Here is a 56460-nt window from a genome sequence, read left to right as displayed (position 1 = left end):
ATGCCGCTGCTGTCCGGCCAGGGCGTGGGCCTGGTCGACGCGGTGAAGAGCGCCGCCTCGGTGATCGCCGACCTGACCGCGGGCGCGCGGGAGGCCCTGAACCGTTACTGACACGCGAGGAAGCCGCACGCTCGGGTTCCCCGATGACCCCCGAAAGAGCGACGTCCGGCCCGAGCTCGGTAGCCGGCCGCTCTTCGTCCCGCGTTCGCGCCGGTCAGCCCGCCGCGGGAACGGCCCAGCGCATGGTCGGCCGGTTCGTCATGCACGCCACAGGGCGGTTCTTTCTGCTGGTGCCCGGAGCGGCGGGCACCTGCGGCGTGCTGGTGGGCGCGGCTGGTCCTCGAGTCGACGCTGAGGTCCCCGGCGATCCGGCCGCTCGCGTCCGCGCCGGTCTGCAACGCGGCAAGGACGGTGTCCCGGGTGCCGTCACGCTGCAGACAGAACCGATCCGGATCCGCCACGGAATCCGGTCGATGAGTTGCCGTCTGATCCCTTTCGGCGCACGACCCATGACCGGCGCAGCGGGCAGCAACGGCTCAAGCGGCCCCCACTGAGCGCCGGTCAGATGCCGCCGCCTGGGTCAGCGCAAGTGCCGTGATCACGAACGTTCACGGTGTCGGCTGACACGCCGTCGGCCTGCTGCGCCGATGGTGTTGGAGCGGCCAGGCTATGTCGGTGCAGATCCCGTACGCGTGAGGCGGCTTAGCGACCACGAAGGTCAGCAGCTGTTACGCCGGCAGGTCATCCACCGGTTCAACGAGATGGGCATGGCCAGCCTGGACCCCCGGTGGGCGGGTGGCCGTTTCCGCCGGAGCAGTCCTGACGACGAAGCGTTCACCGTCCAGACGGCCAATACTCGCCCTGAGAAGCTGGGGCAGCCCTTCACCCGGTGGAGCACCCGCAAGCGACCCGGTCTGGCCGTCGCACCCGCACGCCACCCGCGACTCTCGCCGACTATGTGAGCACGCAGGCCACCCGCCCGACCGAGATCGGACGGGAACGCTGCGGCAGATCCTGCAGCGCAACGGACCAGGACCGATCTATGTCATTCTCGACAACCTGTCTGCGCCCGAAGGCACGGCGATCCGTGCGTGGGCGGCCCGGAACAAGGTCGAACTCTGCTACACCCCGACCTACGCCTCCTGGGCCAACCCGATCGAAGCCCAGTTCGGCCGCTACGCACCTTCGTGATCGCCGGCTCCGACCACCCGAACCGCCTCGCGCTGACCCGCCACCTGCACAAATACCTGCGCCGGCGTAACGCCAACGCCCACCACCCCGATGTCCTGGCCGCTCAGCGCCGCGAACGAGCCCGCATCCGCAGTGAACGACAACAACGCTGGGGTCGAGCCGCCGCCCGAGCGGCCTGACCCCAACACCTCAAACGTTCGTGGCCACGGCACTAGCGTGGCCACGCCGCAGTGCCGCCGGATAAGCGAGAGGCCGTGGCCGCTATCCGCTATGGCCGATGTCGAAGAGCTTGCCCGCCGGGTCGGAAGTGCGGGCGAGGCGAGGCATAATCGAATCATGGTCGGCCTGGTTCTCGAGTCGCCGTCGGCGCCTGAGCTCTGGCGGCCCGATCCGTACCTTTTGTCGTGGGCGGAGGGCGAGCTGCGCCGGGCGCTCGGCCGGTCCTCCCTGCTCGGCGGCCGGCCGTACGAGATTTTCGGCCAGGGTTCGCGGGTCAACAACACCGCCATCGAGGACGGCAGCGACATCGACCTCATCCTGATGCTGAAGGCGCCGGTCGCCGGCGGCTACGGCTGGGAGGAGTTCCGCGACGACGTGCTCGCCACGCTCGCCGAGTCGTACTCCGTGCGGATGGGCCGGCGGTGCCTCAACGTTGACGACCCGGGCTCGCTGTTCGGTGAGATGGTCGACATTCTGGTCGCCACGGAATTCACCGGGGGCGATCAGGGTGTGTTCTTCCGCGATCTTGAAGGCCGGCCGATCGTCAACTTCCCCAAGCGGCACCGGCGCAACGGCGACGCCAAGGATCTGCGTACCGGCGGCGGGTTCAAGGAGGCCGTCCGCGCGGCCAAGCGGGCCAAGAAGCAGGCCGAGCGCGCGGGGCTGATCGCCGCGGGTGCCGCCCCGTCGTACCTGCTGGAGTGCCTGCTCTACAACGTCCCGGACGACGTCTACCGGGCGGCGTCCTACCGCGGCGCGCTCGAGTGGCTGCGCGGCTGCGAGCTTGACGGCCTGCCCTGCCAGAACGGCATCAACCGGATCTTCGGTCCGGGGCCGGATCAGTGGGCGCCGAGCGCGGCTGGAACAATCATCGACGTCCTTCAGCAGATCTGACGTCCCCGGGCGGTGGCCGCGGCATGAGTTCGACGGCGGTGCTCGCGCCGGTCATCGCGATTTTCGGCGCGGCGCTCACCGCGCTGCTGACGTACGCGCTCAACCGCCGGACGGCGCGCCGGGAGCGCCGGGCCCGGGCGTTCGGTGAGGCGCTGAGCGTCGTGGAGGACTACGCCGAGATGCCGTACCGCATCCGGCGGCGCCCGGGCACGCTGGAGGGGCGCCAGCAGCTCACCGAGGAGGTGAGCCGGATCTATTCGAAGCTGGCGTTCCACCAGGCGTTGCTCGATATCGAGGCGCCCACCGTCGCGGCGGCCTACCGCCTGCTCACGAACGAGGCGAAGGCCGAGGTCGGTGAGCAGATGCGGGAGGCGTGGCAGAAGCCGCTGCGGACCACCGACGCGGAGATGAACCTCGAGGAGCACTACGACCGGACGCGGGTCGACCGGGCCCGCGACCACTGTGTGGGGACCATGCGGGCGGCGCTCGGGCAGGCCGACTACCCGGTGGCGCCGAAGCCGTGGCGCAAGCCGTAGAAGACATCGAAGGTCTTCCCTTTCCGGCGGCGCCGGCGTAACACTATTTGCATGCCCAGTGCAGTATTGCCGCGTTTGCACGGACGGGACGACGAGCTGCGCACGCTGGGCCTGCTCGTCGAGGCGGCCGGGCGGGGAGACGGCGGCACGGTGGTGGTTCTCGGTGAGCGGGGCTCCGGGCGTACCTCAATCGCCGCGCACGCCGCCGCGGCCGCAAGCGGATTCGCCGTGCTGAGCTCGGGCGGCAGCCCGGGCGAAGCCGACATCCCGGGCGCGTGCCTGCACCGCCTGCTGCGACCGGTGCGGGACGCCTTTCCCGACCTGGCGCCGCATCACGCCGAGGCCCTGCGCGCGGTCACCGGAGGGTCGGCGAGCGGGCGCGACCCGCTGGCCCTGCCGGCCGCGCTGCTCGAGCTGTTGTGCCGCATCTCCCCCGCCGTGTGCGTGATCGACGACGCCGACCGGATCGACGCGCTGTCGTTGCGCGCCCTCGCGTTCGCGGCCCGGCGGCTCACCGGCTCACGCGTCGCAATGGTGTGCACGGCGGAGGATCCGGTCGAGCTGCTGGCCGGGTTGCCGGCCGTGACGCTGCGCCCGCTGGCCCCCGAGGACGCCCGGGCCCTGCTGGCCGCCCTGCCCGGACCGCCGCTCGCGGGCGAGGTGGCCGGCTCGCTGATCGCCATCGCCGGCGGCAATCCTCTCGGCCTGGTCGAACTGGCGGCCGGGCTGGACGCCGGACAGCGCCGCGGGCACGCCGCCCCGCCCGATTCTCTGCCTGCGGGCAGCCGCCTGCGCCGCGGCTTGCGGGCGAGCCTGGACCGTCTTCCCGCCGCGGCCCGCCGCGCGGTGCTGTGCGCCGCGGCCGACCCCGGTCTGACGGTCGACGAGCTGCCGGGCGAGCCGGCCGGCCCGCTCGACGTGGACGGACAGCGGCTGGTGTTCCGCCCGGCGCTGCTGCGGCGCGTGGCCTATCAGGAGGCGACCGCCGCCGAGCGCCGGGAAGCTCATCGGCTTCTCGCCGGCGTGGTCGCCGACCCGCTGCGGCGGGATCTTCACCGGGCCGCCCTGACGGCCGGCACCGACGACATGCTTGCGCAGAGCCTCGCCCACCGGGCCGACCGGGCCGCTCCGGCGGCCGCCGCCGACGCCCTGGAGGCCGCCGCCCGCATCGCCACCGACCCCGCCGCCTACCGGATCGCCGCCGCGCGACAGGCCTTCCGCGCCGGAGAACCGTGGCGGGCCCGGCGGCTGCTCCGCCGGACGTCGGGAGCCGAGGCCGACGTCCTGACCGGCGAGCTGGATCTGCACCTCGGCGACCGGCCGTCACCGCACAGACTGGTCGCCGCGGCGGCGGCCCTGGTCGACCGGGATCGCCGCCGCGCCCTCGACGCCCTGGTCGCGGCCGGCGACGCGATGGGCCTGAACGGCGACTACCGGGGCTATCCCGCGCTCGCCGACCAGGCCCGAGCCCTGCGCCGGCCCGGCGATCCGCCCATGATGGGGCTGCTCACCGACTATCTCGTCGGCTCGGCCGCGATCTACCGCGGCGACTACCGGAGGGCGGCCGGCCCGCTGCGCCGGGTCCGGGCCTCGGCCGTACGCCTCGACGAGCACCCCGCCCTCACCCGCGCCTGTGCCGCCGCGTTCCTGCTCGGCCAGGACGACGAGGCCCGGTCCCTGGGCGACCGCGCCGCCGCCCTGGCCCGCGATCGCGGCGACGTCAGCACCGTCCCGCTGGCGATGGAGCTGGCCGCCGGGGCCCGCTTCGCCCTGGGCCACCACGACGACGCCGTCGCCGGCCTTCAGGAGAGCGCCGACCTGGCCCGGGCGAGCGGCCAGTCCGGCCTGGCCGGCGGCAGTCTGTCGCTGCTGGCGGTGCTGGCGGCGGTACACGGCGACCCGGCCACGGCTCGTCTACGGGTGCGCGAGGCGGTGGCCGCCCCGGGCAGCCGTGGCTGGGCGCTCGGCGACTGGGCCCTGGCGACCGTCGACCTGCTGGCCGGACGGCATCGGGCGGCGGTGGCCCGGCTGATGCCGCTGATGTCGACCGGCCATCTGATCGTGCGGGTCGGCGCCACTCCGTTCGCCGTCGAGGCGGCCGTCCGGGCCGGCGAGACCCGCTTCGCGAGGCAGCTGGTCGAGGCGTTCGACCGGTGGGCCCCGCAGACCGGCAACCCGGACTGGCTGGCCCTGTCCGCCCGCTGCCATGCCCTGGTCACCGGCGACGACGAGCAGTTCGTGCGGGCCATCGACGCCCACGCCCGGGGCTCGTCGGAGTTCGAGCGGGCCCGCACCGAACTGCTCTACGGGTCGCTTCTGCGGCGGAAACGGCGGCCGATCCGCGCGCGGGAGCACCTGCGGTCGGCCCTCGACACCTTCCAGCGCCTCGACTGCGCCTGGTGGGCCTCGACGGTCGCCGCCGAGCTGCGGGCGGCCGGTGAGACTCCGGTCCGGTCCCGGGAGAGGCACACCCTGACGCCCCAGCAGACGCGGATCGCCGAGCTGGTCGCGAGCGGGGCCACCAACCGCGAGGTGGCGGCCACGTTGTTCCTGAGCCCGCGAACCGTCGAACACCACCTGCGCAACATCTTCACCCGCCTCGGCATCCGGTCGAGAGTGGACCTGGCCCGTCTGATGGCGTAGCGGCCGGACTCAGCAGGCGTTGGACCGGAAGTTCGACACCTCACGATTGCCGGCGAGTCCGCAGGTGAACGGCGTGAACCGGGTGTCCCCCGACACGAACCGCTTCATCCAGGAGACCAGCACCTGCGAGACCACCGGGTCGGCGGTCTGCGGGAAGAAGTGGCTCTGTCCCGCCAGCTCGACGTAGTCCTTGGAACCGCCGAGCGAGTTGTAGAACGGGATCGACATGGTCGACACCGGCGCGACCGTGTCGGCCTGGCCGCCGATGATCGCGACCGGGGCCCGCACCGCGCTCCAGTTGCTGCTCAGGTCCCACGGCGCCAGCGGCACGCCCGCCTTGAGCGTGGAGTCGGAGCGCAGGGCCTCGAGCGTGCCGCCGCCGCCCATCGAGTGCCCGGCCACCGCCCGCCGGGCCGGGTCGACCTTGGCACGGACCGCGGACGGCGACGTGCTGGTGGCCCAGCGCAGGGCGGCCAGCAGTTCCTGGCCGCGCTGGGCGGGCTGGTCGAGGGTGGTGGTGGTCTCGATGCCGACGACCACGAAACCCCAGGAGGCCACTCGCGGTCCGAGCCAGGCCAGGCTGGACCAGTACGCGGTGTAGCCGGGCACGACGGCGATCACGGGGTACTGTCCGGCGGTCGTCGGGTAGTACACCCGGCCGCCGCCGAACCCGGATGCGCCGGTGATGGTCGTGCTGGTGGTGGCGAAGCTGCCGTTGCCGCCGATGTTGGCGGTGGTCGGCGCCTGCCCGACCTGGTCGGCGAGCGCCGGTTGCGGCGTCGCGACGAGGCCGGTGAGCGCGAGGACGAGACCGGCGGTGGCGGCGGTCAGGCGGCGTCTGAGCTGGTGTTTCACGGACGACTCCCTCGGGACGGTAACGCATTGATGCCGATGAGTCTGTGCGCCCGCCCGGTGCCCGGGCATCGGCGAAATCACCAGTCATCCCCCGCGTAGGGGACCGGTGATTGCTTACCTGACGGTGACGACCACCGATCTGAGGATCCCTAGCGTTCTCGGCATGACTTCGACGGAACTCTCACGCTTTCCGGGTTGGTTGCGGCCCGCGGGCGTACGCGGTTTTCTTCTGCTCCTCGCCTTTTTCGCCCTGATCGTGATCGCCGGGCCGATCGAGTCGGCGGCCGCCGGGCACGCCGTCCTCGGACTCCTGGTCGGCGCGGTGGTCGCGACCGGCGGCGTGCTGGCCTACCGCGCGCTCGTCGGATGGCTCGAACAGCGACCGGTCGACGAGTTGGCCCTCGGCGAGGCGCGGCGCGGCGTGCTGCGCGGCCTCGGGCTCGGGCTGCTGCTGTTCGGGGTCGTGATCGGCCTGATCGCGATGTTCGGCGGCTACCGCATCGCCGGCTGGGGCTCGGTGAGCGGCACGATCGCGACCTTCGGCATCATGTGCGGCGTCGCGGTGACCGAGGAGATCCTGTTCCGGGGCGTCGTGTTCCGGCTGGTCCAGAAGTGGGCCGGCACCGCGATCGCGCTGACCGTCTCCGGCCTGCTGTTCGGCGCCCTCCACCTGTTCAACCCCGGTGCGACGCTGTGGGGTGCGCTGGCCATCGCGGTCGAGGCGGGCGTGCTGCTCGGCGCCGCGTACACCGTCAGCCGCAGCCTCTGGCTGCCGATCGGCCTGCACCTGGGCTGGAACTTCGCCGAATCCGGCCTGTTCGGGGCGACCGACTCCGGGTCGGCCTTCCACGGCGGCCTGGTGGTCGGTGTGCCGCACGGGCCGGCCCTGGTCAGCGGCGGCGGCTTCGGGCCCGAGGCCAGCATCCTCGCGATCCTGATCGGCGTGCTCGCCTCGGTGTGGCTGCTCCGTTCGGCCCGCGGCCGCTGATCACCTTGCCGCGCCGCTACGCTGCTGCCGTGTCCCCTCGTTCGCCTCTCGTGCGCGATGCCGCGCTGGGCCTGGCTCTGGCGCTGGTCGCCTTCGTGCCGCCGCTGGCGACCCACGGGACCCGGCTCGGCGAGCTGCCGCACCGCCCTCTCGACGCCCTGGCCGTGGCCGTCGCGCTGGCCCAGTCGTTGCCGCTGGTGCTGCGCCGGTTCTGGCCGGCGGTCACCCTGGCGGTGGTTGCGGCCGGTTTCTCGGTCCAGGAGCTCCGGGGGTACGCGACGTTCGCGAGCCTGGGCCTGCTCATCGCCATCTACAGCGCGGCCGCCTATCAGAACCGGTTCCGCCGCTGGACCGCCGGTTCGGCCAGCGCGGGCTACATCGCCCTGGCGGCCGGGCTGCACCTGGCCGGCTCGGTCGACCGGGTCGCCGACTACGTCGCGTTCTATCTGGCCCTGACCGCGGCCTGGCTCCTCGGGGCATACGTGCGGGCGATGCGGGCGACCGCCTCGCTGCGGCGCCGGGCCGAGGCGGAGGCGGCGCGGGCCGACGAACGGGCCCGCATCGCCCGCGAACTGCACGACGTGGTCACCCACCACGTCACCGCGATGGTCGTGCAGGCCAACGCGGCCCAGTTCCTGCCGCTGGATCCGGCGCGGGAGAGCCTGACCGCCATCCGGGAGACCGGCAAGAAGGCGCTCGGCGACCTGCGCGACCTGCTCGGCGTCCTCGACCCGGCCGCGTCCGCACCGCGGGACCGGCTGCCCGGGCTGACGCAGCTGACCGAACTGATCGAGCGCACCCGCTCGGCCGGCCAGCCGGTCTCGCTGATCGAGGAGGGTTCGCCGCCGGCCGCGCTGGGCACCGGCCGCGAGCTGACCGCGTACCGGGTGGTCCAGGAGTCCCTCACCAACGCCCTCAAGTACGCGACCGGCCACCCCACGGTGGTCCGCCTCGGCTACCACCCGTCCAGCCTCGACATCTCGGTCACGACCGCCGCGGGCTCGGCCGGGGGTTCGGGGCCGGCCGGGGGCTCGGGGCCCGCCGGGGGTTCGGGGCGCGGACTGGCCGGGCTGCGGGAACGGGTCGAGCTGTTCGGCGGCACGCTGTCGGCCGGCCCGGGCGACGGCGGCGAGTTCACCGTGGCCGCACACCTGCCGGCCGCCCGGGAGTCGGCATGATCAGCGTGCTGGTCTGCGACGATCAGGCCCTCATCCGCACCGGCTTCGTCACCATCTTCGACGCCCAGCCGGACATGACGGTGGCCGGCGAGGCGGCGGACGGCCGGGAGGCGGTCGGCCTGGCTCGCCGCCTGAAGCCGGACGTCGTCGTGATGGACGTCCGCATGCCGGTCATGGACGGCATCGAGGCCACCCGCGCCCTGGCCGGCACCGGCGTCACCGACCCGGCCAAGGTGCTCGTCGTGACGACGTTCAACATCGACGAATACGTCTACGAGGCCCTGCGCGCCGGGGCGAGCGGCTTCCTGCTGAAGGACGCCGACCCGCCCGAGCTGGCCGACGCCGTCCGCACGGTCGCCCGCGGTGAGGCGCTGCTGGCCCCGGCGGTGACCCGGCGCCTGATCGGCCGGTACGCGACCCGCATCCGTCCCGCCGCCTCGACCACGGCCGCGGTCGGCGCGCTCACCCCGCGCGAGCTCGAGGTCCTCCGGCTGATCGCGGCCGGCCTCTCGAACACCGAGATCGCCGCCTCGCTGGTCATCGGGGCCGAGACCGTGAAGACGTACGTCTCCCGCATCCTCATGAAGCTCGACCTGCGGGACCGCGTCCAGGCGGTCGTCTTCGCCTACCGCATCGGACTGGTCCAGCCCGGCGACTGACCGCGGCCGACCGCCCGCGGCGCGGTGGTCAGCACGGTCATCGGCCCCTCCACCGCACTCACCGAGGTGCCGGCGTGCCGCCAGCCGCATCGTCGATAGAATTCCGCGGCAGCGGTCGTGGCGACCCAGATCTGCCGGTGGCCGAGCCTGGCCGCGCGGGCCTCGAGCTCGGTCATCAGCGCCCGGCCGATGCCCCGCCCGCGCCAGGCCGGGTCGACCACCAGCCCCATCACCCACGGGCTGTGGTCGCGGAGGTCTTCCTGGTCGTACTCACCCAGGCCGGCCGCGCCGACGGCCGTTCCGCCGGCGCCGACCGCGACCAGGGTGAACGGCAGCCCGTCGCGGCCCGCCTCCTGCCGGGTGTTCCCGACCCAGAAGGCCGCGTCGACCGGCTCGGGCGGGTGGCCCCATTCCCGCCGGCGCAGGAGTCCGACGGCCGCGATCAGCTCGGGCCGGTCCGCCAGCAGGTGCACTTCGGGTGGCATCGCCGGAGCCTACCGAGCCGATGTAACTAACTATTGACTTACCGCCCGAAGACGAGCTACCTTGTCACTATCCAGTTAGTTACAGGAGGACCGAGATGGCGACCGTACTCATCACCGGCGCGAACAAGGGCATTGGTTACGAGACGGCCCGGCAGCTGATCGCCGCCGGGCACACGGTCTATGTCGGCGCGCGCGACGCCGAGCGCGGACGGTGGGCGGCCGACGCACTGGGCGGGCGGTTCGTGCAGGTCGACGTCACCGACGACGCCTCGGTGGCGGCCGCGGCGAAGACGATCGGGGCCGACGGCGGGCTCGACGTGCTGATCAACAACGCCGGCATCGAGCCGCGCCAGGCGGACGGCGGGTTCATCCCGGCCGCCGAAACCACCGCCGACTCGGTGCGGGCGATCTTCGAGACCAACGTCTTCGGCCAGGTTCGCATGCTGCACGAGTTCCTGCCGCTGCTCGAGCAGTCGGCGGCGCCGGTCGTGGTCAACGTCAGCAGCGGGCTGGGCCTGACCCGCGACCTGGCCGACCCCGCCAAGCCGACCCACTTCTACCCCGACATCGCGTACCCGTCGTCGAAGGCGGCCGTCAACATGCTGACCGTGCAGTACGCGAAGGCGTACCCGGCCGTACGCATCAACGCGGTCGACCCCGGCTTCACCGCGACCGACCTCAACCACCACGCGGGCACGCAGACCGTCCAGCAGGGCGCGGAAATCCTCGTCCGGATGGCGCAGATCGGCCCGGACGGACCGACCGGCGGTTTCTTCGAGGCGCACGGCCCGGTCGCCTGGTGAACGCGACGACCCCGGACCGGCGCCCCCGCGACTCCGAGGCGACCAAGGCGCTGCTGCTGCGCGCCGCGACCGACGAGTTCGCCGAGTACGGCCTGGCCGGCGCCCGCATCGACCGGATCGCCGACCGGGCGGGCGCCAACAAGCGGCTGATCTACGTGTACTTCGGCGACAAGGACCACCTCTTCGACGCCGTCATCGACGACCAGGCCACCTCGGTGCTCGAGGCGGTCCCGCTCGACGACGGTGACCTGGTCGCCTTCGCCGCCACCCGGTTCGACTACGTGCTGGCCAACCCGCAGGCCCGCCGCATCGCGATCTGGCGCGCCTTCGAACGCGCCGAGCCGACCGACGAGGAGGTGGCCTCCTATCGCTCGCGCCTCGACAGCGTCACCGAGGCGCAGCGCGCGGGCCGCCTGCGCACCGACATCCCGGCGGCCGACATGTTCGCCCTGGTCCTGCGGATGACCGAGAGCTGGCTCAGCGCCCCGGCCGCCCTGCACGCGGCGGCCGGCGAGGAGCCGGTGTCGGAGGGCCGCCTGCGGGAGCACCGCTCGGCACTGCTGGCCGCCGTCCGCCGCGTGGTCGAGCCGCGGCCCTGATCAGGCGCGGCCGAGGGCGGCCCACGCGGTGGCGGCGATCTCGAACGGGCCCGCGGCCGGGAAGTAGGAGGCGCAGCGCTGCTTCAGAAGGTCGAGGCGCGGCTGGTCGAGCTGTTGCACGTAGTCGCCGGCCGGTCCGACGCCGAGAGTGAAGGGCGCCCACCAGTCGTCGAAGCTGGGGAAGCTCACGCGTACGGTCAAGGCCGTGGACGTGATGTCCCGCAGGCCGGCCGCCGAGAGCAACTCGGCGAGGTGCCCTTCCCGCGCTCCGGCGAGGCCCGACTCGTTGTGGGCGTCCGGGTCGAGCGTGTTGACGGCCCGCCAGAAGTGCGAGAGCGGGCTGCCGTCGCCGGCGTGGTCCCACACGCAGCCGGCGACCACCCCGCCGGGCCTGGTCACGCGGCTCATCTCGTTCAGCCCGGCCACCGGGTCGTTCATGAAGTGGACGACCAGCTGGGCCAGCGCGGCATCGAAGGTGTCGTCGCCGAACGGCAGCTTCTCGGCGACGGCCAGGCGGACGTCGACGCCGGGCAGCCGGTGCCGGGCCGCCGCGACGAACGTCTCCGACGGGTCGACCGCGGCGACCGCGGCGGCGCTCAGCGATGACACCAGCCGGGCGGACAGGGCGCCCGGGCCGCAGCCGACGTCGAGAACGCGATCGCCCGGCCGCAGACCGGCGAACTCGACGAACGACTCAGCGAGGGGCTCGGAATAGCGACCCATGAACTGCCCGTAGGCGTCGGCGACGACCTCGAAACTCATGACGCGCTCCATCCCTGCCGAAGTGCCCTCGCGGCCGATCCCGGTGCAGCCGTGCCGCCGTCCATGTATTCAAACCCGGCCCGGCCGCCACCGGCCAGGGCGATCAGCGCGCCGATGACGTACAGCGGCGCTGGACGGAGTTCGATCGGCATAATCTTCCCCATGGAAGAGGTGCTGGGCAGGACCGCCGCTTCGAACGCGGTGGCTGAGCAGGGCTGGCGGTTCATCCTCGGCACGCTGCGCGCGTCGGTCGCCGTGCAGTCGATGGCCCAGGCGGTCGACGTCGCCCGGCGGGTGGTGGACGGCAGCGACGGCCATCTGCGCATCGATCTGCGCCCGCACCGGGTGATCCTGACCCTGCAGTCGGCGGCGCACGCCGCGGTGACCACCAGGGATGTCGAGCTGGCCCAGCAGATCTCGGCCGCGGTCCGCGAGATCGGCCTCTGGACGGCGCCCGCGGGGGCACAACTGCTCGAGGTCGGCATCGACGCGCTCGACATCCCGGCGATCCGGCCGTTCTGGAAGGCGATCCTGGGCTACGCCGACGAGGCCGGCAACGACGGTCCGAAGGATCCGATCGTCGACCCGGACGGGCACGGTCCGGCCATCTGGTTCCAGCAGATGGACGAGCCGCGCCCGCAGCGCAACCGGATCCACTTCGACGTCTCCGTCCCGCACGACGAGGCCGGGGAACGCATCGCGGCCGCCGTCGACCACGGCGGACTGGTCGTTTCGGACAGCCGGGCGCCGGCTTTCTGGGTGCTCTCCGACGCCGAGGGCAACGAAGCGTGCATCACGACCTGGCAGGGCCGCGAATAATTCAGTCCAGTTGCAGGCTCACGGGATAGCGCGTCATCCAGTCGTTCAGCGACAGCGCCAGTTCCATCCCCCACCGGGCCGCCCCGAAACTGCTGCCCTCGAAACCGCCCTGCGTCATCCGCCGGGCCCGCCCGTCGTCCAGAAGCGGCCGCAGCGGCGCATTCGCGTCGGAGAGCATGTCGCGCATGCGGTCACGCAGCATTTTTTCGTACGCCGGGTCCTGGGTCGACGGATACGGGCTCTTCCGCCGCTGCACCACCGAATCCGGGAGCACGTCGGCGGTGGCCGCCCGGAGCAGGCTCTTCTCGTGGCCGTCGAAGGTCTTGAGTGACCACGGGGTGTTGTACACGTACTCGACCAGGCGGTGGTCGCAGAACGGGACGCGTACCTCGAGGCCGTGGGCCATGCTCATGCGGTCCTTGCGGTCGAGCAGGATCTGCACGAACCGGGTCAGGTGCAGATAGGAGATCTCCCGCATCCGGTGCTCGGACGGCGACTCCCCCGGCAGATGGTCGACCTCGCTCAGCGCCTGACGGTAGGCCGCGTCGCGATATCCGGGCAGGTCGAGCTTGGCCTCGATGTCGGGCGCGAACAGGCCGGCGTCGGTCTCGGTGCGCGACCGCACCGCGGTGACCCAGGGGAACGTGTCGGCCGCGACCGCGACCGGGTCGTGGAACCAGCGGTAGCCGCCGAACACCTCGTCCGCCGACTCGCCGGACAGGGCCACCGTGGAGCGCTCGCGGATCGCCCGGAACAGCAGGTACAGCGAGGTGTACATGTCGCCCATCGCCGACGGCAGGTCGGCCGCGCCGAGCACGCCGAGACGATGCAGCGGATCCATCAACTCGGTCGAGTCGAGGATGATGTCGTTGTGGTCGGTGCCGACGTGCCGGGCGACGTCATGCACGAACGGCGCGTCCGGGGTCGCTCGCATGTCGTCCTGCTGGAAGTTCTCCGCCTGCCCGGGGAAGTCGACCGCGAACGACCGCACCCCGCCGACCGAGCGGGCGGCCAGCGCGGTGATCGCCGACGAGTCGAGGCCGCCGGACAGCAGCACGCACAGCGGCACGTCGGCGATGAGCTGCCGCTGGACGATGTCGTCGAGCAGCGCGCGTACCGTGCGTACGGTCGTAGCTTGATCGTCGGTGTGCTCGCGCGCCTCCAATCGCCAGTAGCGGCGGGGCCGCAGGCCCGCCTGGCTGACCCGCACGACCTCGCCCGGCTCCACCTCGTGCACGTCCTGGTAGATACCGTGACCGGGCGTCTTGACCATGGCGAGCAGCTCGCGGAACCCGTCGCTGTCGACCACGGCCGGCACCAGCGGATGGGCGAGCAGGCCCTTGAGCTCGGAGGCGAAGACGACGCCGTCGGACATCGGGCGGTAGTAGAGCGGCTTGATGCCCATGCGGTCACGGACCAGCAGCAGTGCCTGCTGGCGCGGGTCCCAGAGGCCGAACGCGTACATCCCGTTGAGCCGGTCGACGAAGTCCTCACCCCATTCGAGGTAGGCGTGCAGCACCACCTCGGTGTCGCTGGCCGTCCGGAACTGGTGCCCCTTGGACCGCAACTCGTCGCGCAGCTCGCGGTAGTTGTAGACCTCGCCGCTGTAGGTGATGGCCGCGATCGTGGCGCCGTCGTGCTCGACCGTCATCGGCTGGGCGCCGGTCTCGAGGTCGATCACCGCGAGCCGCCGGTGACCGAGGCCGGCGTGCGTGCTCAACCAGACCCCTTGGGCGTCCGGTCCGCGCAGGCTCATCGTCGCCGTCATGGCCCGGAGGACCGCACCCTCATGCGAAAGATCGCGCCGATAACTGACCCATCCCACAATTCCACACATACCACCAGCTCTACCGTGTCCGTAACACGCTGGCAACACCGAGTGACATTGGAGGCAATCGATGTAATACGGTTGCGCTACCGTTCCTGAGTGAGATTGTTCGTCGCGGCCTACCCGCCCCCGGCCGCCTGTGATGACCTCTCCGCCCGGCTCGACGGCCTGCACGTCGCCAAGGCCCACGCCGACGGCATCAACACCCGGCTGGCCCGCCGCGAAACGTGGCACGTGACGCTGGCATTCCTCGGCGAGGTCGCCGACTCCCGGGCGCCGTCCGCGGCCGAGGCGCTCGAGCGGGCCGCGCCCGGCCCGCCGGTCACCCTCCGGCTGGCCGGCGGCGGCCGCTTCGGCCGCGGCCGGTTCACCGTCCTCTGGGTCGGCGTCGAGGGCGACGGCCTCGACGGCCTCGCCCGGCGGGTACGCCACGAGCTGCGAAAGAGCAAGGTCGCGTACGACGACCGCCCGTTCCGCCCGCACCTGACCGTCGCCCGCCCGAGCGACAAACTGGACGACGCGCTGATCGAGGCCGACCGTTCGGTCCTCGCCGCCTACGAGGGTCCGTCCTGGCCGGTCGCCGAGATCCGGTTGATGCGCAGCCACCTGGGGCCGCAGCCCGTTTACGACCGCATCGCCGGCTACCCCGTCGGCTAGCTTCACCTCTACCAAGGGGCATGGTAGAGATAGAGCATGAGGCGGCCCCGCATGACGCTGCAGACTCAACTGGTGCTCAGGGCACTGCTCGAGAACCCGACACACGAGCGGTACGGGCTCGAGCTGTCGGTCGCCTCCGGCCTGCCCTCCGGCACGATCCACCCGATCCTGGCCCGGCTGGAAAAGCTCGCATGGCTCGAGTCGCACTGGGAGGACATCGACCCGGCGCGCGAGGGCCGCCCGCGGCGCCGCTACTACCGGCTGAGCCCGGACGGCGCCGAGCAGGCCCGCATCGCCCTCGACGAGGCCCGCATCCCGCTCAGCCGCTTTCTCGAAGCGCGCGGGGGCCTCGCGTGAACAGCCGGCCGGTCTTTCCCGACATCCCGGAACTGCGCCGGTCACCCGGCGACCGCGCGGTGCTCTCGCAGGCTCTCGGCAGCCGGCCGGTGGAACGGTTCCTGCTCGACGTGATCCGCCTCCCGTCCTGCACCCTGCAGGCGATCGACTGCCTGCGCGTGCTCGACAACGCCGCCTGCCGCCACCGGGTTCTCGACGACGTCCTGGTCGACCGCCTGTTCAAGAAACTCGACAGCATCTTCGTCGCGCTGGCCGAGGAGTCGGTCGACGAGTCACACCTGCTGCACCTGGCCCGGTGCGCCGACGACCTCAGGCAACTGGCCGAGCTGATCGCCACCGAGCGCGATCCGGTGCCCGCCGTGGCCCGCACTGACGGACGGGTGACGCCGCTGACCAGCGCCGTCCGGCTGACCCGCATCTCGGCCCGCATCCTGCCCGCGGGCGAGCGGGCCCGCTACGACGAGGAGTGGCAGGCCGAACTCTACGAGCTGGCGTTCACCGGGGCGTCACGGTGGGCACAGCTGATCTACGCGCTCCGCGTTCTCAACGAGGCCTGGGTGCTTCGAGCCGAGCTGAAGGCCCCGGCGCTGCAGCGACTGCGGCCATAAATTTACTTAACCGGTTCATAGATGTGTGGCTCGCGTGACGTATGTTCAACTTCGCGCGGGAGCGCTCCCACCGCGCTAGAGAAACCGGTTGAGGAGGGGTCGTGGGAACCCGGATCAAACTCGACGTGATCGCCGCCGCGGCGCACGTCTCCACGCCGACGGTCTCGAAAGTGCTGAACGGCCGGCCCGACGTGGCGCCGAGGACCCGCCGGCACATCGAGAACGTGCTCAAGGAACTCGGCTACACCCACCGCCCGCCGCGCCCCCGCCGGGTCGGCCTGATCGACCTCATCTTCAACGACCTCAGCCCGTGGTCCACCGCCATCGTCCGCGGCGCCGAGGAGGCCAGCCTGGCCGCCCGCACCCGGCTCGCGGTCTCGGTGATCCCGGACGAGGCGGCGGTCGAACGCTGGCTGAGCAGCGTCGACCGCAGCCGTACGGACGGCGTCGTCCTCGTCACGGCCGACCTCTCCCCCTCGCACCGCGAACGGCTGGCCGAACTCCAGGCGCCGATCGTCCTGGTCGACCCGGTGACCGACCCGGTCGCCGACCTGCCGTCGATCGGCGCCGGCAACTGGGCCGGCGCGGCCGCCGCGACCGACCATCTGATCGCCCTCGGCCACCGCCGCATCGCCACCATCACCGGCCGGCTCACCGCGCTCTGCAGCCACCAGCGGCTCGACGGCTATCGGGCCGCACTCGCCCGGGCCGGCCTGCCGATCGATCCGGCGCTGATCGCGGAGGGCGACTTCGCGTACGAGTCGGCCCACGCCTCGGCCATCGCCATGCTCCGCCTGCCCGACCCGCCGACGGCGATCTTCGCCGCCTGCGACCAGCAGGCGATGGGCGTCTACGAGGCGGCCCGCCGCCTCGGCCTGCGCATCCCGGACGACCTGAGCGTGGTCGGCTTCGACGACATCCCGACCGCGGCCTGGATGTCGCCGCCATTGACCACGGTCCGCCAACCGCTGGCCGAGATGGCGGCCCTGGCCGTCCGCACGGTGCTGTCCCCGCACCCCACGCCCTCCCACCGCCGCACTGAACTGCCGACCGAACTGGTCATACGCGCGAGCACCGTGCCCCCTCGACGGGCTTAGCCGGCCCTCGGCATCGGCTGGGGTCCGGCGGTCGGGCCGTGCACGACCGGGCGCCCGCCGACCCAGTCGAGGCGGTCGAGCCACATCTGCCGGCCCGGCGCGACGCTGCCGATGCCGTCGGCCGGCCAGGCGTGGTAGAGCAGCCACGTGCTTCCGTCCGGCAGCGTGACCGGGTAGCAGTGCCCGGGACCGGCCGCGGCTCCGGACGACTTGAGTATCGGGTTCTCCGGGGCGTCGTGGCACGGGCCCAGCGGCGAGTCGCAGGCCGCGTAGCCCACGGCGTACCGGTCGGTGTCGAAGGCGTTGGCCGAGTAGAAGAGATAAAGCTTGCCGTCGTGGTGGACCATCTCCGGGGCCTCGATCACCGCGCCCTGCCACGGCTTGTCGTTGGTCAGCAGGCGGGTCCGGTCGCCGGTCAGCGTGAGACCGTCGGCCGACAGGCGCTGGGCGTAGAGGTGGGTCGGCTGCCCGATGTGGTTGCCGTCGTTCTTCCAGTACAGGTAGAGCCGCCCGTCGTCGTGGCGGTAAGGGCTGGCGTCGATCGAACCGCCCTCGTCGTCCTGGCAGACCAGCGGCTCGGGGGCCGGTGCGAACGGGCCGTGCGGGTCGTCGGCGACCGCGGTGCCGATGCACTGGCGGTCCGCCTTCGACCAGCGGGCGGTGTAGTAGAGCACGTACTTGCCGGCGTCGGTCTTCAGCACCTCGGGCGCCCACGTGTTGCCCGCGGTGGCCCACTTGCCGACGGTCGGCAGCACGTCGCCGTGCGAACTCCAGTGCACCAGGTCGTTCGAGGTGAGCAGCGGGACGTTGGCGTCCGCGTTGTTGGTTCCGTAGGCGAACCAGGTGTCGCCGGCCCGCAGCACGCCCGGGTCGGGGAAATTCCTGTCGTAGACCGGATTGGTGAAGGTCACGGGTTCTCCCGGGGAAGGCGGCGACGACGTCGGGGAGGAGGAGCAGGCGGCGGCCAGGCCGAGGACCATGGCCGCCGCCAGCAACGGACGGATCACGGCTGATAGATCCGGACGTAGTCGAAGTGCGCGGTCACGGCCGGCGTCGCCCCGCCGTGCGCGTCCAGCCCGATCCTGGGCACCTCGCCGGCCGGGAAGGTCCACACACCGCCGAGCGTCCAGGTGCGCCCGTCGGTGCTGGATTCCGACCGGAACCGATGCTCCCCGGTCACCGGATCGACCCGGTGGACCAGGCGGAGCCAGGTGGTGGTTGCGGGGGTGCCGACGGTCACGCCGCCGTAGGCGAGGGCTCCGGCGTACGCGAACTCCCGCCCGAATTCGAGCTGCCGCGTGTTCCAGATGGCCACCTTGTCGAACCGGGCGAAGTCGTCGTCCGAGACGTAGGCGACGAGCCCGGCCTGCTGATAGTTGCGCACATCGTCGACGCCCAGGTCGAGCGTCAGTTTGGTCTCGACGGTGTAGTTTCCGGCCGGGGCGGTGCGCAGCAGCACGCTCGCGTTGTTGGCCGTGCCGCTGAGGTCGCCGTCCTGCACCGGCCAGTTGAGGCTGCCGCCGCCGACCGTGACCGCGTCGTCGGGCCGCACCCAGCTCCAGCCCGCCGTAAGTGGATCACTACCGAGGCCCTTGGGCCCTCCCCCGTTGACGATTGTCCCCGTTTTTTGAAGATCGTGGGGGGCGCCTGTGGACGAAAGGTGACTCGAGGAGAACTCATCCGACCAGACGAGACGACCGAGTGCGGGCGGCGGCACCGCGTGCGTGACCGGCCGGTACAGCCGCTCGGCGCTGAAGTTGTCGATGTCGCCCCGGCCGGTGTAGCCGACCGGACCGGCGGACGAGGCGCGCAGCGTCACGGTCGCGAGCGGCCCGCCCAGGCGCGCCTCGGTCAGCGACGCGGTCAGGACGCCGTCCCGCACGGAGACGGCCAGGTTGTGCCAGTCACCGAAGTCGATACCGGCCGGCAACGGTGCCGCGGACCGGCGCGCACCCGCCGACGCCACCAACTGGCCCGCGGTACGGTCGATCGAGACGCGGGCCGAGCCGGCGACCAGACCCAGCGACGACCCGGAAGGCATACGGAGGTCGGCCTCGATCCGCACGTCACCGGCGGGACGCGGGCGCAGAACCGTCCCGTTCACCGCGGCGTACCCGCCCGGTGAGCGGCTGAAGGTCTCCGCACCCGTGCCGATCGGCGCCGGCTGCGGGGTGTCCGACGCCCCCGCACCGGCCCGGACCACCGGCCAGCCGTCGATCCAGTCGAGCCGGTCGAGCAGCATCGGCCGGCGGTTGACGCCGTACGGCGCGTCCAGGTAGGGCTGGTTGCGGTCGATCGCGTGGTAGACGAGGTAGTCCTGGCCGGACAGATCGGTGACCACCGCATTGTGGCCGGTGCCGATCCAGCGGTTGCCGTTCTGGGTGATGACCGGCGTGCCACCCACGGCCGATGCGGTCAGCGACACCCCGTGCGCGTCGACGAACGGGCCGAGCGGCGAGCGGGAGCGCCCGACCGAGACCGCGTAACCGGTCGCCGGTCCGGCGCAGCAGTTGGCCGACGACGCGAACAGGTAGTAGTAGCCGTCGTGGCCGACGACGTAGGCGCCCTCGTACTTGTTGTCGAGGGCGACCAGCTGCGGCGTACCGGAGGAGCGCAGGCCGTCCGCGCTCAGCGCGACCACCGATATGCCGCCGTAGTAGCTGCCGAAGTAGAGGTACCGGGAGCCGTCGGCCGCGGTGAGCTCGGCCGGGTCGATCGTGCTGAGGTAGCCGCCGCCACCGCCGGGGCGGGGTGCGACCACCGGGTCGGGTTGCTGGGTCCAGGGGCCGGCCGGGGTCGGAGCGGTCGCGACACCGATGGAGAAGGACGAGTCCGGAGGCGCGACCGCGTAGTACATCACGTAGTGGCCGTCGAAGTAGCGCACGTCGGGCGCCCAATAGGAGGAGCCGGGCGCGACATAGGGCGCCGCGGGCCCGCTCAGCGCATCGCCGACATATGACCAATGGGTCAGATCGGACGACTTGGCAATCGGCACGTGGTGTGGCGTGCCTTCGCCCGAGCGCAACGGATCGGACGTGGCATAGGCGTACCAGTAGCCGTCCTGGCCCCGGATCAGGGAAGGGTCGGCGAAGGTGTCGGCGAAGCCGTGCGACACCGGGTTGACGAGCAGGTTCAACGCCAGGAGCAGGGCGCGAAACACGGGATCACCCCTTCAGTCCACTGTGCGTGACGCTCTGGATGACATGCCGCTGGGCGGCGATGAACAGGATCAGCACCGGAACGCTGGCCACCACGGCGCCGGCCATGGCGATCGGGTAGTTGGTGGTGGCGGCGTTCTGGAGGTTGCCGAGGCCGGCCGGGAGGGTCAGATGGTCGGCGCTGAACAGGACGTAGAGCGGCCAGAGGAAGTCGTTCCAGTTGGTCAGGAACGACAGCACGGTGAGGGTGGCCAGGGCGGGACGGGCCAGCGGCAGCACGATCCGGGTGAAGATCTGCCACTGGTTGGCGCCCTCGATGAGTGCCGCCTCCTCGAGTTCGACCGGGAGCGCGGAGAAGAACTGGCGCAGGAAGAAGACGCCGAACGCGCCGCCGGCCGACGGCACGATCAGCGCCCAGAGCGAGTCGAGCCAGCCCAGCTTGCTGACGATCAGGAAGTTCGGGATCAGGAAGAGGAACGGCGGCACGAAGAGCGTGCCGACCACGGTCGCGAAGACCACCTTGCGGCCGCGGAACCGGAGCCGCGCCAGGGCGTACGCCGCCATCGCGTCGACCGCCACGATCAGCACGGCGTTGGCGGTGGCGGCGATCAGGCTGTTGACGAACCAGCGCAGTACCGGCGTGGCCGAGTTGGTGGTGAGCACCGTGTCGTAGGCGGTCGACGAGAACGGGTTCGGCAGCCACGACAGCGGCAGCGCGGTCGCGTCGTTGTTGGTCTTGAAGGAGGTGGCCAGCATCCACAGCAGCGGCGCCACGAAGATCAGCGTGAGCACCACCAGCGTGAGCCAGAAGAACACCCGGCCGACGGTCCATGGCCGCCGGTTGCGGGTCGTGGTCATAGTCGTCATGAGGCCTCCCGCCGCTGGAGCAGGCGCATGTTGAGAACGCTGATCGCCATCAGGGCCAGCGCGAGGATGTAGCTCATCGCGGCGGCCATGCCCTGGCGGTTGTTGCCCAGGCCGGTCTGCGCGATATACATGATCGCCGTCCGGGTCTCGTTGGCCGGCGCGCCCTTGGTGAGCAGGAACGACTGCCCGAACATGTTGGCCGAGGCCAGGATCGTCACGGTGGTCACGAACGCCATCACGGGACGCAGGCCGGGCAGGGTCACGTTGCGGAACTCGTCCCACCGCGACGCGCCGTCGACCCGGGCCGCCTCGTACAGCTCCGGGGAGATGTCCTGCAGGCCGGCCATGTAGATGACGGCGTTGAATCCGAGGGTCCACCACACCGTCATGCCGACCAGCGAGACCCAGGCCCACGGCACCTCGGTGGTCCATGGGATCGCGTGGCCGAGGTAATAGTTGACCAGGCCGATGTTGGGGTCGAGCACGAAGCGGAACAGCAGGCCGACGACGGCCACGCCGAGGACGTACGGGGCGAAGAACACCGCCCGGAAGAAGCCGCGCCCGCGGAAGGCCCGGTTGAGAAGCAGCGCCACGCCGAGTGGGCAGACGATCAGGAACGGCACGCTGAACACCGTGAAGATCCCGGTGGCCAGCATGCTCTTCCAGAAATCGCCGCTGTCCCGGCTGTCCGGAGTGAACAGGTCGATGTAGTTCTGCAGGCCGACCCACGGCTTGCCGGGCAGCAGGTAGTTGTAGTCGTGGAAGCTGACCCACAGCCCGAAGACCGCCGGGATCAGCACGAAACCCAGGAACAACACCCCGAAGGGCAGAAGAAACAGGTACGGCGTGAGCCGCCCGTGCCGGGCCACCGGCACCCCGCGGGCGACTTCGGCCTCGGATCGGCTCGGAGCCTCGACGACGGTCACCGTCAGGCCCCGTACTTCTTCTTGTTGTCGGCCAGGATCTTGTTGGCCCGGCCGGCCGCGGCGGTCAGTGCCGCCGCCGGGTCCTGCTTGAGCAGGACGGCGCTCTGCACACCGGTGTAGAGCTCGGCCAGCGCGTCGTCGATGCCGGCGACCGACGGCGGGAAGTGGGTGAACTGCACGTCCTCGGCGAACGACTGCAGTCCCGCGATCGCCTTGAAGTCGGCACCCTGGGCCTGGGCGTTCTGGGCCGGCACCTTGGCGCTCTTGGCCCAGTCGGCCGAGTGCTGGGTGAACCAGTTGATGAAGAACCGGCTGGCGTTGGTCTTGTCGGCGTCGTTCGACTTCTTGCGGGGCAGCACGAACTGGTGGCTGTTGCCCCAGACCCCGCCGGTCGAGCCGATCTTGGGCAGCGGCGCGGTGCCGATCTCGTACGTCTTCAGCGTGGCCACGTCGTTGACCTGCCAGATGCCCTGCCAGTTGAAGACGTTCTTGCCGTTCTTGAGGGCGATGTAGTCGGCGTCCTGGCCCACGTTCTTGGGGCTGTAACCGTTCTTGACCAGGTCGACCATCCAGGTCAGCGCCTGCACGCCGGCGTCCGAGTTCCAGGCCGCGCTGCTGTTGTCGGAGCTGAACACGTCGCCGCCGAACTGCCAGAGCAGCGACTCGAACTGGAACCCGCCGGTGAACTGGAACGGCGAGACCCACGAGCCCTGCACGCCCTTGCCCTTCAGCGTGTCCAGGGCCTGCATGTACTCGTCCTTGGTCGCCGGCGGCTTGTTCGGGTCGAGGCCGTTCTTCTCCATGACGGTCTTGTTGTAGAACAGGCCCAGGTTGTGGACGTCGATCGGGATGCCGTAGCGCTTGCCCTGGTATTCGCCGCCGTTCCAGACGGCCGGCGCGTAGTCGGACGCCTTGAGGCCGAGCGCCGACGCCACGTCGTCGAGCGGCACGATGACCTGCTGCGCGGCCTGGGTCGGCATGTCGTCGATGTGCATGGCCGCCACGTCCGGGCCGTTGCCGCTCTGCACCGCCGCGGGCAGCTTCTGGAAGAAGTCGGCCCACTGGAAGACGTTCATCTTGACCTGCACGTTCGGGTTGGCCGCGTTGAACTCGTCGACCATCTTCTGCGCGGTCGCGCCGTCGCTGCCGGTCCAGCCGTTCCAGAAGGCGACGGTGACCTTGGGGCCGCTGTAGCTGGCGCCGCCGTTGCCGCCGGTCGGCGCCTGGGGTGCCTTGGAGGTGCCGCCGCACGCGGCAAGGGCCAGTGCCGAGCCGGTGCCACCGGCCAGCGCGAGGAATCGACGTCGGTCAAGCGAACTCATGGGGGTACTCCTTCAGACAGATAGTTCGAGAACGTTCCAGGAAGCAGGCGGAAGAGAGACAGTGAGCCGCCCGTCGTCGACACGGCCGGTCAGCTGACGTGGCACGATCCGGTCGGGGTCGGCCTGGGTGTTGGTCGCGCGCAGGTCGTCGTCGGCCAGCACCCGGTGGGTGCGCAGCCGGGCCGCGGGGAGGGCCCGCAGGTCGACGGTCAGCGTGAGGGGCTCGTCGAGCGAGCGGTTGACCGCGAAAAGCGCGGCCGCCCCGGCCTGGAGATCGAGACTCGCGGCCGCGGTCAGGACGGGCACCGGACCGTACGCGGCGGTGTCGGTCAGCGGCGACTCCGGCTCGACCCGCAGGGCGTCCCCCCGGGCCAGCCGCGCGGTGAGAGCGAACGGCCAGTACGTGGTCTGCCGCCACGCCGGGCCACCGGGCTCGGTGCGGATCGGCCCGATCACATTGGCCAGCTGGGCCTGGCAGCCGATGCTCACGCGGTCGGCATGCCCGAGGAGAGAGATCAGATAGCTGCCGACCACGACCGCGTCGAGAACGCTGTACTCGTCCTCGATCAGCCGGGGCGTCGGCCGCCACTCCAGCGAGGCCTCGCCGCCGAAGCGCTGCTGATACCAGACGTTCCACTCGTCGAACGACAGGCGCAGCTTCCGGCCCGAGCGGGTGCGGGCCTTCACGTGGTCGGCGGTCGCGATCACCTCGTCGATGAACGCGTCCATGTCGACCGCCGAGCCGAGGAAGCTGGCGGTGTCGCCGTCGCGCTCCTCGTAGTAGGCGTGCAGGGAGATGTAGTCGACCTGGTCGTAGCACTGCTCGAGGACGGTCGCCTCCCACGAGCCGAAGGTCGGCATGTGCCGGCCGGAGCTGCCGCACGCCACCAGCTCGACGCCCGGGTCGAGCCGGCGCATCGCCCGGCCGGTCTCGGCGGCGATCCGGCCGTACTCGTGGGCGGTCTGGTGGCCGATCTGCCACGGGCCGTCCATCTCGTTGCCGAGGCACCACAGCTTGATCCCGTACGGGTCGTGGTCGCCGTTCTTGACGCGGCGGTCCGACAGTGCGGTGCCGCCCGGGTAGTTGCAGTATTCGAGCAGCTCAACGGCCTCGGTGAGGCCCCGCGTACCGAGGTTGACCGCCAGCATCGGCTCGGCGCCGAGCCGGCGCACCCAGGCCATGTATTCGCCCAGCCCGAACTGGTTGCTCTCGATCGACCGCCAGGCCAGGTCGAGCCGGGTCGGTCGCGACTCGCGCGGCCCGACGCCGTCTTCCCAGCGGTAGTTGGAGACGAAGTTGCCGCCCGGATAGCGGACCACGCTGACGCCCATCTCGCGGGCCAGGTCGAGCACGTCGGTGCGCAGCCCGAGCTCGTCGGCCGCCGGGTGACCCGGCTCGAAGACCCCGGTGTAGACGCTGCGGCCCATGTGCTCGACGAACGAGCCGAAGAGCCGCCGGTCGACGGGTCCGAGCCGGAACGCGGGGTCGAGAGTGAGGCGGGCGTCGATCATGGAGCCTCCCGGTTGGATCGATGCCCTCGGTTTTACAACGTTGTGTATATCGTTGTAAAGAGCTGGTAACCCGGCCTACTATGCTGGGCGGGCCAGCAGAAAGGGGCGGGGAGTGGGCGCCGGCATCAAAGACGTGGCGCGGCTCGCCGGCGTCTCGGTCAAGACCGTTTCCAATGTGGTCAACGGATTCCAGTTCGTGTCCGACAAGACCCGGGCCAAGGTCCAGGCGGCGCTCGACGAGCTCGACTACCGGCCCAACCTCTCGGCCCGGCTCCTGCGCGGCGGCCGCACCGGCATCGTGGCGCTGGCCGTCCCCGAGATCAGCTCGCCCTACTTCGCCGAGCTGGCCGCCCAGTTCGTGCAGCACGCCAAGGGCTACGGCTGGACCGTGCTGATCGACGAGACCCAGGGCGCCAAGGACAACGAGCGCCTCGTCCTCGACGGCATCAAGTCCCACCTCGTCGACGGCCTGGTCGTCAGCCCGCTCGCGCTGACCGCGAAGGAGATCGAGAGCCGCCGCGACGACACGCCGCTCGTGCTGCTCGGCGAACGCCTCGCGCACTCGCCGGTCGACCACGTCAGCATCGACAACGTGGCCGGCGCCCGGGCCGCCACCGAACACCTGATCTCGCTCGGCCGCACCCGCATCGCCGCGATCGGCAGCCAGCCGCACGTCTCCGGCGGCACCGCGGCGCTGCGGCTGCGGGGCTACCGGGCCGCGCTGAAGACGGCCCGCATTCCGTACGATCCGCAGCTTGTCGTCCCGGCGAAGAGCTACCACCGCGCCGACGGATACGAGGCGATGAGCACCCTGCTCGACCGGGCCGACCGACCCGACGCGGCGTTCTGCTTCAACGACCTGCTGGCCATCGGCGCGCTCCGGGCACTGCACGAGCACGGCTGCCGGGTCCCGGAAGACGTGGCACTGATCGGCTTCGACGGCATCGAGGACGCCGAGTTCCACACCCCGTCACTGAGCACGATCACCGCCGACCGGGCCGAGATCGCCCGGCTCGCGCTGGCCTTCCTCGAGCGGCGGATCACCGGCGGCGCGACCGCCTCACCCCAGGAGGGGTACGCGTCTTTCGAGCTGACGCTCCGCGGCTCCGCGTGACAATTTTCCGCGCCCGTTGAAAAGACGGTTGTCGAGGTAACCAGGTCAATGCCTATAACGATCAAGGGCATCGTGACCTGGGCCGACGCCGTTCCATAAATGTTCTTTAACCGTTGAACGGCCTCCGCGGGGACTCCGTAATTGCGAGCGTGGAACCCAGTCCACCGAATAAGTTCCCCGAGGAAGGGACCTGGCACCGTGCGTAAAAGGTACAAAAGGCCGGCGGCCTCGGGCGGGCGGCGCCGCGTATCGGGGAAGGTCATCCTCATCTCGGGCACCGCGGCGCTGCTCGCGGCCGGCACCGGCATCAGCCTCGCGGCCACCCAGGGCAGCACGAGCAACTCGGTGACCTGCATCGTCCTCGCCGACGCGAAGGCGGCCGCGGACGCCAACTCGGCCCTGTCGGACCACTTCCCGGTCGGCACCGCGCTGCACCTGACCAGCGCCGGCCGCCAGGTCGACGTCACGGTCAGCGGCCCGATCACGGCGGCGGCCCCGACGACGGCCGCGCCCGCGCCGAGCGACTCGGCCACCGCCCAGCCGACCGCAACGGCCACGGCCGACCCGTCGGCCACGGCGAGCGCCCCGGCCACGAGCGCGCCGGCCACCACGACGAGCGCGCCCGCCGGCGGGACCGGCGGCGGTAACAGGCACCACCACCACAAGCCGCCGCGGGGCGGCCAGACCACCAAGCCGGCCGCGAAGCCGACCGCCAGCGCCTCGGCCGCCGAGTCCAACGCGCAGAAGGTCGCCAAGGTCGCCAAGGTCGCCGTCAAGGCCGACGACAACCAGGGCGTCGACGCCAACTCGGTCTGCGTCGAGCTGTCGAAGAACGCCTTCAACTCCCTCGGCAACGTCGGCAACGGCAACAACGTGGGCGCCTTCATCGCCACGATGACGGCAGTCCAGGGCGGCGGCCAGGCCGGCGGCGGCCAGGCAAGCAACGGCGGCGGCCAAGCCGGAAACGGCGGTGGTCAGGCCGGGAACGGCCAGGCGGGCAACGGCGGCGGCCAAGCCGGGAACGGTCAAGCCGGAAACGGCGGCGGCCAGGCCGGAAACGGCCAGGCGGGCAACGGCGGTGGCCAGGCCAGCGCCAGCGCCAGCGCCAGCGCCAGTGCCAGCGCTTCTCCGAGCTCGAGCACCGGCAACGGCCAGAACGCCGGTGGCGGCACCAAGGGTGGCACCACCAAGCACCACCACAACGGGAACAACCGCTGAGTCACGGCGTACGGAAAGGAGGCGGCGGGCCCGACGGGCCGCCGCCTTCTCTCATAGGGTGACCGGCAGGTGGAAGAGGCCCCGCAGCAGCATGCCCGGCCGCCATTGCAGCTCGTCGACCGTGCCGTCGAGACGCATCTGCGGGAACCGGTCGAGCAGACCGGTGAACGCGATCTGCGCCTCGAGCCGGGCCAGCGGCGCCCCCAGGCAGTAGTGGATGCCGTGCCCGAAGCCGAGGTGCGGGTTCTGTTCGCGGGTCAGGTCGACGTCGGCGGCGTCGGCGAAGCGCCCGGGATCGCGGTTGGCCTCGGCCAGCCCCACGAACACCGAGGCCCCGGCCGGCAGCGGGCGCCCGCCGATCTCCATCGGCTCGGTGGTGAACCGGGACGTCGCGTAGGCCACCGGCCCCTCGTAGCGCAGGAACTCCTCGATCGCCGCCGGCAGCAGGTCCCGGTCAGTTTCCAGCCGCTCCCAGCGGGACCGGTCGGCGAGCAGCAGCATCGCGCCGTTGCCGATCAGGTTGACCGTGGTCTCGTGCCCGGCGATCAGCAGCAGGAACACCATCGAGGTCAGCTCGTCCTCGGACAGCCGGTCCTGATCGTCGCGGGCCGCGATCAAACCGCTGAGAAGATCTTCGCCAGGTCGCTCGCGCCGCTGCGCGAGCAGCTCCCGGGTGTACGCGACGAGATCGCGCATCGCCGACGGAAGCTGCTCCCGGTAAGCCGGCCCGCCGACGATCACGTTGGTCCACGACCGGAAGGTGTCCCGGTCCTCGTCCGGCAGCCCGAGCAGCTCGCAGATGACCTGGATGGGCAGCGGGAACGCGTACGAGTCGATCAGGTCGGCGCGCTTCTCGCCCGCCAGCCCGTCGAGCAGGTCGTCGCTGATCTGCTGGATGCGCGGGCGCAACGCCTCGATCCGCCGGGCGGTGAACGCGGCCGACACCAGCCGGCGCAGCCGCGTGTGGTCGGGCGGGTCGGCGGCCAGCATGTGCCGGAACGTCGCCTCCCGGATGTCGTCACCGAGCGGGCCGACGCGCAGGCCGGGGGCGGTCTTCGACAGTCGCGGGTCGTTGAGCGCCTGGCGGGCCTCGTCGTACCCGGTGACCAGCCAGGCCCGGGTGCCGCCCGGAATCTCGATCTCTCGAATCGGTCCCCTGTCGACCTGCGTCATGCGCATCCTCCGGTGTTCGCACTGTCCGTCCAGTATGCCCGGTTGGACTTGTTCGACCTGCGGGGATGCGAACGGGCGTCAATTTCGGCAGACTGCCTCGAATGACTGGCGCCGTTCTGGGTGGTCGATACCGCCTGACCCGACCGATCGGCTCGGGCGGCATGGCCGTGGTCTGGGAAGCCCGTGACGAAGTGCTGGGCCGCGAGGTGGCGGTCAAGGTGCTGGCGGGCAGGCACGTGGGCGACCCGCAGTCGCGCGAGCTGATCCGCCACGAGGCCCGGGCGGCGGCCGCGCTCTCGCACCCCAACATCGCCCAGGTCCACGACTACGGCGAGACGTCCACCCCCGACGGCGTCTTCCCGTTCGTCGTGATGGAACTGATCCGCGGCGACACCCTCCTGGAACGCGCCTCCCGCACCGTCGTGCCCCCGTCGTTCTCGATGCGGGTCTGCGCCGAGGTCGCGGCCGCGCTGGCCGCCGCCCACAGCGAGGGCATCGTGCACCGCGACGTCAAACCGGCCAACGTCATGCTCGCCCCGACCGGCGCCAAGGTGGTCGACTTCGGCATCGCGGCGGCGGTCGCCCCGGGCCGCGCCGATGAGGACTTCGAGGTGCTGGGCACCCCCGCCTACCTGGCCCCGGAGCGCCTGCTCTCCGACGTGGTCGAGCCGGCCTCGGACGTGTACGCGCTGGCGATCCTCCTCTACCAGCTGCTGGCCGGCTGCCTGCCGTGGAGCAACGAGACCACCACCCAGATGCTGACCGCCCACATCTACGTGGACCCGGTTCCGCTCGGCCCGACCGACGGCGTCCCCGACTACGTGGTCAGCCTGTGCAACCGCTGCCTGGCCAAGGACCCCACGCTGCGCCCGTCGGCCCGCGAGGTGGCGGCGGTGCTGGCTCACGGCGCGCGGGCCAAGGTCGCCCTCCCCGACCCCTCCCTCGACCCGCCGTCGCCACCGTTCGCCTTCCCGCCCGGCCCGCCCGGCCCGTCAAGCCCGCCCGGCCTGCCCGCTGAGACCGCAACCGCACCCGCGCTCGGAGTCATCGCCGGACCGACGCCCGGTTCCACTGCTGCACCCGGGTCCGAAAGCATCGCGGAGCCGACAGGGCCGGCTGCGGCATCCGGGTCCAGGGGCATCGCCCGGCCGACGGCCGGGTTTGCTGCCGCCGCCGGGTCCGGGGGCAGCGCCGGATCCGCCGGTTCGGTGCCGGTGCCCGACGCATCGGATCGGTCCGCCGAGACCCAGCGGCCGGCCGTTCCGGTCGGCCGGCGTCTTCTCCTACGCGGCGGGGGCGCAGTCGCCGCGATCGTTGTCGTCGCCCTGGCCGCCTGGCTGCTCCGGGTTCACGACAGCTCGAGCAACTCGCCGGCGGTCGGCGCCCCGGCTGTAGTCCGACCGGCCGCGTCCTCGTCCGGACCGGCCGCCGGGCCGTCGTCGCCCTCGTCGTCACTGTCGTCGGCCGACGCGGCCGAGGCGACGAAGTCCGCGGGCGCACCGGCCACCCGCCCGTCGCCCCCGGCAGCGGCAGGCCCCGCCTCGCCGAGCGCAACCGACCACCCGACGAGCAGGGCTCCCACCACCACTTCCGCTACCTCGAGCGCGACCCCGACGGTGCGCCGGTTGTCCTCTCCGGGCGGCGCCGTGCAGGCGACCTGTCCGGAGCCGGCCACCGCCGAGATCCTGTCGGCCGACCCCACCGAGCCGTACAAGGTCGAGAGCCTGGACACCGCACCGGGCTCGTCCCCCACCGCCGTCTTCAAACACGGCAAGGGCCGCGTGACGGTGACCGTCACCTGCCGGGGCGGCGTCCCCGCCGGCAGCAACGCCGTGACCGGCTGACCGGCCCTCAGCCGGCTGCGGCGTCGAGGGCGGCCAGCGCCTCGGCGTCCAGGCGGACCTCGCCGGCGGCGACGTTCTGGGCGAGGTGGGCCGGGTCGGCGGTGCCCGGGATGAGCAGCGTGTTGTCGTAGTGTGCCAGCAGCCAGGCCAGCCCCACCTGGGCCGGGGTGGCGCCCAGCCGGTCGGCGGCCGCGATCACCGCCGGGTGGTCGGTGACCTTGGGGAACTGCGGGTGGGACGAGCCGAGCGGGAAGAACGGCACCCAGGCGATGCCGTGTTCGCGGCAGACGTCGAGCACCTCTTCGGCCGTGCGGTCCACGAGGCTGTAGAGGTTCTGCACGCCGACGATGCCGGCCGGCAGGGCCCGCCGTAGCTGGGCGGCGGTGACGGCGGACAGTCCGATCCCGCCGATCTTGCCCTCGTCGCGCAGCGCGATCAGCTCGGCCAGCTGGGCGTCCAGGTCGACGCGCTGGTCGCCCTCGCCGACGATGCCGGGCGGGGCGTCGGCGCGGCGCAGGTTCACCGCGGCCAGGTGGTCGGTGCCGAGCGTGGTCAGGTTGGCTTCGACCTGGGCGCGCAACTGTTCGGGGCGCTGGGCGGCGACGAGAGTCTTTCCGGCACGCTCGGCGCCGACCTTCGTGACCAGGGCCAGGCTTTCGGCGTACGGGTAGAGCGCCGCGCGAATGCGCTGGTTGGCGGTCCCCTCGCCGTAGAACTCGGCGGTGTCGATGTGATCGACGCCGTGGCCCGCCGCGTCCTTGAGGACCGTCAGCGCGATGTCCTCGGCGACCGGCGGGCGGCCGTCGAGCCGCTCGACGAGCTGCATGGCGCCGAAGCCGATCCGGGCGACCGTGCGGTCGCCGAGGTGGCCGGTGCCGCCGGGGGCTCTGCGGGTGTCCGTCATGTCCATCTCCTTCGTGTGTCTCGTGGTGATCCTTGCCCTCGGGGTGGGCGGCGTGGCAGGGACAGCCGATACCAGGCAGCGGGAAGATCCATCGGCGTTCATCAGTAGACGCTGGTCGGACGGCATCAACCGTTCGGACAAGGTTGGTTGCCGATGTGCATATGCACGTGCAGATGGCCTTGCCAATGCCAGCGCAAGGGACGATCGTGATACCTGCGGACGAGGCGGAAGTCCGGAGCGAAGATCCCGAAAGGGGCGATCAGTGCAAGGAGTCACGCAGGTGAGCGACGGCACACGGAGAAGGCCGGTGTGGACTTTCGCAGAAGCGGACTACCGGTTCGGTGAAGGCACCTTGCGGATGACTGTCGACCGCGTCGACTGGAGCTCGCCGGTGCAGCAGGACGGCGAGACGTGGTACGAGGTGGCCGGCGTCGAACTCTCTGCCGACGGTCGCGTGGTCGGCCCGCGCCGCACCATGGTGCGGGCCAGCCGCCTCTCCGCCCTGCGCCGCGAGGCCGGGCGCTAGCCGGGGACGGTGCCGGCCCGGCGACGGGCCGGCCCGGGACGGGGCCGCGCTCCTGGCGGGGAGCGCGGCCCGCACCGGAAATCGGCACTCCCTCTGGCCGAACGAACTGCGCGTAACGTAACCTACCTTGCCTTTGGCGTCGGTCTACGAATAGGCCGGTACGAATGACCCAGGCGGGGAGAAATGACTGACAGGCCCGACGACGTCACGGAGCGGCACGATCCCGTACTGGTCCGGCCGTACGTCAAGACCGACGAGAGCGACGCTCCGTCGCCGGCCGACGAGGAAGAAACCTGGCCCGAGGACGCGGAACTCCCCGCCGCCGAGCAGCCGACCGCCGTCCAGCCGGCCATCGTCGTACCCCCGCCGCCGGAGCCGAAGAGCTACACCGTGCACTGGGCCCTGAGGCTCCTCGTGCTGGTCATCGGCGTCGCGGTCGCGCTCGCCATCGTGGCCTACTTCATCCGCGGCGCCAACTCCCGCGACGACGCCCGGCGCGGTCCCAGCGCCTCCCTGCCCGCGGTCGGCCCGGCCGTGCCGCCGGCCGGCGCCGAGCCGGCCTCGGTCAAGCCGTCCGTGTCGGCGAGCCGCACCAGCGCCAGTCCCAGCGCGTCGTCGCCGGTGCCGTCCAGCCCGGCCACCCCGTCGGCTCCACGGACGACACCGGCCACCCGGACGCCGACCCTCGCTCCCCCGCCGGCCGGCGGCCGCACCGGCCCCATCAGCGCGGCGAGCGGCCGCTGCCTGGCCCTCGGTGGCCTGCTCGGCATCGACGGCAGCCCGATCGAGACCGCCGCGTGCAGCGGCGGCACGTCGCAGAAGTTCACCCTCTCGGGCGACGGCACCCTGCGGGTGGCGAGCCGCTGCGTCGTCGCTTCGGGCGACAGCAGCGTGCGCAGCGACGGTTGCGACGGGGCCGGCGACAACGGTCAGTGGCGGGCCGGGCCCGGCGGTTCGCTGGTCAACCCGTCCAGCGGCCGCTGCCTGACCGATCCCGGCAAGTCCGGCGCCACCACCGAGGTCGCCGCGTGCACCGGCGGCGACGACCAGCGCTGGTCGCTGCCCTAGGTCAAGAACCGCAGCATGGCCGCGGTGGCGTCGTCGCGGAGTTCCCCGTTCTCGTACGAGACGACGGCGTGGATCAGATGCCGCATCATCTCCGGTGCCGACACCCCCCGGCGCAGATCGTCGAGCACGAAGTCGGTCAGCCGCTCCCGCCCGAACAGCACGCCGTCGCCGTCCCGGGACTCGATGATGCCGTCGGTGTAGAGCACCAGCGTGTCGCCGGGCATGAGCTGCTGCGACACCGACTCCGGCGGGCGCAGGCGCATGCCACCCAGCCCGAGCGGCAGCGCGTTCGGAGCCGGCAGCGGAGGCAGCGCGCGCCCCTCACGCAGGAAGAGCTCGGTCGGGTGCCCCGCGTTGACCCGCTGATAGATCCCGGTGCGGGTGTCCAGTTCGGCGAGGATCGCGGTGACGAAACTGCCCGGGTAGCGTTCGGCGATCCACTTGTCGATCGACCGGTAGGTGTCGACCAGCGACAACCCGCATCGCCGCGCGTTGCGGTACGTGTTGAGCGTCAGCGTGGTCAGCCCGCTCGCGCCGATGCCGTGCCCGACCGTGTCGAACAACGCGAGGTGCAGCACGTCGCCGTTGGCCGCGTAGTCGAAGGCGTCGCCGCCCACGTCGTAGCAGGGTTCGAGCACCGCGGCCACGACCGTGCCGTCGACGGCGAAGGTCAGCGGTGGCAGCTGGTTCCAGATGATCTCGGCCGCCAGCTGCATCGGCAGCCGTCGCCGGGTGTGCTCGACCGCGTCGCCGTAGAAGCGGCGGCTGGCGATCAGCTCGGCCAGCAGGGCCGCAATGACCTGCAGGTCGTCCTGGTCGGCCGGCGACGGCGCCGCCTTCATCCGAAGTTCGACCACGCCGAGACGCTCGGCCCCGTGCAGCAGCGGCACGAACAACCAGCCGTCGTCCCACACCTCGCGGGCGGTCCGGAACGCTGTCCCGGCCGGCGTGTCCTCCACCGCCACCGCCCGGGCCACCATCGGGTCGGTGCCGCGCAGCGGGCAGAGCGACAGCTGCCCGTAGTCGACGAGCAGCACGGTCGCCGACGAGGCGCCGAGCAGCGGGGCGGCGTCGGTCAGCACGGCAGGCAGGTCTTCGGCCCGCCCCCGATGACGCAGGTCGAGCAGCCGTCGGACGGCCTCCATCGGCACGGGCATTGGTCCATCCTCCTACCCGCGGCGGACCGCCGCACGGCGCCCTACTGCGGTTCCGCCCAGTCGAAGGTCCGCCGCACCGCGCGCTGCCAGTTGCCGTGCTCCCGGGAGCGGATCACCGGATCCATCTTGGGCAGCCACTGCGCGGCCCGATGCCAGTTCTGCCGCAGCCCCTCGAGGTCGGGCCAGTACCCGACCGCGAGCCCGGCCGCGTACGCCGCGCCGAGCGACACCGTCTCGGACGCCAGGGGCCGCACCACCGGCACGTCGAGCACGTCGGCGATGAACTGCATGAGCAGGTTGTCGGCGGTCATCCCGCCGTCCACCTTCAGCGTGGTCAGGTCGAGGCCGGAGTCGGCGTTCATCGCGTCGACCACCTCGCGGGTCTGCCAGCCGGTCGCCTCGAGCACCGCCCGGGCCAGGTGACCCTTCGTGACATAGGAGGTCAGGCCGACGATCACGCCGCGGGCCTCGGACCGCCAGTACGGGGCGTACAGGCCGGAGAACGCGGGCACGATGTAGCAGCCGCCGTTGTCGGCCACGCTGCGCGCGAGGGTCTCGATCTCGGGCGCGCTGGCGATCAGCTCCAGCTGGTCGCGGAACCACTGCACCAGCGAGCCGGTGATCGCGATCGAGCCCTCGAGCGCGTACGCGGCCGGCTCCCCCGCGATCTGGTAGGCGACCGTCGACAGCAGGCCGTGAGTCGACCGGACCAGCTCGGAACCGGTGTTGAGCAGCAGGAAGCTGCCGGTCCCGTACGTGCATTTGGCCTCGCCGGGCGTGAAGCAGGTCTGCCCGAACAGCGCCGCCTGCTGGTCGCCGAGCGCGGCCCCGATGCGTACGCCGGGGAAGGCCGAAACGGCCGACCCGAACACCCCGATCGACGGCCGCACCTCGGGCAGCATCGCCCGGGGGATGCCGAAGAACTTGAGCGCGTCGTCCGACCAGTCGAGCGTGTGCACGTCCAGCAGCATGGTGCGGCTCGCGTTGGTCACGTCGGTGACGTGCAGCCCGCCGGTCAGGTTCCAGATCAGCCAGGTCTCCATCGTGCCGAACAGAACCTCGCCGCGCTCCGCGCGCTCGCGCAGACCCGGCGTGTGGTCGAACATCCAGCTGACGCGAGGCCCCGAGAAGTACGTCGCCAGCGGTAACGCCGACCGATGCTGCACCTCGTCGGCGCCCGGCGCGTCCATCAGGCGATTGACCAGCCCGTCGGTCCGGATGTCCTGCCAGACGATGGCGTGACCGATCGGATGCCCGGTGGCCCGGTCCCACAGGACGGTGGTCTCCCGCTGGTTGGCGATGCCGACCGCGGCCACCTGGGCGGCGTCGATCCCGGCCCGCTTCAGCGCCTCCGGGCCCAGCCGCTCGACGTTGCGCCAGATCTCGGCCGCGTCGTGCTCGACCCAGCCCGGTTTCGGATAGTGCTGCTTGTGCTCCTGCTGGGCCAGGGAGACCAGCTGACCGCGCCGGTCGAACACGATGCACCGCGTCGAGGTCGTCCCCTGATCGATGGCGACGACGTAGCTTTCGGTCATGTGGGTCTCCCAGGGTTAACGCCGGGCGGCTCCGAGGTCGCGGGAGACCGCGCGGGCGGCGTCCCGGACGTAGGTGACGAGGCGTGGACGCGGTTGGTAGTGGCTGTCGCAGACGCGTTCGACGGGGCCGGAGATGCCGATCGCGCCGACCACCAGGCCGCCGTGCGCGCGGATCGGCGCGGCCAGGGCGGCCTCCCCCGGGGTGCGTTCCTCGATCTCGGCGCCCCAGCCGGTCTCGCGGACGTGGGCGAGTTCGGCGGCGAGGGCGCGGGACGTGGTTATCGTGCGGCGGGTGAACCGGTCGAACTCGCGCGGCGGGGCGACCCCGGTCGCGCGATAAGCCAGCAGAACCTTGCCCATCGCTGTCGCGTGCAGCGGAAGCAGGGAGCCGACGTCGAGAGTCTGGAAGGTGTCGTCGGGCCGGAACACGTGATGCACGACCAGCACCTGACCGTCGAGGACGGTGCCGATGCGTACGGCCTCGCCGCTGCGCGCAGCCAGCGGGTCGGCCCAGTTGATGGAGCGGGACCGCAGTTCGTTGATGTCGAGATAGCTGGTGCCGAGGCGCAGCAGGGCCGCCCCGAGCTGATAGTGGCCGGACCCCCGGTCCTGCTCGACGAACCCGACCTCTCGCAGTGTGGCCAGTATGCCGTGAGCGGTGCCCTTGGCGAGATCGAGCGATCGGGCAATGTCGCCGAGCGACAGCCGGCCCGGTCCTCCGGCCAGCAGGCGCAGGACCGCGGCGGCACGCTCGATCGACTGCACCGTTCCGGGCATGTTAAGGACTCTATGCCAGCTCATGACGCCGGTCGGTTGTCGATGTTCGACAATGCCGAACGCCGTTCATTGTTCGTGGCCGCCTCGCTACCTAGCGTCGGTTGGCATCGAGCAAGGAGGGCACATGGCAGAACGGTTCAAGATCCCGGGACTCTGGGGCGAGCTGGCCGCAGAGTTCGCCGGGACCATGATCCTCATCCTCTTCGGCGTCGGTGTCGTCGCGCAGGTCGTCGCCGGCGGTCTCGGCGACCATGACAGCATCGCCTGGGCCTGGGGCCTCGGCGTGACGCTCGGCGTCTACGTGGCCGCCCGCATCAGCGGCGCCCACCTCAACCCGGCAGTGACCATCGCCCTCGCGGTCTTCAAGGGCTTCGAATGGCGCAAGGTCCTGCCCTACTCGATCGCCCAGACGCTCGGCGCCTTCATCGCCGCCCTGCTGGTGCGCTGGAACTACACCGAAGTCCTGCACAAGGTAGACCCCGGTCTCACCATCAAGACGCAGGGTGTCTTCTCGACCCTGCCGGGCAACGGCTCGCTGCCGGTCGGCCACTGGGGCGCCTTCCGCGACCAGATCATCGGCACCGCGATTCTGCTCTTCCTGATCTTGGCGATCACCGACGCGGCCAACACCGCACCCGGCGCCAACCTCGCCCCGGTCGTCATCGGTCTGCTCGTGGTCGCGATCGGCATGGCGTGGGGCACCGACGCCGGCTACGCGATCAACCCCGCCCGTGACCTCGGACCGCGACTCGCCGAATTCTTCACCGGCTACGGCGGTGCGTTCCGAGATCAGACCGGCTATCTCTATTTCTGGATACCGATCGTCGGGCCGATCATCGGCGGTGTGGTCGGCGCCGGGCTCTACCAGGTACTCGTGGGGCGCTTCCTGCCCTCCGAAGCCCCGCAGGAGCCGGGCGAGATTCCCACGCCGAACGAGAACCTGGAGGCAACCCGTGGCTGACTTCGTCGGCGCAGTAGATCAGGGCACGACCAGCACCCGCTTCATGATCTTCGATCACGGTGGCAACGAAGTAGCCCGCCACCAGCTCGAACACGAGCAGATCCTGCCGCAGGCGGGCTGGGTCGAGCACAACCCGGTGGAGATCTGGGACCGCACGGGCACGGTCATCCGTACCGCCATGCAGAAGGCCAACCTGGGCGCGAGCGACCTCGCCGCGCTGGGCATCACCAACCAGCGCGAGACCGCGGTGGTCTGGGACCGGACCACCGGCCGGCCCTATTACAACGCGATCGTCTGGCAGGACACCCGCACCGACCGGATCGCCTCGGCACTCGACCGGGACGGCCGCGGCGACGTGATCCGGCGCAAGGCCGGCCTGCCCCCGGCTACCTACTTCTCCGGCGGCAAGATCCAGTGGATCCTGGAGAACGTCGACGGGGTCCGCGAGGCGGCCGAGCGCGGTGACGCCGTCTTCGGCAACACCGACGCCTGGCTGCTCTGGAACATGACCGGCGGGGTCGACGGCGGCAACCACATCACCGACGTGACCAACGCCAGCCGCACCATGCTGATGAACCTCGAGACCCTCGACTGGGACGACGAACTGCTCGGGTTCTTCAACATCCCCCGGTCGATGCTGCCGGAGATCCGGCCGTCGTCCGACCCCAACACGTACGGCGTCGCCCGCTGGCCGGGACCGCTCGGCGGCGAGGTCCCGCTCACCGGCGACCTCGGCGACCAGCAGGCGGCCATGTGCGGCCAGGTCTGCTTCGCGCCCGGCGAGGCCAAGAACACGTACGGCACCGGCAACTTCATGCTGCTGAACACCGGCACCGAACTGGTCCGCTCGGAGAATGGGCTGCTCACGACCGTCTGCTACAAGTTCGGCGACGCCGCCCCGGTCTATGCCCTGGAAGGCTCGATCGCGGTCACCGGCTCGGCCGTGCAGTGGCTGCGCGACCAGTTGCACATCATCAACTCGGCCGCCGAGAGCGAGGCGCTGGCGGCGAAGGTGACCGACAGCGGCGGCGTCTACTTCGTGCCGGCGTTCTCCGGCCTGTTCGCACCCTACTGGCGTTCCGACGCCCGGGGCGCGATCGTCGGCCTGTCCCGCTTCAACACCGACGCGCACATCGCGCGGGCCACCCTCGAGGCCATCTGCTACCAGAGCCGCGACGTGGTCGACGCGATGGCGCAGGACTCCGGGGTCACCCTGGACGTGCTCAAGGTGGACGGCGGCATCACGGCCAACAACCTCTGCATGCAGATCCAGGCCGACATCGTCGGCGTACCGGTGAGCCGTCCGGTGGTCGCCGAGACCACCGCCCTCGGGGCGGCCTACGCCGCCGGCCTGGCCGTCGGCTTCTGGAAGTCGACCGACGAGCTGCGGGAGAACTGGAACGAATCCCAGCGCTGGCAGCCGTCCTGGTCGAATGAACAGCGCGAAGAGGGGTACGGGCGGTGGAAGAAGGCCGTGGAACGGACCCTCGATTGGGTGGACGTGGACTGATATGACGGATCTGTCACCGGACTATCGGGAATCGGCGCTGGCCGCGCTGGCCGGCGCCGAGCTCGACGTGCTGGTGGTGGGCGGCGGTGTGGTCGGCTCGGGCAGTGCGCTCGACGCCGCCACCCGCGGCCTGTCGGTCGGCCTGGTCGAGGCGCGTGACTTCGCCTCGGGCACGTCGAGCCGCTCCAGCAAACTCATCCACGGCGGCCTGCGCTACCTCGAGATGCTCGACTTCGGCCTGGTCCGCGAGGCGCTGCGGGAACGCGGGCTGCTGCTCACCCGGCTCGCCCCGCACCTGGTCCGGCCGGTGCGGTTCCTCTACCCGCTGCAGCACCGCGCCTGGGAACGCGTCTACGCCGGCACCGGGGTCACGCTCTACGACACGATGGCGCTCGGCGGCGGCCTGCCCCGGCACCGCAACCTCACGCTCCGGGGCGCGCTGCGCGAATGCCCGGCGCTGAGGAAGGACTCGCTGGTCGGCGCGTTGCAGTACTACGACGCGCAGGTCGACGACGCCCGGCACACGATGTTTCTCGCTCGCACCGCGGCCGCCTACGGCGCCCACGTCGCTTCGCGGACCGAGGTGGTCGGCTTCCTCCGGGAGGGCGAGCGGGTCACCGGCGTACGCGTCCACGACCTCGAGCGCGACCGCACCTTCGACGTCCGCGCCCAGCAGGTGATCAACGCGACCGGCGTCTGGACCGACGACACGCAGGCTCTGGTCGGCGAGCGCGGGCAGTTCCACGTACGCGCGTCCAAGGGCATCCATTTGGTCGTGCCGCGCGACCGCATCCAGTCGAAGACCGGGCTGATCCTGCGGACCGAGAAGAGCGTGCTCTTCGTGATCCCGTGGGGCCGCCACTGGATCATCGGCACCACCGACACCGACTGGGACCTCGACAAGGCCCACCCGGCGGCCTCCTCGACCGACATCGACTACCTGCTCGACCACGTGAACTCGGTGCTGTCGACCCCGCTCTCGCGCACCGACGTGCAGGGCGTCTACGCCGGCCTGCGCCCGCTGCTCTCCGGCGAGTCCGAGTCGACGTCGCAGCTCTCCCGGGAACACACGGTCGGCAGCCCGGTGCCCGGCCTGGTCGTGGTGGCCGGCGGGAAATACACGACGTACCGGGTGATGGCCAAGGACGCGGTCGACGCGTGCGTGCACGGGCTCGGGCGGTCGGTGCCGCCGTCCTGCACCCACGACGTGCCGCTGGTCGGCGCCGACGGGTTCCCGGCCCTGTGGAACCGCCGCCGGTTGCTGGCCGCCTCGTCCGGCCTGCACGTCGCCCGGGTCGAGCACCTGCTCGGCCGCTACGGGTCCCTGGTCGAGGAGGTGCTCGACCTGGTGCGCGCTTCCCCGGAACTGGGTGCCCCGGTGGAAGGGGCCGAGGACTACCTCTGCGCGGAACTCCTGTACGCCGCGAGCCACGAGGGGGCGCGCCACCTCGAGGACGTGCTGACCCGGCGTACCAGAATCTCGATCGAGACCTTCGACCGCGGCGTCGCCGCGGCGCCGGTTGCCGCCCGGCTGATGGCCGGGGTGCTCGGATGGACCTCCGAGCAGACCGAACGCGAGGTCGAGAACTACCGCCTCCGGGTGGAGGCCGAACGCCGGTCACAGGAACAGCCGGACGACGAGACCGCCGACGCCGCCCGCCTGGGTGCGCCGGACGTGGTGCCGATCAGGGCTCCCTGAGTACCTTCGCCCAGCGGCCCCACCCTCTTGCGGGGGTGGGGCCGTTGTTCGCGCCTAGGCGGGCTCGGGCACGCCGCCCGGTTCCGGCGGCCCGGCCGGCTCGGGCTGCGTATCGGGCACCGGCTCGACCGGCGCCGGAGGTAGCGGGTCCGGGGTGTCCGGCTCCAGTTCCCCCGGGTCGTCGGGTATCGGCGCGCCGGGGTCGAGCGGTGGGTAACGGTCCGGATCGGGCTCATTCCGCACTTTCGGCATCTTTCCTCCTCCCGCACAGCATTACCGTGGACCGCCCGAATACCCCGGGTAGCCGACCGCAAAACGATCTTCCTGGTCACAACCGCTGATGCCACCATGATCGGGTGGCTACTCTCCTGGATCTGAACGGCAAGGTCATCATCGTCACCGGAAGCTCGTCCGGCATCGGGGAGGCGACGGCCCGCCTCCTGCACGCCGCGGGTGCGCTGCCGGTCCTGGCCGCCCGGCGGGCCGACCGCCTGGCCGCGCTCGGCGCTTCCCTGGACGGGGCGCTGGCCGTGCCGACCGACGTGACCGAGCCGGCCCAGCTTGCCGCGCTGGTCGACGCCACGGTCGAACGGCACGGCCGCATCGACGGGCTGGTCGTCAACGCGGGCGCCAGTTTCCACCACCGCCTGCAGGACGTGGAGCCGGACGCGTTCCGGTCGCTCCTCGACCTGAACGTGGTCAGCGTGGTCACCACGATGCAGGCGGTCCTACCCGTGATGCGCCGGCAGGGCTCGGGCCGCATCGTCGCCGTCAGCTCGGGCACGACCCGCCAGGCCATCCCCGGCGTCGGCCCGTACGCGGCGTCGAAGGCCGCGGTCAACATGCTGGCCGAGGTGGCCCGCAAGGAGTTCGCCGACGACGGCGTCGACGTCTCTCTGGTCCTGCCCTCCATCACCGCGACCGAGTTCCGCGACAGCGCGTACATGCCGGGCTCATCCTCGTTGCGGCCGGGCATGGTTCCGCACAGCCCGGCCTACGTCGGGCGCGTCATCCTCCACGCCCTGCGGACCGGCGAGCCGCGCTTCGACATCCCGCACGGCCCCGAGGACCCGCAGTATTCCGCCTAGAAGTCCTCATAGGCGAGGCGGGCGTTGTCCGCTGTGCCCCACAGTTCGGCTATGCGCCCCTCGGCGATCCGGTACATGGCGAACTCGTCGGTCTCGACCGGTGACCGGTCGCCGGCGACCCGCGCCCAGTCCCGGGCGTTGCACGCCGCGAGATGCGCCGTGTACATCTCGAGGATCTCGGCATCGTCCACGTCACCATCTCAGCACGCCGAGTGGAACAGGCCGCCGACCGGGCGGGTCCTCTGAAAGGGGCATCAGGCATGACAGACCTATTCGGGCTGGACGGTAGGACCGCGCTCGTGACCGGCGGCAACCAGGGACTCGGGAAGGCGTTCGCGACCGGCCTCGCGCAGGCTGGTGCGCGGGTGGCCATCTGCGGCCGGCGGGAAGACGCGAACCTCGCCGCGGCGGCGGAGGCGGCGGCGGCCGGGCTCGAGTTCGTACCCATCACGGCCGACATCACCGACGACCGCCAGGTCGAGGCCATGACCCAGCAGGCCCTGAACGCCTTCGACGGGCGCATCGACATCCTGGTCAACAATGCCGGTGTCTGCTACCACGCCGACTCCTTCGACGTGACCGACGAGCAGTGGGACGGGGTCTTCGACCTCAACGTGCGGGCGCTCTGGAAGACGTCACTGGCCGTCGGCGCGATCATGCGTGAGCGCCGCCAAGGTTCGATAGTCAACGTCGGCAGCATGTCGGGCATCATCGTCAATCGGCCGCAGTGGCAGCCCGCCTACAACGCGTCGAAGGCCGCCGTGCACCACCTGACCAAGTCGCTGGCCGTCGAGTGGGCGCCCTACGGCATCCGGGTCAATGCGGTGGCGCCGGGCTACGTCAGGACCGAGATGGCACCGGTGGACCGGCCGGAGTTCCGGCGGCACTGGGTGGAGGACTGCCCGCAGGAGCGGTTCGCCCGGCCGGAGGAGATCGCGCCGAGCGTCGTCTTCCTCGCGAGCGACGCCGCCTCCTTCATCACCGGCTCCATCCTGGTGGCCGACGGCGGCTACACCGCGGTCTGAATCGGTGCGGCCGGACGTGCCGGTGGGGCGGCCGCGAACGGTCGCCCTACCGGGTCTGCCGGGGCTCGTCAGCTGACGTAGAGGAGCACGTACGGACCGCCCGAGGTGCAGACCTCGCCGTCGATGAGCAGCGCGTAGCTGGAGGTCCGGACCTCTTCGAACGAGGAGCCGACCTGGGTCAGGTTGTCCCACCACTTCGACCACGAGGCGGAAGCATTGGCACCCGAATTCCCCTGGTACGAATCCCCATTGTTGTCCGAGAGATAGATGCTCCAGCCGTGATAGACGGAGGTCTCTTTGACTTTGTATCCGCTGCGAATGTTGACCTTGTGCGTCCCGACGATGTCGCTCTCGATGAACGAATAGCCGCAGTCGCCGTACACCGTGTCTTGAGCGGTATACAGGTTGACGCCGCTCTGCGGGTGCACGATCGTGCTGGGCTTCTTGCTCTTGTCGCTCGGGTTGACCGGCACCGACTGCTGGCTGCCGTCCGCGTACGTCACGATCTTGTAGCCGTGTGCGGCCGCGACCTTGGCGTCGAATCCCGTGGTGTTCATGCCGCGCTGGAGCGTGTAGGTGGCCGGGGTCGACGCGGCGGCCGGCGATCCGAGGACCGTCGCCCCGCCCGCCACGGTGGCCAGCAGCACGGCGAAAACGCCGGCCAGTTTCTTTCCTCGCATGAGTTTTCCCCCTTTTGAAATCGGCATAAGAGCACCCTCGGAATTGGCAGACCGGTTCCCGTGATGCGTCCGCCCAGGCGTCACATCAATGACATTGGTCTATACCTATTGACAGGGCCAGGTCTCCTCGGGTTCGCTCTTTGCCGGCACACTTATACACATGCCGCCGAGGGTCGTCCGTACTGCACCGACGGCCGGAAAGAAATTCGGAGTGCCACCACGGGGGAGGAAATGGCCATGAGGCCAGAGATTGACGCCGATGTCGGATTTGACACCTTTGCCACGGATGTTCGCGCGGGTCTACTGCGCCAGGCCTACCGCCTGTGCCTCGACTGGCACGAATCAGAGGATCTTGTGCAGGCCACGCTGTGGCGCATCTTCCGCCACTGGGCCGTACTGAACGATCAAGCCCATCTGCACGGCTACGCCCGCCGCACGCTCATCAATGTCTACCTGGCGTCCCGCCGGGCGGTGCGCCGTTCCTGCGAGATTCTGGTGGACGCCGTGCCGGAGTCACCGCACGCGGAGAGCCAGACCGAGGAACGGCTCGTTCTGGTCGCGGCACTCCGCCGGCTGCCGCCCAGCCAGCAGCAGATCGTCACGATGCGATACCTGGCCGACCTGAGCGTCGGGCAGACGGCCTCGGTGCTGGGCTGCACGGCCGGGAACGTGACCAGTCAGGCCACCCGCGCCCTCCGCTCGCTGCGGTCGTTCATGGACGACGGAGTCAGGCCACCTCTCGAATCATTCGGTCGAGATGGGCATGCCACGCCGGCGTCGCCACGAGCCGATCCGCCACCAGATAGCGGTTGCTGCCGACCGTGCGAACGCTGTCGTCTCGAACCGGGACGGTGAAGATCTCGATGACGAACGGCCGCGGGCGCCGGCCGATCGACCGGGTCACCTCGTCGATCACCTGCCAGGTCGCGTCCCGGTCGGCATCCCGCTCTGCTTCCGAGGTGACGGCGCTCCGGCGCCACGCCTCGGCTTCCGGCCGGCGGCGTTGTGCCACCGCCTGCAGCCCGGGTGCACCGGCCGGCTCCGGGATGCCCGCGCGGGGATCGTCCCGGACGCTCAGCAGTCGGTGCCACCAGCGCAACCACTGTGGACCCAGCCCCGAAGAACCACCGGTGCTGGGCTCGGGCAGGACATCGATGTCGAGTGGCCCCGGGACAGCGTCGTCAGCGGGGACGTCGATGCGCTCCGCCGCGCGTATCCACAGCGCCCACACCAGTGACTGGTCATCTCGGCGGACGTCGATCTTCCACGATCCGTCCAGCTCGTTGTGCACAGCGACTCCCGGCGGCTCGATCGTTTCGCCTTGTGGATCAGCTGTTGAGTGGATCAGCTGTTCAGTAGCTGGGCCCGAGCCTATACCTCAGTGCGATTCCCGGGAGACCGCGTCGCCGCTGCCGCCGACGAGGAAGTCGAGGTCGGCGCCGGTGTTGGCCTGGCCGACCGTGTCCACATAGAGCTTCTCCCAGCCCCGGGTCGGTGCGGCGAACGCCTTCACGGCCTCGGCGGCGGGTTCCCGCGCGTTCAGCTCGTCGGCCGGGATGTCGACGTCGAGGCGGCGATTGGGCACGTCGAGCACGATGATGTCCCCGGTGCGGACTTTCGCCAGCGGGCCGCCGAGCGCCGCTTCCGGGGTCACGTGCAGGACCACCGTGCCGTACGCCGTTCCGCTCATCCGCCCGTCGCAGATGCGGACCATGTCGCGGACGCCGGCTTCCAGAAGCTTGGCCGGCAGCGGCAGGTTGGAGACCTCCGGCATTCCCGGATAGCCGCGCGGCCCGCACCCCCGCAGGACCAGCACCGAGTCGGGGGTGACCGGCAACGAGGGGTCGTCCAGGCGGGCGTGCAGGTCCTCGATCGAGTCGAAGACGACGGCCGGGCCGCGGTGGGTGAGCAGGGACGGGGTCGCGGCGGCCGGTTTGATCACGGCGCCGTCGGGGGCCAGGTTGCCGTACAGGACCGCGATGCCGGCCGCCGGCTGCAAGGGTGCGGAACGCGGCCGGATCACTTCGCGGTCGTAGGCCTCGGTGCCGTCCAGGACCGAGACGAACGGCTCGCCGGTCACCGTCAGCGCGGACGGGTCGAGCAGGTCGGCCACCTCGCGCAGTACGGCGTGCAGCCCGCCCGCCCGGAACAGGTCCTCCATCAGGAACCGCCCGGCCGGCTGGAGGTCGACCAGCAGCGGCACCTCCGAGCCGACCCGGTCGAAATCGTCCTGGGTCAGCGGGATCCCGAGCCGGCCGGCGATCGCCAGCAGGTGCACGACCGCGTTGGTGGAGCCGCCGATGGCGGCCAGCGCCACGATCGCGTTCAGGAAGGAGGCCCGCGACATGACGGTGGACGGACGACGGCCTTCGGCCACCATGGAAACGGCCAGCACGCCGGTCTCGTGGGCCGACGACAGCAGGCGGCTGTCCGGCGCGGGCGTCCCGGCGATCCCGGGCAGCGTCATCCCGAGCACCTCGGCGAGCAGACCCATGGTCGAGGCGGTGCCCATGGTGTTGCAGTGCCCCCGGCTGCGGATCATCGAGGACTCCGACTTGCGGAACTCCGTCGCGCTCAGCGTGCCGGCCCGGACCTCCTCGCTCAGACGCCAGACGTCGGTGCCGCAGCCGAGCGGGACGCCCCGGAAGGTCCCGGTCAGCATCGGCCCGCCGGGCACCACCACCGCGGGCAGGTCGACCGAGGCCGCGCCCATCAGCAGGGCCGGGATCGTCTTGTCGCAGCCGCCCAGCAGCACGACGCCGTCGATCGGGTTGGCCCGGATCATCTCCTCGATGGCCATCGCGGCCATGTTGCGCCACAGCATCGCGGTCGGGCGGACCAGCGTCTCCCCCAGCGACAGCACCGGCAGGTCGAGCGGGATGCCGCCGGCCTGGTGGACGCCGTTGGCGACGCTGCGGGAGACCTCGTTGAGGTGGGCGTTGCACGGGGTCAGGTCGGACGCCGTGTTGAGGATCGCGATGTGGGGGCGGCCGTCGAAGGCGTCGGCCGGCAGCCCACGCCGCATCCATGCCCGGTGGATGTAGCCGTCGCGGTCGTCGCCGCCGTACCACTGCGCGCTGCGAGGAGCCATGCGCGCATCGTAGATCCGGAAAAGGGAGCGGGGGAAGAGGTCTTTCACTTTGCCGGAACGCCGGTCTAGCATTCGGAATCGTGACGGAGACGGCGGAGGGCGACCCCAGGCTCGTCGGCGCCGACCGCGTGCTCGCCGTCCTGGCCGAACTGGCGCGCCACTCCAACGGCATCGGCCTGGAAGACATGGCCCGCGCGATGGCCAGCCCCAAACCGACCGTCCATCGCGCTCTCGCGGCGCTCCGCCGGGCCGGCTTCGCCGCCCAGGACGGCCACGGCCGCTACCTGCTGGGCGATGAGTTCCTGCGGCTCGCTTTCGCTCACCATGAGGCACGGCCCGATCACGTACGCATCCTGCCCGTGCTCACCGCACTCTGCGACCGTTACGGAGAGACCTGCCACTACGCCGTGCTCGACGGACGGTCGGTGGTCTACCGGTCGAAGCTCGACCCGCCGGCCGGAGCGGTCCGGCTGAGCTCGGTCGTCGGCGGCCGCAACCCGGCCCACTGCACCGCGGTCGGCAAGGTGCTGCTCGCCCAGCGGCTGAAGACCGAGCAGGACGTCCGCGACTGGGTCGGCGACGAACCCCTGGCCGCCCCGACCGAGCGTTCCCTGTGCACCCCCGAACAGCTGCACGCCGAGCTGACCCGGGTGCGCGAGCGCGGCTACGGCGTCGACGACCAGGAGACCGATCCGGGCGTCAACTGCCTGGCCGTCCCGGCCTATCTGACCTCGCCGAGCATGCCCAGCGGCGCCATCAGCATCAGCTGCGTCGCCTATCGCACGCCGCTGTCCCGCCTGGTGGACGACCTGCCCGCCATCCGCGCCATCGTCACCGGATTTTCGGAGCTGTGACCCGCCACTGAAACCGTCCTCTAACAACGGAGATCTCACCGTGTATCTCATGCGCATCGGCGCCCCCGGCGCCGAAAAGCCGGTCGTACGCGTCGACGACGAGCACTACGTCGACGTCTCCGACCTGGTGCACGACTTCGACGAGCGGTTCTTCGGCCAGGGCGGCACCGGCCGTCTCGCCGAGCCGGTGGCCGAGCGGATCGCCACGGGCGACGTGCTGCCGTTCGGCGACCAGCGGATCGGCGCCCCGATCGCCCGGCCGCACCAGCTGCTCTGCATCGGCCTGAACTTCAGCGACCACGCGGCGGAGACCGGGGCCACGCCGCCGACCGAGCCGATCCTGTTCACCAAGAGCCCGAACACGCTGATCGGGCCGTTCGACGACGTCCGCATCCCGCGCGGCTCGACCAAGACCGACTGGGAGGTGGAGCTCGGCATCGTGATCGGCCGGCGGACCTCCTACCTCGACTCGGTCGCGGACGCCCGGGACGCGATCGCCGGGTTCGTGCTGGTCAACGACGTGAGCGAGCGGGAGTTCCAGATCGAGCGCGGCGGACAGTGGTCGAAGGGCAAGTCGGCCGAGACCTTCAACCCGGCCGGGCCGTGGCTGGCCACGCCGGACGAGATCCCGGACGTCAACGACCTCGACATGTGGCTCGACGTCAACGGGCAGCGGCGGCAGACCGGCAACACCAAGACGATGATCTTCGACCCGTACTTCATCGTGCACTACCTGAGCCAGTTCATGGTGCTGGAGCCGGGCGATCTGATCGACACCGGGACGCCGCCCGGGGTCGGCATGGGCATGAAGCCGCAGGTCTGGCTGCAGCCCGGCGACGTCATGGAGCTGGGAATCACCAGGCTGGGCACCGCCCGCCAGCGCGTCGTCGGGCCACGGTGACGTCGAACATGTCGGAATTCGATGGTATTCGGGCCATTGTCACCGGCGGGGCCTCCGGCATCGGGCTTGCGGCCGCCTCCCTGCTCGCTTCCCGCGGCGCGTCCGTGGTCTGCCTGGATCTGAACCCTTCCGTCGCGGCGCCGCTGACCGGGATCAAAACCGACGTCCGCGATGACGCCGCGGTGCGAGCCGCGGTCACCTCCGCGGCGGCGAGGCTGGGCGGGATCGACGTCGTGATCAACAACGCCGGGATCGGCGCGCAGGGCACGGTGGAGGACAACGACGATGCCGAGTGGGCCCGCGTCTTCGACGTGAACGTGCAGGGCATGGTGCGGGTGACCCGGGCCGCGCTGCCGCATCTGCGCGAGTCGTCGCACGCCGCGATCGTCAACACCTGCTCGATCGCGGCCACCGCCGGCCTGCCCCAGCGGGCTCTCTACTCGGCGACCAAGGGCGCGGTGCTCTCGCTGACCCTGGCCATGGCGGCCGACCATCTGCCGGAGGGTATCCGGGTCAACTGCGTCAACCCGGGTACGGCCGACACGCCCTGGGTCGGACGCCTGCTGTCCAAGGCCGCCGACCCGGCCGCCGAACGGGCCGCCCTCGAGGCGCGCCAGCCGAGCGGGCGCCTGATCAGCGCCGACGAGGTGGCCGGCGCGATCGTCTACCTCGCGAGCCCGCTGTCGTCCGGCACCACCGGCACGGCGCTGGCCGTGGACGGTGGGATGCATGGCCTGCGGCTCCGCAAAGAGTGACGACTGACTCGAAATCGGCCCGCCGGCGTTCCCGGCGGGCCGATTCGCTCTCGGAGCGCAGTCTTTCGTGTACTTAAGGTGAATTTAATCTTCCGGGGCTTCTGCACGAAGGACAGGACTTTGAGTACTACGCACGCGCGCACTTGAGATGTCCTGGAATCCGACAAGAATCACCTCATGACGTACGGCAAGAAGGACCTGCCATACCCTTACAGCCAGGACTTTTCCGGCATCGTTTCCCGTGTGAAGGGTGTCCGGGAGTCGACCCGGGCCGCCCTGGTCAACTCGCTCAAGGTCGCGTCCTACCTCAAGGCGGGCGCCAACCTGGTCGAGCGGCACCTCGGCACGCCCCTCGAACCGACATGCGCGGGTGACGGACGCAAGGAGTTCTGGTCGGGGCTGCACTTCCTGTCGGAGCGTGCGCTGTCCCGCGAAGTGGCCGAGCTCGAGCCGCCGTTCCTGCGCCAGCGCGGCACCGGGCCGTACCGGTCGACCTGGGCCAGTCACGACGACTACCTCAACGACCTGCTCTCCTTCCTCTTCCACGCCATGAACTACGACCCGCAGTACGGCGCCGGCATCGAGACCCGCGGCGACTGGCTCATCACCGGCGACAGCTTCGTCGACGCCGTCGAACGCGCCACCTACTACGAGTTGATGGCGATCTGCCGGATGCCGCTGTTCCGCCTCCAGCTGGTGGTCGTCGCGACCGCCGACCGCAACGACGGCATCCACGAGTCGATCGCCAATCAGTACGCGGGCGCCCTCGAACCGTGGAGCAAGATCTACGAGGCCTTCATGGCGGCCCGTGGTTACCGGCTCCGCGAGGGCATCACGATCCAGGAGTTCACCAACATCTTCGCCGCGCTCACCGAGGGCTTCGCCATTCGCCACCTCGGCGACCCCAATGCCGGGGTGGCCGGCGACGACCCGTCCGGGAACCTGCTCGGCAAGGCCGTGCTCGGCATTCTGCGCGGCTACCTGGTCCCCATCGACTCCCCCGACAAGCAGACCCTCCACGAGGTCTTCGAAAATCCGCCGTTTGACGGGCGCAACCCATGACCAGCATCGCCGAGCACCCGGCCGTCCCGGCACCCATCAAGGCACCGTCCTGGTGGGACCGGCAGGGCGACCTGATCATGCGGCGGCCGTTCAACGAGTGGACCTTCACTCACATGAACTGGCTGATGCCGACCGAGCGGGTGTCCCGTGGCCCCGGGCACCACCGGCCGCTCCCGCGCGACCCCCAGCCGCTCAACCTGACCTACTGGTTCGACGGCCGCGACCACAGCCTCACCGAACTGCACCGCCGCACTTTCACCACCGCGTTCGTCGTCGCACACCAGGGCGCGATCGTCCACGAGTACTACCCCGGCGCGTTCGCCGGGCCCCGCACCCGCATGCAGCTGTTCTCGGTCTCCAAGTCGGTCACGTCGATGCTCGTCGGCATCGCGCTGGCCGCCGGCCAGATCGGCAGCGTCAAAGACCACGTCACCGACTACCGGCCCGAGTTCGCCGGCACGGCCTACGCGTCGACCACCCTCGAAGAACTGCTCACGATGACCAGCGGCGTCGGCGGCCTCGAGACGTGGGACGTGACCGACAGCGGCATCAAGCGCTTCGAGCAGGCGGTGATGGGCGGCGGCGACGTCGCCGAGGTGATCAAGGCGGCCCCGCGCACGGCCGAACCCGGCGAGCGCTTCAACTACTCGACCTTCGACGCCCAGGTGCTCGGCTGGGTGCTCGAGGCGGCGACCGGCCAGTCCCTCGCGACGTACCTGTCCGACCGCCTGTGGCGGCACCTCGGCGCCGACCGCGACGCCTTCTACTGGCTCACCCGCGCCCGGCCCCGCACCGCGATCGGAGCCGGCTCGTTCAACGCGACCGCGCGCGACCTCGTCCGGCTCGGCCTGCTCATGGCCCACGACGGCGTGGTCGGCGACCGTCAGATCGTCCCCCGCGACTGGGTGCGCCGCAGCCGCGGCAGCGATCTCGCCCAGCTGGCGGTGGGCGCGCTCGGCCCGAGCGGTTACGACCACTACGGGTACGCCAACCAGTGGTGGACACTCGGCAGTGCCTGTTTCGACGCATTCACCGGGGTCGGTGTGCACGGGCAATATCTGTTCGTCGACCCGGCCGCCGATGTCGTCATCGTCAAGTGCAGTGCGTGGCCGACCCAGGACGATCCCGCCCGCGATCTGGAGACCATCAACGCTCTCCGGCGGATCGCCGACCATTTCGCCTGCACTCGCTGATTCGCTTCCCCTTTGATTTACGGCAATTCCCGCCGGGCTTCACCGTGCCCGGAAAACGCACCGAAAGGAATCGTTGATGTCGCACGCCTTCCGGCGGAAAGCTACCGCCTTCCTGGCAGTAGCCGTCCTCACCACCGCCGGGCTCTCCGTCGCTGGCTCGCCCGCGAACGCGGCCACGACCCCGGGCACCGTCCAGTCCTCGGCCACGGCGACCCTGCCGCCCGAGCTCGCACCGCTCGCCACCGGGAAGCGCATCACCTACTACACGACCTCCGTCAGCGGCTCCACGATCACGGCAACCGGCCTGATCATGACCCCGAAGAGCGGCCGGACCGGCAAGACCGTGGTCTGGGCCCACGGCACCACCGGCCTGGCCGACCAGTGCGCACCCTCGACCAACTACAACGTCTTCTGGCCGGAAGCCCGGGCCGCGGTGGCGGCGCTGCTCGGCAAGGGCTTCACGGTCGCCGCACCCGACTACCCCGGGCTCGGCACGGCACAGTCCCACCCGTACCTGATCGGCGGCAGCGAAGGCCGCGCGATCATCGACAGCGTCAAGGCGGCACGCAACCTCGACTCCTCGCTCGGCCCGCAGTACGCGATCGACGGCCACTCCCAGGGCGGCCAGGGCGCGCTGTTCGCCGGCGAGCTGGCACCCTCGTACGACGGGAACCTGACGCTGAAAGGCGTCTCCGCCATCGCCCCGGTCTCCAACGCCGACCTGTTCGCGCCGCTCATCCCCGGCACACCCGGCCAGGGTTACCTGGTGATGGCGCTGTACGGCCTGCAGGCGGTCGACACCACGTTCAGCGCGAGCAGCCCGCTCGCCAACCCGGCCAAACTCCGCACCCCGGTGCTGGCGGCCGGCTGCCTCGAGCAGATCCTCTCGATGTACCAGTCGCTGACCCCCTCGCAACTCCTGGTCGGCGGCGCACTCTCCGACACCCTCGTCAACGAACTGGTGCACTTCGCCAACCCGGCCCAGCAGCCGTCGAGCGCACCGATCCTTCTCATCCAGGGCACCGAGGACGAGGCCGTGCCCTACTTCATCACTGCCGAGGCTTTGCTGCCCGAGTTGCAGCAGTACGCACAGCCCGTGCAGTTCGTCCCTGTTCAAGGGGCCGACCACGACGGCGCGGTCACGGCGACGACCAGCCTCGTGGCGGACTGGATCGCGGCCCGATTCAGCTGAATTCGGCCCCCACCGCCGGCGCTGCTTCTCGCGTGCTCGACCCCCCACGCGAGACGTACGCCGCCGGCCGGCAGTGGCCCGGCCACCGGGAACGGGAAGCCCCGGCGGCCGGGCCCGCTGTCTGTCGTCGAACTAGTGCGGACTCACCTTTACGGTCGCGTCGAACCAGGCGGCCTCGCGCAAGGTGGCCAGCAGGCGTTGCTGCTGGGCCGGGACCTGGCGATCGATGAAGAGCACACCGTCGAGATGGTCGGTCTCGTGCTGGATGCACCGGGACAGCAGGCCGTCGCCGACCACCTGCACCGGGTCGCCGTGCTGGGTGAAACCCTTGGCCACGACGTTGAGCCGGCGCTTGGTGTCGAGGTAGATGCCGGGGATCGACAGGCAGCCCTCGGGGCCACCCTGCTCCTCGTCGTCGGGGAAGTCGAGCACCGGGTTGACCAGGTGGTCGACGCCGCCGTCGACCAGCTGGGGCGCGATCACGAAGACGCGCCGGCCCACCCCGAGCTGGGGTGCGGCCAGGCCGGCGCCGCCCCGGTCGGCCAGGGTCTCGCGGAGGTCGGCCACCAGCGTGCGCAGCTCGGCGTCGAAGTCGGTCACCTCGGTGGCCGGCTGCCGCAGCACCGGGTCACCGACGAGCCGGATCGGAATGACAGTCACCACCGAATCCTACGGTCATCTCACATCCCCCGTTGCCTCACGTCGTCGCGCCGCGCGCCGATCGGAGCAGCTGATGACGGCGACGGGAGCGACGATGCACGAGCCGGGGATCCGGGCGCGGCGGCCATGGGCCGACCCCGTGCTGGTCGCGATGGCCGCCGTCACGGTGGCCGCCCTCCCCTGGTTCTGGTTCGCCCGGTCGTCCAGCGCGGTCGTCTCGTCGTGGCTCCTCCAGGTCGGACTCGACTTTCTGACCGCGACCTTCGCCGTACGGCTGAGCCGCGCGACCGCCGGGTCGCGGCATGCCCGACGGTTCTGGCGGGCCGTGACCCTGGCCGGCGCGAGCTGCACGATCGGCGACGGCTATCAGACGGTACGGACCATCCTGAACCCGCACGAGACGAACACCAGCGTCATCCAGACCGCGTTCGTGGTGCTGGGCATGTCGGCGGTCGTGTTGACGATGCTCGCCCACCCGCTCGGCGGCACCGGCCGGCAACGCCTGCGGCTCTGGCTCGACGCGGCGACCGTGCTCACCGGGATCGCGGTGTTCCTCTGGTACTTCTCGCTCGCGCCGGTGCTCACCGGCGAGCGCCCCCAGCGGTACGCCGGTGCGGCGACCTGCGCGGTCATGCTGCTCATCGCGTTCGCCCTGATCAAGCTGGTGATGAGCGGCTCGGCGCCGTTCAGCCGGGCCCCGGCCGTGCTCGGCTGCATCGGGGTGGCCGGCACGGCCGTCGGCTCGACGCTGGTGACGATGCTGACGGGTTCCGACGACCCCCGGCTGATGTTCTTCATCCAGCTGGTGCCGTGCGTGCTGACCACCGGGAGCCTGCGCCTGCAGGAGGTGCTCACGGTGTCCGCCCCGACGTCGCCCTCCGCCCCTCGGCGGTCGAGCCGGCTCCCCTACCTGGCCGTGGTCGTCACCCAGGTGCTGCTCGTGGTGGTGCTGCTCAACCTGCACGCCGACATGCGCGTGTGGGGTGTCGCGGCCGGCACGCTGGCGATCACGATCCTCGTGGTGGGCCGTCAGCTGGCCGCGTTCCACGACAACGAGCGCCTGCTGATCGAACGCGACAACCAGCGCGAATGGTTCCGCTCCCTGGTACAGCACTCGTCGGACGTCACGCTGGTCGTCGGCGCGGACGGCCGGGTCCGGTACGCGAGCCCGGCCGGCTCACGGGTCCTCGGCGTCGACCCTTCGGAAATCGTCGGCACACTGTTGGGTGCGCACGCGCTGGTCGAGGACCGGCCGCTGCTCGACGAGCTGTTCGCCCGCCTGGCCGCGACGCCGGGCGTGGACGCGAACGCCCAGCTGCGCATGCGGCACAACGACGGCACCCTGCGCTGGCTAGACATCGTCGGCGCCGACCTGAGCGACAACCCGAGCGTCGACGGCATCGTGCTGAACGCCCGCGACATCACGGAAGCCCGGGCCTTGCACGACGAGCTGCGCCACCAGGCCACCCACGACGGCCTGACCGGCCTGGGCAACCGCACCCTGCTCGACCAGAAACTGCGCGGCACCGCCCCGGAGCAGACGCTGGGCATCCTGCTGGTCGACCTGGACGGCTTCAAACCGATCAACGACGAGCGAGGCCACCACGCCGGCGACCAGGTGCTGATCGCGGTCGCCCACCGCCTGGCCGCCCTGGCCGGCGCAACCGGCAGCGCCATCCGCCTGGGCGGCGACGAGTTCGCGGTGCTGCTGCCAGGCGCAACCCTGCCCGCCGCCGAGTCCCTGGCCAGCCTGATCACCGAAGCCCTGGCCGAGCCGATCCCCCTACCCGGCAGCCCGGTCCAGGTAGGCGCAAGCGTAGGCGCAGCCTCAGGCCACGCCACCGACGCCGAACAGCTCCTACGAGCAGCCGACGCCGCAATGTACCGAGCCAAAGCCGACCGCCGAACCCACGCCAACGCTCGCTGAAGCCCCCTCGCGCCACTCGATCGGCATTGTTCGGTCAGGGCGGTCAAGGGCGAGGCGGTCTTGCGGCTCACCCGTTCGCACACGACCCAGGACTCCGGCTACGGGCGCGGGCGCGGGTGCACGGCTTGCGTGACGCCAGAGAAGCACCACCATCAACCTGCTCGGTTTCCCCTGAAGGACCTGGGCGTTCGTCGGTCGAGGCCGAGTGACGCGGCGACCGCTTCGAGACGCTACTGGGTGGTCGTCTGAGTTCTGTCGACGCGGCAACCGCTCCGGACCAGTTTGGGATCGCCTACTCGAACCGACCGGCGCATCGGCTGCACTGGAACGGCAGCCGGGTCTGTGTCCCATTTCATCGAGCTTGATTCGGGGACACGGCCGGTGAGCTGCGAAGAGAGCAGATTGAGTGAGACGGCGTTGGTGCTCGTGTCTTGGTGAAGGTGGTCCGCGGGCCATGATCTGGTGCGGTGTCTCGCTGGAGTTGCTCCGTTGAGTCAGGTCAGCGCGGTTTCCCAGGGCTGCAGCGGTGGGTCGGCGTGGCGAGTTCGGTGCGGTGGCGGATGACGTAGTCACGGACTGTCGAGTAGGACACGGTCACGTCGTGCTCGTCGATGAGCCGTTCCCAGATTCGTTGGCGCTGTGCCGTTGGCGGGACGGAACCTGGAGGTCTTGGCCGATGATGGCGTCGACGAAGTCGCGGGTGTCGTCGTGCAGCGTCCGTGGGCGCGGAGGCCGCCGTTTGCGGGGTGGTGGCTGAGCCGAGGCGAGGGCTTGGGTGGACGGTTCGCCGGTGCACCCGGTGGCGGGAGGCGAGTCCAGGACGCCGACCCGCCGGAGGGCGTGTCAGATGGTTTGTGTACGTGATCAACCTTTGAGTTGAGGAGTACACACGTGACCATGACTGATGATCCACGTTCATCCGGGCCGTCGGCGGGTGAGGTGTCGGCGGCACGGCAGACGGTCAACGAGATGATCTCGGCTGGTTTGCTGGATGACTTGATGGGCCGGGTCGACGCGGGTGATCTCGCGTTGACCGGTGAGGGTGGCGTGCTCCCCGAGCTTGTCAAAGCCGTTCTCGAGCGGGGTCTGGCGGCCGAGCTTTCCGGGCATCTGGGCTATGAGAAAGGCGACCCGGCCGGGCGGGGCAGCCCGAATTCGCGCAACGGGCACAGTGCGAAAACGGTGGCGACCGAGGTCGGTGACGTGCCTCTTGCGGTGCCACGGGACCGGGCCGGCTCGTTCGAGCCGCGGCTGGTCCCGAAAGGGGCCCGCCGGACCGGCGGCCTGGACGAGATGATCATCTCGTTGTATGCGGGCGGGATGACGATCCGCGACATCGGCCACCACCTGGCCCGAACGCTCGGCACCGAGTTGTCACACGACACGATCTCGAAGATCACCGACGCGGTCCTGGACGAGGTCAAAGCGTGGCAGGCCCGCCCGCTGGAAGAGATCTACCCGATCATGTACTTGGACGCGCTGGTCGTGAAGGTCCGCGACGGGCACACGGTGAAGAACCGGGCCGCGCATATCGCCGTCGGCGTCGATCTCGACGGCGTCAAACACGTCCTCGGGATCTGGGT

The 56460-nt window shown here is 70.9% G+C and carries 53 protein-coding genes and 4 pseudogenes (1 of these 57 only partly in view); 34 read left to right on the top strand and 23 right to left on the bottom strand.

The window, feature by feature from the left end; genetic code table 11:
• Positions 1-111: pseudogene (locus ACIA5C_RS45455) on the top strand (NAD(P)H-dependent flavin oxidoreductase) (its annotated part extends 534 nt beyond the left edge of the window); the annotation flags it as partial.
• A 101-nt stretch (positions 112-212) separates the two neighbouring features.
• Here ACIA5C_RS45455 and ACIA5C_RS45450 read toward each other — a convergent pair.
• A pseudogene (locus ACIA5C_RS45450) lies at positions 213-565 on the bottom strand (IS5/IS1182 family transposase); the annotation flags it as partial.
• Positions 566-647: 82 nt separating this feature from the next.
• Between ACIA5C_RS45450 and ACIA5C_RS45445 the strand changes: the two are divergent.
• From ACIA5C_RS45445 to ACIA5C_RS45430, 4 genes and pseudogenes are all read left to right on the top strand, one after another.
• A pseudogene (locus ACIA5C_RS45445) lies at positions 648-1370 on the top strand (transposase).
• Positions 1371-1527: 157 nt separating this feature from the next.
• Positions 1528-2304, top strand: a complete 777-nt coding sequence (locus tag ACIA5C_RS45440; protein ID WP_396066934.1) for a hypothetical protein — start codon at positions 1528-1530, stop codon at positions 2302-2304.
• 23 nt (positions 2305-2327) lie between these two features.
• On the top strand, positions 2328-2840 hold the full coding sequence (locus ACIA5C_RS45435) for a hypothetical protein (protein ID WP_396066932.1): 513 nt from the start codon (positions 2328-2330) through the stop codon (positions 2838-2840).
• Positions 2841-2891: 51 nt separating this feature from the next.
• Entirely contained in the window at positions 2892-5483 is a 2592-nt protein-coding gene (locus ACIA5C_RS45430) for an AAA family ATPase (protein ID WP_396066930.1), read from the top strand.
• 9 nt (positions 5484-5492) lie between these two features.
• On the opposite strand, the gene ACIA5C_RS45425 is transcribed toward ACIA5C_RS45430, so the two are convergent.
• Positions 5493-6338 carry an alpha/beta hydrolase family protein gene (locus ACIA5C_RS45425; RefSeq protein WP_396066928.1) on the bottom strand — a complete coding sequence of 282 codons (846 nt, stop codon included), beginning with the start codon at positions 6336-6338 and terminating at the stop codon, positions 5493-5495.
• Between the two features lie 163 nt (positions 6339-6501).
• On the opposite strand from ACIA5C_RS45425, the gene ACIA5C_RS45420 reads away from it, so the two are divergent.
• From ACIA5C_RS45420 to ACIA5C_RS45410, 3 genes are read left to right on the top strand one after another with little or no spacing between them, the layout of a single operon-like run.
• Complete coding sequence (locus ACIA5C_RS45420) at positions 6502-7326, top strand: lysostaphin resistance A-like protein (protein WP_396066926.1); 825 nt, start codon at positions 6502-6504, stop codon at positions 7324-7326.
• 29 nt (positions 7327-7355) lie between these two features.
• On the top strand, positions 7356-8504 hold the full coding sequence (locus ACIA5C_RS45415; protein ID WP_396066924.1) for a sensor histidine kinase: 1149 nt from the start codon (positions 7356-7358) through the stop codon (positions 8502-8504).
• Entirely contained in the window at positions 8501-9163 is a 663-nt protein-coding gene (locus ACIA5C_RS45410) for a response regulator (protein ID WP_396066922.1), read from the top strand. The genes ACIA5C_RS45415 and ACIA5C_RS45410 overlap by 4 nt, the downstream gene beginning before the upstream one ends.
• Here ACIA5C_RS45410 and ACIA5C_RS45405 read toward each other — a convergent pair.
• Complete coding sequence (locus ACIA5C_RS45405; protein WP_396066920.1) at positions 9130-9648, bottom strand: GNAT family N-acetyltransferase; 519 nt, start codon at positions 9646-9648, stop codon at positions 9130-9132. The genes ACIA5C_RS45410 and ACIA5C_RS45405 overlap by 34 nt on opposite strands.
• Before the next feature lie 95 nt (positions 9649-9743).
• On the opposite strand from ACIA5C_RS45405, the gene ACIA5C_RS45400 reads away from it, so the two are divergent.
• Both ACIA5C_RS45400 and ACIA5C_RS45395 read left to right on the top strand, forming a co-directional pair.
• Complete coding sequence (locus ACIA5C_RS45400; RefSeq protein WP_396066918.1) at positions 9744-10451, top strand: SDR family NAD(P)-dependent oxidoreductase; 708 nt, start codon at positions 9744-9746, stop codon at positions 10449-10451.
• Positions 10448-11050 (top strand): TetR/AcrR family transcriptional regulator, encoded by a 603-nt coding sequence (locus ACIA5C_RS45395; protein WP_396066916.1) that lies wholly within the window; start codon positions 10448-10450, stop codon positions 11048-11050. The genes ACIA5C_RS45400 and ACIA5C_RS45395 overlap by 4 nt, the downstream gene beginning before the upstream one ends.
• Here the strand turns inward: ACIA5C_RS45395 and ACIA5C_RS45390 are convergent, their stop codons facing one another.
• A complete protein-coding gene (locus ACIA5C_RS45390) occupies positions 11051-11812 on the bottom strand; it encodes a class I SAM-dependent methyltransferase (RefSeq protein ID WP_396066914.1) in 762 nt (253 codons plus the stop codon).
• Positions 11809-11964: a hypothetical protein gene (locus ACIA5C_RS45385; protein ID WP_396066912.1), complete on the bottom strand. Its 156-nt coding sequence runs from the start codon at positions 11962-11964 to the stop codon at positions 11809-11811. Before ACIA5C_RS45385 ends, ACIA5C_RS45390 begins: the two co-directional genes overlap by 4 nt.
• A gap of 10 nt (positions 11965-11974) precedes the next feature.
• Here ACIA5C_RS45385 and ACIA5C_RS45380 point away from each other — a divergent pair, with 10 nt between their 5' ends.
• Positions 11975-12631: a VOC family protein gene (locus tag ACIA5C_RS45380; RefSeq protein ID WP_396066910.1), complete on the top strand. Its 657-nt coding sequence runs from the start codon at positions 11975-11977 to the stop codon at positions 12629-12631.
• A gap of 1 nt (position 12632) precedes the next feature.
• On the opposite strand, the gene asnB is transcribed toward ACIA5C_RS45380, so the two are convergent.
• Positions 12633-14468 carry an asparagine synthase (glutamine-hydrolyzing) gene (gene asnB, locus ACIA5C_RS45375; protein WP_396066908.1) on the bottom strand — a complete coding sequence of 612 codons (1836 nt, stop codon included), beginning with the start codon at positions 14466-14468 and terminating at the stop codon, positions 12633-12635.
• 90 nt (positions 14469-14558) lie between these two features.
• Between asnB and thpR the strand changes: the two genes are divergently transcribed.
• The 4 genes from thpR to ACIA5C_RS45355 all read left to right on the top strand — a co-directional run bounded on the left by thpR (position 14559) and on the right by ACIA5C_RS45355 (position 17178).
• Complete coding sequence (thpR, locus tag ACIA5C_RS45370) at positions 14559-15116, top strand: RNA 2',3'-cyclic phosphodiesterase (protein WP_396066906.1); 558 nt, start codon at positions 14559-14561, stop codon at positions 15114-15116.
• A 51-nt stretch (positions 15117-15167) separates the two neighbouring features.
• Complete coding sequence (locus ACIA5C_RS45365; RefSeq protein WP_396066904.1) at positions 15168-15473, top strand: PadR family transcriptional regulator; 306 nt, start codon at positions 15168-15170, stop codon at positions 15471-15473.
• The gene (locus ACIA5C_RS45360; protein ID WP_396066902.1) at positions 15470-16081 is read left to right on the top strand and encodes a hypothetical protein; all 612 of its coding nucleotides are present in this window, start codon (positions 15470-15472) and stop codon (positions 16079-16081) included. Before ACIA5C_RS45365 ends, ACIA5C_RS45360 begins: the two co-directional genes overlap by 4 nt.
• A 101-nt stretch (positions 16082-16182) precedes the next feature.
• Positions 16183-17178 (top strand): LacI family DNA-binding transcriptional regulator, encoded by a 996-nt coding sequence (locus ACIA5C_RS45355; RefSeq protein WP_396066900.1) that lies wholly within the window; start codon positions 16183-16185, stop codon positions 17176-17178.
• On the opposite strand, the gene ACIA5C_RS45350 is transcribed toward ACIA5C_RS45355, so the two are convergent.
• Genes ACIA5C_RS45350 through ACIA5C_RS45325 form a run of 6 tightly spaced genes read right to left on the bottom strand, consistent with a single transcriptional unit; the run spans position 17175 to position 24963 of the window.
• A complete protein-coding gene (locus ACIA5C_RS45350; protein WP_396066898.1) occupies positions 17175-18185 on the bottom strand; it encodes a glycoside hydrolase family 43 protein in 1011 nt (336 codons plus the stop codon). The genes ACIA5C_RS45355 and ACIA5C_RS45350 overlap by 4 nt on opposite strands.
• Positions 18182-20338 (bottom strand): family 43 glycosylhydrolase, encoded by a 2157-nt coding sequence (locus ACIA5C_RS45345; protein ID WP_396066896.1) that lies wholly within the window; start codon positions 20336-20338, stop codon positions 18182-18184. Before ACIA5C_RS45345 ends, ACIA5C_RS45350 begins: the two co-directional genes overlap by 4 nt.
• A 4-nt stretch (positions 20339-20342) precedes the next feature.
• Positions 20343-21203 carry a carbohydrate ABC transporter permease gene (locus ACIA5C_RS45340; RefSeq protein ID WP_396066894.1) on the bottom strand — a complete coding sequence of 287 codons (861 nt, stop codon included), beginning with the start codon at positions 21201-21203 and terminating at the stop codon, positions 20343-20345.
• A complete protein-coding gene (locus ACIA5C_RS45335) occupies positions 21200-22129 on the bottom strand; it encodes a carbohydrate ABC transporter permease (RefSeq protein ID WP_396066892.1) in 930 nt (309 codons plus the stop codon). Before ACIA5C_RS45335 ends, ACIA5C_RS45340 begins: the two co-directional genes overlap by 4 nt.
• A gap of 2 nt (positions 22130-22131) precedes the next feature.
• Positions 22132-23451: an extracellular solute-binding protein gene (locus tag ACIA5C_RS45330; protein WP_396066890.1), complete on the bottom strand. Its 1320-nt coding sequence runs from the start codon at positions 23449-23451 to the stop codon at positions 22132-22134.
• 12 nt (positions 23452-23463) lie between these two features.
• Positions 23464-24963 (bottom strand): alpha-N-arabinofuranosidase, encoded by a 1500-nt coding sequence (locus ACIA5C_RS45325; protein ID WP_396066888.1) that lies wholly within the window; start codon positions 24961-24963, stop codon positions 23464-23466.
• Positions 24964-25075: 112 nt separating this feature from the next.
• On the opposite strand from ACIA5C_RS45325, the gene ACIA5C_RS45320 reads away from it, so the two are divergent.
• Together ACIA5C_RS45320 and ACIA5C_RS45315 are read left to right on the top strand one after the other, a co-directional pair.
• Entirely contained in the window at positions 25076-26077 is a 1002-nt protein-coding gene (locus ACIA5C_RS45320) for a LacI family DNA-binding transcriptional regulator (protein WP_396066886.1), read from the top strand.
• A gap of 198 nt (positions 26078-26275) precedes the next feature.
• Positions 26276-27295: a hypothetical protein gene (locus tag ACIA5C_RS45315; RefSeq protein WP_396066884.1), complete on the top strand. Its 1020-nt coding sequence runs from the start codon at positions 26276-26278 to the stop codon at positions 27293-27295.
• Between the two features lie 51 nt (positions 27296-27346).
• Here the strand turns inward: ACIA5C_RS45315 and ACIA5C_RS45310 are convergent, their stop codons facing one another.
• A complete protein-coding gene (locus ACIA5C_RS45310) occupies positions 27347-28468 on the bottom strand; it encodes a cytochrome P450 (RefSeq protein ID WP_396066882.1) in 1122 nt (373 codons plus the stop codon).
• A 101-nt stretch (positions 28469-28569) separates the two neighbouring features.
• On the opposite strand from ACIA5C_RS45310, the gene ACIA5C_RS45305 reads away from it, so the two are divergent.
• Complete coding sequence (locus ACIA5C_RS45305) at positions 28570-30312, top strand: serine/threonine-protein kinase (protein WP_396066880.1); 1743 nt, start codon at positions 28570-28572, stop codon at positions 30310-30312.
• Positions 30313-30319: 7 nt separating this feature from the next.
• Here ACIA5C_RS45305 and ACIA5C_RS45300 read toward each other — a convergent pair whose 3' ends face one another.
• Entirely contained in the window at positions 30320-31216 is an 897-nt protein-coding gene (locus ACIA5C_RS45300) for an aldo/keto reductase (RefSeq protein WP_396066878.1), read from the bottom strand.
• Between the two features lie 358 nt (positions 31217-31574).
• Between ACIA5C_RS45300 and ACIA5C_RS45295 the strand changes: the two genes are divergently transcribed.
• Both ACIA5C_RS45295 and ACIA5C_RS45290 read left to right on the top strand, forming a co-directional pair.
• Positions 31575-31742 (top strand): hypothetical protein, encoded by a 168-nt coding sequence (locus ACIA5C_RS45295; RefSeq protein ID WP_396066876.1) that lies wholly within the window; start codon positions 31575-31577, stop codon positions 31740-31742.
• A 183-nt stretch (positions 31743-31925) separates the two neighbouring features.
• Complete coding sequence (locus ACIA5C_RS45290) at positions 31926-32810, top strand: ricin-type beta-trefoil lectin domain protein (RefSeq protein ID WP_396066874.1); 885 nt, start codon at positions 31926-31928, stop codon at positions 32808-32810.
• On the opposite strand, the gene ACIA5C_RS45285 is transcribed toward ACIA5C_RS45290, so the two are convergent.
• Genes ACIA5C_RS45285 through ACIA5C_RS45275 form a run of 3 tightly spaced genes read right to left on the bottom strand, consistent with a single transcriptional unit; the run spans position 32807 to position 36279 of the window.
• Positions 32807-33967 (bottom strand): PP2C family protein-serine/threonine phosphatase, encoded by a 1161-nt coding sequence (locus ACIA5C_RS45285; RefSeq protein ID WP_396066872.1) that lies wholly within the window; start codon positions 33965-33967, stop codon positions 32807-32809. The two genes, ACIA5C_RS45290 and ACIA5C_RS45285, sit on opposite strands and share 4 nt — an antisense overlap.
• Before the next feature lie 41 nt (positions 33968-34008).
• On the bottom strand, positions 34009-35502 hold the full coding sequence (glpK, locus tag ACIA5C_RS45280) for a glycerol kinase GlpK (RefSeq protein WP_396066870.1): 1494 nt from the start codon (positions 35500-35502) through the stop codon (positions 34009-34011).
• A 15-nt stretch (positions 35503-35517) separates the two neighbouring features.
• Complete coding sequence (locus tag ACIA5C_RS45275; protein WP_396066868.1) at positions 35518-36279, bottom strand: IclR family transcriptional regulator; 762 nt, start codon at positions 36277-36279, stop codon at positions 35518-35520.
• A 124-nt stretch (positions 36280-36403) separates the two neighbouring features.
• On the opposite strand from ACIA5C_RS45275, the gene ACIA5C_RS45270 reads away from it, so the two are divergent.
• Genes ACIA5C_RS45270 through ACIA5C_RS45260 form a run of 3 tightly spaced genes read left to right on the top strand, consistent with a single transcriptional unit; the run spans position 36404 to position 40449 of the window.
• Positions 36404-37240 (top strand): MIP/aquaporin family protein, encoded by an 837-nt coding sequence (locus tag ACIA5C_RS45270; RefSeq protein WP_396066866.1) that lies wholly within the window; start codon positions 36404-36406, stop codon positions 37238-37240.
• Complete coding sequence (gene glpK, locus ACIA5C_RS45265; RefSeq protein WP_396066864.1) at positions 37233-38750, top strand: glycerol kinase GlpK; 1518 nt, start codon at positions 37233-37235, stop codon at positions 38748-38750. Before ACIA5C_RS45270 ends, glpK (ACIA5C_RS45265) begins: the two co-directional genes overlap by 8 nt.
• A 1-nt stretch (position 38751) precedes the next feature.
• Positions 38752-40449 (top strand): glycerol-3-phosphate dehydrogenase/oxidase, encoded by a 1698-nt coding sequence (locus tag ACIA5C_RS45260; RefSeq protein WP_396066862.1) that lies wholly within the window; start codon positions 38752-38754, stop codon positions 40447-40449.
• Between the two features lie 54 nt (positions 40450-40503).
• Here ACIA5C_RS45260 and ACIA5C_RS45255 read toward each other — a convergent pair whose 3' ends face one another.
• Positions 40504-40701 carry a hypothetical protein gene (locus ACIA5C_RS45255; protein WP_396066860.1) on the bottom strand — a complete coding sequence of 66 codons (198 nt, stop codon included), beginning with the start codon at positions 40699-40701 and terminating at the stop codon, positions 40504-40506.
• A 104-nt stretch (positions 40702-40805) separates the two neighbouring features.
• Here ACIA5C_RS45255 and ACIA5C_RS45250 point away from each other — a divergent pair, with 104 nt between their 5' ends.
• Positions 40806-41537, top strand: coding sequence for an SDR family NAD(P)-dependent oxidoreductase (locus ACIA5C_RS45250; protein ID WP_396066858.1), 732 nt, complete (start codon positions 40806-40808; stop codon positions 41535-41537).
• Here ACIA5C_RS45250 and ACIA5C_RS45245 read toward each other — a convergent pair.
• Positions 41534-41728 (bottom strand): hypothetical protein, encoded by a 195-nt coding sequence (locus tag ACIA5C_RS45245; protein ID WP_396066856.1) that lies wholly within the window; start codon positions 41726-41728, stop codon positions 41534-41536. The two genes, ACIA5C_RS45250 and ACIA5C_RS45245, sit on opposite strands and share 4 nt — an antisense overlap.
• Positions 41729-41797: 69 nt before the next feature.
• Here ACIA5C_RS45245 and ACIA5C_RS45240 point away from each other — a divergent pair, with 69 nt between their 5' ends.
• The gene (locus ACIA5C_RS45240; RefSeq protein WP_396066853.1) at positions 41798-42562 is read left to right on the top strand and encodes an SDR family NAD(P)-dependent oxidoreductase; all 765 of its coding nucleotides are present in this window, start codon (positions 41798-41800) and stop codon (positions 42560-42562) included.
• A 68-nt stretch (positions 42563-42630) separates the two neighbouring features.
• Here the strand turns inward: ACIA5C_RS45240 and ACIA5C_RS45235 are convergent, their stop codons facing one another.
• The gene (locus ACIA5C_RS45235) at positions 42631-43242 is read right to left on the bottom strand and encodes a hypothetical protein (protein ID WP_396066851.1); all 612 of its coding nucleotides are present in this window, start codon (positions 43240-43242) and stop codon (positions 42631-42633) included.
• A gap of 63 nt (positions 43243-43305) precedes the next feature.
• On the opposite strand from ACIA5C_RS45235, the pseudogene ACIA5C_RS45230 reads away from it, so the two are divergent.
• Positions 43306-43944, top strand: a pseudogene (locus ACIA5C_RS45230) (sigma-70 family RNA polymerase sigma factor); the annotation flags it as partial.
• 25 nt (positions 43945-43969) lie between these two features.
• On the opposite strand, the gene ACIA5C_RS45225 reads toward ACIA5C_RS45230, so the two are convergent.
• Positions 43970-44533, bottom strand: coding sequence for a hypothetical protein (locus ACIA5C_RS45225; protein WP_396066849.1), 564 nt, complete (start codon positions 44531-44533; stop codon positions 43970-43972).
• A gap of 87 nt (positions 44534-44620) precedes the next feature.
• The gene (locus ACIA5C_RS45220) at positions 44621-46333 is read right to left on the bottom strand and encodes an IlvD/Edd family dehydratase (protein WP_396066847.1); all 1713 of its coding nucleotides are present in this window, start codon (positions 46331-46333) and stop codon (positions 44621-44623) included.
• Positions 46334-46413: 80 nt separating this feature from the next.
• Here ACIA5C_RS45220 and ACIA5C_RS45215 point away from each other — a divergent pair, with 80 nt between their 5' ends.
• The 6 genes from ACIA5C_RS45215 (at position 46414) to ACIA5C_RS45190 (ending at position 52290) form a co-directional block, all read left to right on the top strand.
• On the top strand, positions 46414-47187 hold the full coding sequence (locus ACIA5C_RS45215; RefSeq protein WP_396066845.1) for an IclR family transcriptional regulator: 774 nt from the start codon (positions 46414-46416) through the stop codon (positions 47185-47187).
• 49 nt (positions 47188-47236) lie between these two features.
• Positions 47237-48088, top strand: a complete 852-nt coding sequence (locus ACIA5C_RS45210; RefSeq protein WP_396066843.1) for a fumarylacetoacetate hydrolase family protein — start codon at positions 47237-47239, stop codon at positions 48086-48088.
• Positions 48089-48096: 8 nt separating this feature from the next.
• The gene (locus ACIA5C_RS45205) at positions 48097-48843 is read left to right on the top strand and encodes an SDR family NAD(P)-dependent oxidoreductase (RefSeq protein WP_396066841.1); all 747 of its coding nucleotides are present in this window, start codon (positions 48097-48099) and stop codon (positions 48841-48843) included.
• 177 nt (positions 48844-49020) lie between these two features.
• Positions 49021-49905 carry a hypothetical protein gene (locus tag ACIA5C_RS45200; RefSeq protein WP_396066839.1) on the top strand — a complete coding sequence of 295 codons (885 nt, stop codon included), beginning with the start codon at positions 49021-49023 and terminating at the stop codon, positions 49903-49905.
• Positions 49902-51098, top strand: coding sequence for a serine hydrolase domain-containing protein (locus ACIA5C_RS45195; RefSeq protein ID WP_396066837.1), 1197 nt, complete (start codon positions 49902-49904; stop codon positions 51096-51098). Before ACIA5C_RS45200 ends, ACIA5C_RS45195 begins: the two co-directional genes overlap by 4 nt.
• A gap of 76 nt (positions 51099-51174) precedes the next feature.
• Positions 51175-52290 (top strand): alpha/beta hydrolase family protein, encoded by a 1116-nt coding sequence (locus tag ACIA5C_RS45190; RefSeq protein ID WP_396066835.1) that lies wholly within the window; start codon positions 51175-51177, stop codon positions 52288-52290.
• Positions 52291-52422: 132 nt separating this feature from the next.
• Here the strand turns inward: ACIA5C_RS45190 and def are convergent, their stop codons facing one another.
• Positions 52423-52950, bottom strand: a complete 528-nt coding sequence (gene def, locus ACIA5C_RS45185; RefSeq protein ID WP_396066833.1) for a peptide deformylase — start codon at positions 52948-52950, stop codon at positions 52423-52425.
• A 73-nt stretch (positions 52951-53023) separates the two neighbouring features.
• On the opposite strand from def, the gene ACIA5C_RS45180 reads away from it, so the two are divergent.
• Positions 53024-54877, top strand: coding sequence for a diguanylate cyclase domain-containing protein (locus ACIA5C_RS45180; protein WP_396066831.1), 1854 nt, complete (start codon positions 53024-53026; stop codon positions 54875-54877).
• Between the two features lie 897 nt (positions 54878-55774).
• Positions 55775-56460, top strand: a 686-nt coding sequence (locus ACIA5C_RS45175) for an IS256 family transposase (RefSeq protein ID WP_396066829.1), incomplete at its 3' end; no start/stop codon positions are given.

It is taken from the genome of Actinoplanes sp. NPDC051343, from assembly GCF_044455125.1.
Classification (GTDB): Bacteria; Actinomycetota; Actinomycetes; order Mycobacteriales; family Micromonosporaceae; genus Actinoplanes.
This window is presented reverse-complemented; position numbering and strand designations above follow the sequence as displayed.

Coding starts and splice junctions, on each gene's coding strand:
- ACIA5C_RS45310 (WP_396066882.1), bottom strand. CDS start 28,468: ATGACGCAGGTCGACAGGGGACCGATTCGAGAGATCGAGATTCCGGGC.
- ACIA5C_RS45190 (WP_396066835.1), top strand. CDS start 51,175: ATGTCGCACGCCTTCCGGCGGAAAGCTACCGCCTTCCTGGCAGTAGCC.
- ACIA5C_RS45385 (WP_396066912.1), bottom strand. CDS start 11,964: ATGCCGATCGAACTCCGTCCAGCGCCGCTGTACGTCATCGGCGCGCTG.
- ACIA5C_RS45430 (WP_396066930.1), top strand. CDS start 2,892: ATGCCCAGTGCAGTATTGCCGCGTTTGCACGGACGGGACGACGAGCTG.
- ACIA5C_RS45205 (WP_396066841.1), top strand. CDS start 48,097: ATGTCGGAATTCGATGGTATTCGGGCCATTGTCACCGGCGGGGCCTCC.
- ACIA5C_RS45235 (WP_396066851.1), bottom strand. CDS start 43,242: ATGCGAGGAAAGAAACTGGCCGGCGTTTTCGCCGTGCTGCTGGCCACC.
- ACIA5C_RS45195 (WP_396066837.1), top strand. CDS start 49,902: ATGACCAGCATCGCCGAGCACCCGGCCGTCCCGGCACCCATCAAGGCA.
- ACIA5C_RS45255 (WP_396066860.1), bottom strand. CDS start 40,701: ATGCCGAAAGTGCGGAATGAGCCCGATCCGGACCGTTACCCACCGCTC.
- ACIA5C_RS45270 (WP_396066866.1), top strand. CDS start 36,404: ATGGCAGAACGGTTCAAGATCCCGGGACTCTGGGGCGAGCTGGCCGCA.
- ACIA5C_RS45210 (WP_396066843.1), top strand. CDS start 47,237: ATGCGCATCGGCGCCCCCGGCGCCGAAAAGCCGGTCGTACGCGTCGAC.
- ACIA5C_RS45330 (WP_396066890.1), bottom strand. CDS start 23,451: ATGAGTTCGCTTGACCGACGTCGATTCCTCGCGCTGGCCGGTGGCACC.
- asnB (WP_396066908.1), bottom strand. CDS start 14,468: ATGTGTGGAATTGTGGGATGGGTCAGTTATCGGCGCGATCTTTCGCAT.
- ACIA5C_RS45420 (WP_396066926.1), top strand. CDS start 6,502: ATGACTTCGACGGAACTCTCACGCTTTCCGGGTTGGTTGCGGCCCGCG.
- ACIA5C_RS45440 (WP_396066934.1), top strand. CDS start 1,528: ATGGTCGGCCTGGTTCTCGAGTCGCCGTCGGCGCCTGAGCTCTGGCGG.
- ACIA5C_RS45305 (WP_396066880.1), top strand. CDS start 28,570: ATGACTGGCGCCGTTCTGGGTGGTCGATACCGCCTGACCCGACCGATC.
- ACIA5C_RS45200 (WP_396066839.1), top strand. CDS start 49,021: ATGACGTACGGCAAGAAGGACCTGCCATACCCTTACAGCCAGGACTTT.
- ACIA5C_RS45285 (WP_396066872.1), bottom strand. CDS start 33,967: ATGCCCGTGCCGATGGAGGCCGTCCGACGGCTGCTCGACCTGCGTCAT.
- ACIA5C_RS45325 (WP_396066888.1), bottom strand. CDS start 24,963: ATGATCGACGCCCGCCTCACTCTCGACCCCGCGTTCCGGCTCGGACCC.
- ACIA5C_RS45275 (WP_396066868.1), bottom strand. CDS start 36,279: ATGCCCGGAACGGTGCAGTCGATCGAGCGTGCCGCCGCGGTCCTGCGC.
- ACIA5C_RS45390 (WP_396066914.1), bottom strand. CDS start 11,812: ATGAGTTTCGAGGTCGTCGCCGACGCCTACGGGCAGTTCATGGGTCGC.
- ACIA5C_RS45365 (WP_396066904.1), top strand. CDS start 15,168: ATGACGCTGCAGACTCAACTGGTGCTCAGGGCACTGCTCGAGAACCCG.
- ACIA5C_RS45300 (WP_396066878.1), bottom strand. CDS start 31,216: ATGACGGACACCCGCAGAGCCCCCGGCGGCACCGGCCACCTCGGCGAC.
- ACIA5C_RS45435 (WP_396066932.1), top strand. CDS start 2,328: ATGAGTTCGACGGCGGTGCTCGCGCCGGTCATCGCGATTTTCGGCGCG.
- glpK (WP_396066870.1), bottom strand. CDS start 35,502: ATGACCGAAAGCTACGTCGTCGCCATCGATCAGGGGACGACCTCGACG.
- ACIA5C_RS45405 (WP_396066920.1), bottom strand. CDS start 9,648: ATGCCACCCGAAGTGCACCTGCTGGCGGACCGGCCCGAGCTGATCGCG.
- ACIA5C_RS45290 (WP_396066874.1), top strand. CDS start 31,926: ATGACTGACAGGCCCGACGACGTCACGGAGCGGCACGATCCCGTACTG.
- ACIA5C_RS45340 (WP_396066894.1), bottom strand. CDS start 21,203: ATGACGACTATGACCACGACCCGCAACCGGCGGCCATGGACCGTCGGC.
- ACIA5C_RS45220 (WP_396066847.1), bottom strand. CDS start 46,333: ATGGCTCCTCGCAGCGCGCAGTGGTACGGCGGCGACGACCGCGACGGC.
- ACIA5C_RS45260 (WP_396066862.1), top strand. CDS start 38,752: ATGACGGATCTGTCACCGGACTATCGGGAATCGGCGCTGGCCGCGCTG.
- ACIA5C_RS45240 (WP_396066853.1), top strand. CDS start 41,798: ATGACAGACCTATTCGGGCTGGACGGTAGGACCGCGCTCGTGACCGGC.
- ACIA5C_RS45400 (WP_396066918.1), top strand. CDS start 9,744: ATGGCGACCGTACTCATCACCGGCGCGAACAAGGGCATTGGTTACGAG.
- ACIA5C_RS45180 (WP_396066831.1), top strand. CDS start 53,024: ATGACGGCGACGGGAGCGACGATGCACGAGCCGGGGATCCGGGCGCGG.
- ACIA5C_RS45295 (WP_396066876.1), top strand. CDS start 31,575: ATGACTGTCGACCGCGTCGACTGGAGCTCGCCGGTGCAGCAGGACGGC.
- ACIA5C_RS45410 (WP_396066922.1), top strand. CDS start 8,501: ATGATCAGCGTGCTGGTCTGCGACGATCAGGCCCTCATCCGCACCGGC.
- ACIA5C_RS45380 (WP_396066910.1), top strand. CDS start 11,975: ATGGAAGAGGTGCTGGGCAGGACCGCCGCTTCGAACGCGGTGGCTGAG.